General features: G+C 71.4%; 52 protein-coding genes and 1 tRNA gene (2 of these 53 only partly in view). 34 read left to right on the plus strand and 19 right to left on the minus strand.

Annotated features, from left to right (window positions below; translation table 11 throughout):
• Together MLY01S_RS00230 and MLY01S_RS00235 are read left to right on the plus strand one after the other, a co-directional pair.
• Positions 1-557 carry the 3' portion of a hypothetical protein gene (locus MLY01S_RS00230; protein WP_067188029.1) on the plus strand. The gene continues 268 nt to the left of window position 1, outside the view, so the window shows 557 of its 825 coding nt (coding positions 269-825); its start codon lies beyond the left edge, outside the window; the stop codon is at positions 555-557.
• 31 nt (positions 558-588) lie between these two features.
• Positions 589-1,104 carry a hypothetical protein gene (locus MLY01S_RS00235; protein WP_067188032.1) on the plus strand — a complete coding sequence of 172 codons (516 nt, stop codon included), beginning with the start codon at positions 589-591 and terminating at the stop codon, positions 1,102-1,104.
• A gap of 71 nt (positions 1,105-1,175) precedes the next feature.
• Here MLY01S_RS00235 and MLY01S_RS00240 read toward each other — a convergent pair whose 3' ends face one another.
• From MLY01S_RS00240 to sdhC, 4 genes are all read right to left on the minus strand, one after another.
• Positions 1,176-1,964: a succinate dehydrogenase iron-sulfur subunit gene (locus tag MLY01S_RS00240; RefSeq protein ID WP_067188035.1), complete on the minus strand. Its 789-nt coding sequence runs from the start codon at positions 1,962-1,964 to the stop codon at positions 1,176-1,178.
• Positions 1,964-3,751 carry a succinate dehydrogenase flavoprotein subunit gene (gene sdhA, locus MLY01S_RS00245; RefSeq protein ID WP_067188038.1) on the minus strand — a complete coding sequence of 596 codons (1,788 nt, stop codon included), beginning with the start codon at positions 3,749-3,751 and terminating at the stop codon, positions 1,964-1,966. The genes MLY01S_RS00240 and sdhA overlap by 1 nt, the downstream gene beginning before the upstream one ends.
• Before the next feature lie 85 nt (positions 3,752-3,836).
• Positions 3,837-4,319, minus strand: coding sequence for a succinate dehydrogenase hydrophobic membrane anchor subunit (locus MLY01S_RS00250; RefSeq protein ID WP_067188041.1), 483 nt, complete (start codon positions 4,317-4,319; stop codon positions 3,837-3,839).
• A 3-nt stretch (positions 4,320-4,322) separates the two neighbouring features.
• Positions 4,323-4,727 (minus strand): succinate dehydrogenase, cytochrome b556 subunit, encoded by a 405-nt coding sequence (gene sdhC / locus MLY01S_RS00255; RefSeq protein ID WP_082739465.1) that lies wholly within the window; start codon positions 4,725-4,727, stop codon positions 4,323-4,325.
• 233 nt (positions 4,728-4,960) lie between these two features.
• Here sdhC and MLY01S_RS00260 point away from each other — a divergent pair, with 233 nt between their 5' ends.
• From MLY01S_RS00260 to ilvA, 20 genes are all read left to right on the plus strand, one after another.
• Positions 4,961-6,112 carry a mannose-1-phosphate guanylyltransferase gene (locus MLY01S_RS00260; RefSeq protein ID WP_067188046.1) on the plus strand — a complete coding sequence of 384 codons (1,152 nt, stop codon included), beginning with the start codon at positions 4,961-4,963 and terminating at the stop codon, positions 6,110-6,112.
• 86 nt (positions 6,113-6,198) lie between these two features.
• On the plus strand, positions 6,199-7,464 hold the full coding sequence (locus tag MLY01S_RS00265) for an amidohydrolase (RefSeq protein ID WP_067188049.1): 1,266 nt from the start codon (positions 6,199-6,201) through the stop codon (positions 7,462-7,464).
• A 294-nt stretch (positions 7,465-7,758) separates the two neighbouring features.
• Positions 7,759-8,895, plus strand: a complete 1,137-nt coding sequence (locus tag MLY01S_RS00270) for a BMP family lipoprotein (protein ID WP_067188052.1) — start codon at positions 7,759-7,761, stop codon at positions 8,893-8,895.
• 118 nt (positions 8,896-9,013) lie between these two features.
• A complete protein-coding gene (locus tag MLY01S_RS00275) occupies positions 9,014-10,564 on the plus strand; it encodes an ABC transporter ATP-binding protein (protein WP_067188055.1) in 1,551 nt (516 codons plus the stop codon).
• Positions 10,561-12,027 carry an ABC transporter permease gene (locus MLY01S_RS00280; RefSeq protein WP_067188058.1) on the plus strand — a complete coding sequence of 489 codons (1,467 nt, stop codon included), beginning with the start codon at positions 10,561-10,563 and terminating at the stop codon, positions 12,025-12,027. Before MLY01S_RS00275 ends, MLY01S_RS00280 begins: the two co-directional genes overlap by 4 nt.
• Positions 12,024-13,340: an ABC transporter permease gene (locus MLY01S_RS00285; protein WP_067188061.1), complete on the plus strand. Its 1,317-nt coding sequence runs from the start codon at positions 12,024-12,026 to the stop codon at positions 13,338-13,340. Before MLY01S_RS00280 ends, MLY01S_RS00285 begins: the two co-directional genes overlap by 4 nt.
• 2 nt (positions 13,341-13,342) lie before the next feature.
• Complete coding sequence (locus tag MLY01S_RS00290) at positions 13,343-13,750, plus strand: cytidine deaminase (protein ID WP_245232050.1); 408 nt, start codon at positions 13,343-13,345, stop codon at positions 13,748-13,750.
• Positions 13,751-13,874: 124 nt separating this feature from the next.
• Complete coding sequence (locus MLY01S_RS00295; RefSeq protein ID WP_067188069.1) at positions 13,875-15,209, plus strand: thymidine phosphorylase; 1,335 nt, start codon at positions 13,875-13,877, stop codon at positions 15,207-15,209.
• Between the two features lie 16 nt (positions 15,210-15,225).
• Positions 15,226-15,867, plus strand: coding sequence for a DedA family protein (locus MLY01S_RS00300; RefSeq protein WP_067188072.1), 642 nt, complete (start codon positions 15,226-15,228; stop codon positions 15,865-15,867).
• A 54-nt stretch (positions 15,868-15,921) separates the two neighbouring features.
• Entirely contained in the window at positions 15,922-17,142 is a 1,221-nt protein-coding gene (locus MLY01S_RS00305) for an adenosine deaminase (protein WP_067188075.1), read from the plus strand.
• 20 nt (positions 17,143-17,162) lie between these two features.
• Positions 17,163-17,969, plus strand: a complete 807-nt coding sequence (locus tag MLY01S_RS00310; protein ID WP_067188079.1) for a MazG nucleotide pyrophosphohydrolase domain-containing protein — start codon at positions 17,163-17,165, stop codon at positions 17,967-17,969.
• A 53-nt stretch (positions 17,970-18,022) separates the two neighbouring features.
• Positions 18,023-19,300, plus strand: coding sequence for a phosphopyruvate hydratase (gene eno, locus MLY01S_RS00315; protein ID WP_067188082.1), 1,278 nt, complete (start codon positions 18,023-18,025; stop codon positions 19,298-19,300).
• A gap of 210 nt (positions 19,301-19,510) precedes the next feature.
• Positions 19,511-20,536: a septum formation initiator family protein gene (locus MLY01S_RS12870; RefSeq protein WP_245232051.1), complete on the plus strand. Its 1,026-nt coding sequence runs from the start codon at positions 19,511-19,513 to the stop codon at positions 20,534-20,536.
• A gap of 169 nt (positions 20,537-20,705) precedes the next feature.
• Positions 20,706-22,262 (plus strand): DUF501 domain-containing protein, encoded by a 1,557-nt coding sequence (locus MLY01S_RS13055; RefSeq protein WP_067188085.1) that lies wholly within the window; start codon positions 20,706-20,708, stop codon positions 22,260-22,262.
• A gap of 37 nt (positions 22,263-22,299) precedes the next feature.
• Complete coding sequence (locus MLY01S_RS00330) at positions 22,300-23,721, plus strand: NAD(P)/FAD-dependent oxidoreductase (protein WP_067188088.1); 1,422 nt, start codon at positions 22,300-22,302, stop codon at positions 23,719-23,721.
• Between the two features lie 161 nt (positions 23,722-23,882).
• Positions 23,883-23,957: transfer RNA gene (locus tag MLY01S_RS00335), tRNA-Leu, on the plus strand.
• 260 nt (positions 23,958-24,217) lie between these two features.
• Positions 24,218-25,087 (plus strand): Bax inhibitor-1/YccA family protein, encoded by an 870-nt coding sequence (locus MLY01S_RS00340; protein ID WP_425339229.1) that lies wholly within the window; start codon positions 24,218-24,220, stop codon positions 25,085-25,087.
• Between the two features lie 216 nt (positions 25,088-25,303).
• The gene (locus MLY01S_RS00345; RefSeq protein ID WP_306301683.1) at positions 25,304-26,290 is read left to right on the plus strand and encodes an aldose 1-epimerase family protein; all 987 of its coding nucleotides are present in this window, start codon (positions 25,304-25,306) and stop codon (positions 26,288-26,290) included.
• Complete coding sequence (locus MLY01S_RS00350) at positions 26,287-27,639, plus strand: AI-2E family transporter (RefSeq protein WP_067188094.1); 1,353 nt, start codon at positions 26,287-26,289, stop codon at positions 27,637-27,639. The genes MLY01S_RS00345 and MLY01S_RS00350 overlap by 4 nt, the downstream gene beginning before the upstream one ends.
• Complete coding sequence (ilvA, locus tag MLY01S_RS00355) at positions 27,636-29,015, plus strand: threonine ammonia-lyase (protein ID WP_082739466.1); 1,380 nt, start codon at positions 27,636-27,638, stop codon at positions 29,013-29,015. Before MLY01S_RS00350 ends, ilvA begins: the two co-directional genes overlap by 4 nt.
• Before the next feature lie 122 nt (positions 29,016-29,137).
• Here the strand turns inward: ilvA and MLY01S_RS00360 are convergent, their stop codons facing one another.
• From MLY01S_RS00360 to MLY01S_RS00370, 3 genes are all read right to left on the minus strand, one after another.
• Entirely contained in the window at positions 29,138-29,950 is an 813-nt protein-coding gene (locus MLY01S_RS00360) for a GOLPH3/VPS74 family protein (RefSeq protein ID WP_067188099.1), read from the minus strand.
• Positions 29,951-30,152: 202 nt separating this feature from the next.
• Entirely contained in the window at positions 30,153-30,647 is a 495-nt protein-coding gene (greA, locus tag MLY01S_RS00365) for a transcription elongation factor GreA (protein ID WP_067188102.1), read from the minus strand.
• Between the two features lie 281 nt (positions 30,648-30,928).
• Positions 30,929-31,396, minus strand: coding sequence for a DUF4307 domain-containing protein (locus MLY01S_RS00370; RefSeq protein WP_067188105.1), 468 nt, complete (start codon positions 31,394-31,396; stop codon positions 30,929-30,931).
• Positions 31,397-31,641: 245 nt separating this feature from the next.
• On the opposite strand from MLY01S_RS00370, the gene mca reads away from it, so the two are divergent.
• Both mca and MLY01S_RS00380 read left to right on the plus strand, forming a co-directional pair.
• On the plus strand, positions 31,642-32,562 hold the full coding sequence (gene mca / locus MLY01S_RS00375; protein WP_067188307.1) for a mycothiol conjugate amidase Mca: 921 nt from the start codon (positions 31,642-31,644) through the stop codon (positions 32,560-32,562).
• Positions 32,563-32,587: 25 nt separating this feature from the next.
• Positions 32,588-32,983, plus strand: a complete 396-nt coding sequence (locus MLY01S_RS00380) for a hypothetical protein (RefSeq protein ID WP_067188109.1) — start codon at positions 32,588-32,590, stop codon at positions 32,981-32,983.
• A 188-nt stretch (positions 32,984-33,171) separates the two neighbouring features.
• Here MLY01S_RS00380 and trhA read toward each other — a convergent pair whose 3' ends face one another.
• Positions 33,172-33,765 carry a PAQR family membrane homeostasis protein TrhA gene (trhA, locus tag MLY01S_RS00385; protein ID WP_067188309.1) on the minus strand — a complete coding sequence of 198 codons (594 nt, stop codon included), beginning with the start codon at positions 33,763-33,765 and terminating at the stop codon, positions 33,172-33,174.
• A 331-nt stretch (positions 33,766-34,096) separates the two neighbouring features.
• Here trhA and MLY01S_RS00390 point away from each other — a divergent pair, with 331 nt between their 5' ends.
• Positions 34,097-34,870, plus strand: coding sequence for an isoprenyl transferase (locus MLY01S_RS00390; RefSeq protein ID WP_067188112.1), 774 nt, complete (start codon positions 34,097-34,099; stop codon positions 34,868-34,870).
• Positions 34,871-34,879: 9 nt separating this feature from the next.
• On the opposite strand, the gene MLY01S_RS00395 is transcribed toward MLY01S_RS00390, so the two are convergent.
• Complete coding sequence (locus tag MLY01S_RS00395; protein WP_067188115.1) at positions 34,880-35,584, minus strand: rhomboid family intramembrane serine protease; 705 nt, start codon at positions 35,582-35,584, stop codon at positions 34,880-34,882.
• Between the two features lie 265 nt (positions 35,585-35,849).
• Between MLY01S_RS00395 and phoH2 the strand changes: the two genes are divergently transcribed.
• Together phoH2 and MLY01S_RS00405 are read left to right on the plus strand one after the other, a co-directional pair.
• Positions 35,850-37,235: an RNA 5'-3' helicase PhoH2 gene (phoH2, locus tag MLY01S_RS00400; protein WP_245232062.1), complete on the plus strand. Its 1,386-nt coding sequence runs from the start codon at positions 35,850-35,852 to the stop codon at positions 37,233-37,235.
• A 277-nt stretch (positions 37,236-37,512) separates the two neighbouring features.
• Positions 37,513-38,031 (plus strand): prepilin peptidase, encoded by a 519-nt coding sequence (locus MLY01S_RS00405; RefSeq protein WP_082739468.1) that lies wholly within the window; start codon positions 37,513-37,515, stop codon positions 38,029-38,031.
• Positions 38,032-38,256: 225 nt separating this feature from the next.
• Here MLY01S_RS00405 and MLY01S_RS00410 read toward each other — a convergent pair whose 3' ends face one another.
• The 3 genes from MLY01S_RS00410 to MLY01S_RS00420 all read right to left on the minus strand — a co-directional run bounded on the left by MLY01S_RS00410 (position 38,257) and on the right by MLY01S_RS00420 (position 41,207).
• Entirely contained in the window at positions 38,257-39,678 is a 1,422-nt protein-coding gene (locus tag MLY01S_RS00410; protein WP_067188118.1) for a class II fumarate hydratase, read from the minus strand.
• A gap of 111 nt (positions 39,679-39,789) precedes the next feature.
• Complete coding sequence (locus tag MLY01S_RS00415) at positions 39,790-40,437, minus strand: carbonic anhydrase (RefSeq protein WP_067188121.1); 648 nt, start codon at positions 40,435-40,437, stop codon at positions 39,790-39,792.
• A 122-nt stretch (positions 40,438-40,559) separates the two neighbouring features.
• Positions 40,560-41,207: a DUF4245 domain-containing protein gene (locus tag MLY01S_RS00420; RefSeq protein ID WP_255217992.1), complete on the minus strand. Its 648-nt coding sequence runs from the start codon at positions 41,205-41,207 to the stop codon at positions 40,560-40,562.
• Between the two features lie 141 nt (positions 41,208-41,348).
• Between MLY01S_RS00420 and glpX the strand changes: the two genes are divergently transcribed.
• Positions 41,349-42,365, plus strand: a complete 1,017-nt coding sequence (glpX, locus tag MLY01S_RS00425) for a class II fructose-bisphosphatase (protein WP_067188124.1) — start codon at positions 41,349-41,351, stop codon at positions 42,363-42,365.
• A gap of 148 nt (positions 42,366-42,513) precedes the next feature.
• Here glpX and manA read toward each other — a convergent pair whose 3' ends face one another.
• The 4 genes from manA to MLY01S_RS00445 all read right to left on the minus strand — a co-directional run bounded on the left by manA (position 42,514) and on the right by MLY01S_RS00445 (position 47,246).
• Positions 42,514-43,758 (minus strand): mannose-6-phosphate isomerase, class I, encoded by a 1,245-nt coding sequence (manA, locus tag MLY01S_RS00430; RefSeq protein ID WP_067188322.1) that lies wholly within the window; start codon positions 43,756-43,758, stop codon positions 42,514-42,516.
• Positions 43,759-43,832: 74 nt separating this feature from the next.
• Positions 43,833-45,455, minus strand: coding sequence for an LCP family protein (locus tag MLY01S_RS00435; protein ID WP_245232052.1), 1,623 nt, complete (start codon positions 45,453-45,455; stop codon positions 43,833-43,835).
• On the minus strand, positions 45,452-46,009 hold the full coding sequence (gene purE / locus MLY01S_RS00440; RefSeq protein ID WP_067188127.1) for a 5-(carboxyamino)imidazole ribonucleotide mutase: 558 nt from the start codon (positions 46,007-46,009) through the stop codon (positions 45,452-45,454). The genes MLY01S_RS00435 and purE overlap by 4 nt, the downstream gene beginning before the upstream one ends.
• Position 46,010: 1 nt before the next feature.
• Entirely contained in the window at positions 46,011-47,246 is a 1,236-nt protein-coding gene (locus MLY01S_RS00445; RefSeq protein WP_067188131.1) for a 5-(carboxyamino)imidazole ribonucleotide synthase, read from the minus strand.
• 389 nt (positions 47,247-47,635) lie between these two features.
• Between MLY01S_RS00445 and MLY01S_RS00450 the strand changes: the two genes are divergently transcribed.
• The gene (locus MLY01S_RS00450; RefSeq protein WP_082739470.1) at positions 47,636-48,247 is read left to right on the plus strand and encodes a GtrA family protein; all 612 of its coding nucleotides are present in this window, start codon (positions 47,636-47,638) and stop codon (positions 48,245-48,247) included.
• Positions 48,248-48,260: 13 nt separating this feature from the next.
• Here MLY01S_RS00450 and MLY01S_RS00455 read toward each other — a convergent pair whose 3' ends face one another.
• Positions 48,261-48,968, minus strand: coding sequence for a hypothetical protein (locus tag MLY01S_RS00455; protein ID WP_067188134.1), 708 nt, complete (start codon positions 48,966-48,968; stop codon positions 48,261-48,263).
• 218 nt (positions 48,969-49,186) lie between these two features.
• Here MLY01S_RS00455 and MLY01S_RS12885 point away from each other — a divergent pair, with 218 nt between their 5' ends.
• Together MLY01S_RS12885 and MLY01S_RS00465 are read left to right on the plus strand one after the other, a co-directional pair.
• Positions 49,187-49,750: a WhiB family transcriptional regulator gene (locus MLY01S_RS12885; protein ID WP_082739471.1), complete on the plus strand. Its 564-nt coding sequence runs from the start codon at positions 49,187-49,189 to the stop codon at positions 49,748-49,750.
• Positions 49,751-50,229: 479 nt separating this feature from the next.
• Positions 50,230-50,994 (plus strand): hypothetical protein, encoded by a 765-nt coding sequence (locus tag MLY01S_RS00465; RefSeq protein WP_245232053.1) that lies wholly within the window; start codon positions 50,230-50,232, stop codon positions 50,992-50,994.
• A 169-nt stretch (positions 50,995-51,163) separates the two neighbouring features.
• On the opposite strand, the gene MLY01S_RS00470 is transcribed toward MLY01S_RS00465, so the two are convergent.
• On the minus strand, positions 51,164-51,682 hold the full coding sequence (locus MLY01S_RS00470; RefSeq protein ID WP_135103237.1) for a hypothetical protein: 519 nt from the start codon (positions 51,680-51,682) through the stop codon (positions 51,164-51,166).
• A 63-nt stretch (positions 51,683-51,745) separates the two neighbouring features.
• Between MLY01S_RS00470 and MLY01S_RS12890 the strand changes: the two genes are divergently transcribed.
• From MLY01S_RS12890 to MLY01S_RS00485, 3 genes are read left to right on the plus strand one after another with little or no spacing between them, the layout of a single operon-like run.
• On the plus strand, positions 51,746-52,261 hold the full coding sequence (locus MLY01S_RS12890) for a DUF3499 domain-containing protein (protein ID WP_082739472.1): 516 nt from the start codon (positions 51,746-51,748) through the stop codon (positions 52,259-52,261).
• Positions 52,262-52,309: 48 nt separating this feature from the next.
• A complete protein-coding gene (ahcY, locus tag MLY01S_RS00480; RefSeq protein WP_167635484.1) occupies positions 52,310-53,863 on the plus strand; it encodes an adenosylhomocysteinase in 1,554 nt (517 codons plus the stop codon).
• Positions 53,864-53,902: 39 nt separating this feature from the next.
• The gene (locus MLY01S_RS00485) at positions 53,903-55,381 is read left to right on the plus strand and encodes a TIGR01906 family membrane protein (RefSeq protein WP_067188143.1); all 1,479 of its coding nucleotides are present in this window, start codon (positions 53,903-53,905) and stop codon (positions 55,379-55,381) included.
• Between the two features lie 101 nt (positions 55,382-55,482).
• On the opposite strand, the gene MLY01S_RS00490 is transcribed toward MLY01S_RS00485, so the two are convergent.
• Positions 55,483-56,332: the 3' portion of an AMP-dependent synthetase/ligase gene (locus MLY01S_RS00490; protein WP_067188146.1), read on the minus strand. Its footprint extends 1,007 nt past the window's final position; 850 of the gene's 1,857 nt are visible here — the last part of the coding sequence; its start codon lies off the right edge, out of view; its stop codon occupies positions 55,483-55,485.

Consider the following 56,332-nt stretch of genomic DNA (forward strand, 5'->3'; position numbering starts at 1 on the left):
CGCCCGGCGACCGCTACGGCACCACGCCGTACGAGGCCTACGGGATGCAACGGCTCGAGGAGCCGCCGAAGTACCGCGCCCTGCTGACCGCCACGCTGGTCTCGCTGGCCGTCTACGTGGTGTCCGCCGTCCCGGGCTTCCTGATGCTCGGGGACGCCGCCGGCTTCCGCTCCATGATCGACGAGTCCATCGCCGAGCAGGGCCGGCAGCTGAGTGCGGACCAGCTGGAGTCGATCGACCAGGTGTTGGGCATCGTGACCGGCATGGGCATGGCGTTCATGGCCTTCTGGATGCTCGTGGTCGTCGGCCTCTACCTGCTCGTGTACTTCGGCCTTCGCGGTCGGAGGAACTGGGCCCGCGTCACCGGCATCGTCTTCGCGATCCTCGCCCTGGTCTTCACGCTCCCGAGTCTGTTCGCCCTGCCCTTCATGGGCGGTGCCGGCATGTTCTCGGCCGTCGTCAGCCTGGTCTCCGTGGCCGTGGACATCTGGTGGCTGGTGCTCGCCTTCAACGGCCAGATCTCCCGCTACCTGGAGCAGCGCGCGCTCATGTCCTGAGCCGTCCGCTTCCCCTGGCACCATGGAGTCCATGGACTCCTTCCTCATCGCGCACGACGCCGCAGCCCGCCATCCCTTCGTGGAGCAGGGGCTGCGGCGTCTGTCGTCGGCCACCGTGGCCGCCGGGCTCGTGTCCGCCGCGGCCTCGGTGGGCACCGTCCTGCTGAACCGGGACCCCGGTTACGTGCGCGCCCTGCTGACCTCCCGAAACTGGGGAACCGTCGAGCCCACCGCCGCGGACGTGGCGGCGGCACAGAGCACCGTGCTGGACGCCGTGCTCGTGGGCGCCGTCCTGCTGGCGCTCACCGCGCTGCTCGTGTGGCTGGTGCGCCGCCCCTGGCGTCCTGTGCGCTGGGTCGGCAGCGTCCTGACCGTGGTGGGCGCTTTCACGGCCGCGTTCTGGGCCGTGGACGGCGGCACGATGGTCCTCACCGCCGGCGCGGCCGGAGCGGTCGTCCTGGTGCTTGTCGGAGCCATGCTCGTGGCCTGCGCCCTGTGGCTGCTCGTGGCGCACTCGCAGACGGTGCGCGAGGCTCTCAACGGCTGACCTGACCAGGAAACGCCGAAGGGCCCGCCGCCCCGGAACGGGACGGCGGGCCCTTCGTGTGATCGTCAGGATCAGAAGGAGCGGGCCAGGATGGCCTGCTTGACCTCGGCGATCGCCTTGGTCACCTGGATGCCGCGCGGGCACGCCTCCGAGCAGTTGAAGGTGGTGCGGCAGCGCCACACGCCCTCCTTGTCGTTGAGGATCTCCAGGCGCATGTCGCCGGCCTCATCACGGGAGTCGAAGATGAAGCGGTGCGCGTTGACGATCGCGGCCGGACCGAAGTACTGGCCGTCGGTCCAGAACACCGGGCAGGACGAGGTGCACGCGGCGCAGAGGATGCACTTCGTGGTGTCGTCGTATATCTCACGGTCCTTCTGGGACTGGTAGCGCTCACGGGTCGGCTCGTGGCCCGAGGTGACCAGGAAGGGCATGATCTCACGGTAGGACTGGAAGAACGGCTCCATGTCCACGATCAGGTCCTTCTCCACCGGCAGGCCCTTGATGGCCTCGACCGTGATGGGCTTGGACAGGTCCAGGTCCTTCAGCAGAGTCTTGCAGGCCAGGCGGTTGCGGCCGTTGATGCGCATGGCATCGGAGCCGCAGATGCCGTGGGCGCAGGAACGGCGGAAGGTCAGGGAGCCGTCGTGCTCCCACTTGACCTTGTGCAGCGCGTCCAGGACACGGTCGGTGCCGTACATGGTGAGCTTCCACTCGTCCCAGTACGACTCCTCAGAGGTCTCCGGCACGTAGCGGCGGACCTTGAGGATGATGTCGAAGCTCTCGACGGCGCCGGCGCCGTCGCCCGACTGGTTCAGCTCGACCTTGGAGGCCGGCTCGGCGGTCTCGTTCACGGTGCTCATCAGTACTTACGCTCCATCGGCTGGTAACGGGTGACGACGACGGGCTTGGTCTCGAACCGGATGCCCTTCACGCCCTCCATCTCGGCGGTCTCGTCGCGGTAGATCATGGTGTGCGCCATGAAGTTGGCGTCGTCGCGGTCCGGGTAGTCCTCGCGGTAGTGGCCGCCGCGGGACTCCTTGCGGCCCAGGGCCGCCAGGGTCATGGCCTCGGCGATGTCCAGCAGGTAGCCCAGCTCCATGCCCTCGAGCAGGTCGAGGTTGAAGCGCTTGCCCTTGTCCTGCACGGAGATGTTGAGGTAGCGCTCGCGCAGGTCCTCGATCTCGGCCAGGGCGCGGCGGATGGACTCCTCGGTGCGGAACACCTGCATGTCGGCGTCCATGACCTCCTGGAGGCGCGAGCGCAGCGCGGCCACCTTCTCGGTGCCGGTGGCGGAGCGCAGGCTCTCGATCTGCTCCACCACACGGGCCTCGCCGTTCTCCGGCAGCTCGACGAACTCGGCGTCGTGCGCGTACTCGGCGGCGAAGATGCCGGCGCGACGGCCGAACACGTTGATGTCGAGCAGGGAGTTGGTGCCGAGGCGGTTCGAGCCGTGCACGGACACACAGGCGACCTCGCCGGCGGCGAAGAGGCCCGGGACGATCGTGTCGTTGTCCTGGAGGACCTCGCCCTTGACGGTGGTGGGGATGCCGCCCATGAAGTAGTGGCAGGTCGGGAAGACCGGCACCGGCTCCGTGTACGGCTCCACGCCCAGGTAGGTGCGGGCGAACTCGGTGATGTCCGGGAGCTTGGCGTCGATGTGCGCCGGCTCCAGGTGGGTCAGGTCGAGCAGCACGTAGTCCTTGTTCGGACCGCAGCCGCGGCCCTGGCGGACCTCCTCGGCCATGGAGCGGGCCACGATGTCGCGCGGCGCCAGGTCCTTGATGGTCGGGGCGTAGCGCTCCATGAAGCGCTCGCCGTCCGCGTTGCGGAGGATGCCGCCCTCGCCGCGGGCCGCCTCGGACAGGAGGATGCCCAGGCCGGCCAGGCCGGTCGGGTGGAACTGCACGAACTCCATGTCCTCGAGCGGCAGGCCCGCACGGTAGGCGATGGCCATGCCGTCGCCGGTGAGGGTGTGGGCGTTCGAGGTGGTCTTGAAGACCTTGCCGGCGCCGCCGGTGGCGAACACGACCGACTTGGCCTGGAAGACGTGGATCTCGCCGGTGGCGAGCTCGTAGGACACGACGCCGGCCACGCGCTTCTGGGTGTAGGAGGAGCCGTCCTCGCGGGTCGCGTCCTCGTCCACCAGGAGCAGGTCCAGCGCGTAGAACTCGTTGTAGAACTCCACGTTGTGCTTGACGCAGTTCTGGTAGAGCGTCTGGAGGATCATGTGGCCGGTGCGGTCCGCGGCGTAGCAGGCGCGGCGGACCGGGGCCTTGCCGTGGTCGCGGGTGTGGCCGCCGAAGCGGCGCTGGTCGATCTTGCCCTCCGGGGTGCGGTTGAAGGGCAGACCCATCTTCTCGAGGTCGAGGACCGCGTCGATGGCCTCCTTCGCCATCACCTCGGCGGCGTCCTGGTCGACCAGGTAGTCACCGCCCTTGATGGTGTCGAAGGTGTGCCACTCCCAGTTGTCCTCCTCGACGTTCGCCAGCGCGGCGCACATGCCGCCCTGGGCCGCACCGGTGTGCGAGCGCGTCGGGTAGATCTTGGTGAGCACGGCGGTGCGGGCACGCTGGCCCGACTCGATGGCGGCACGCATGCCTGCGCCACCGGCGCCGACGATCACCACGTCGTACTTGTGTACCTGCATTCTCAGGTTCTCTCTTCCGTTTCGTGTGGACGTCCGCTCCGCGTCGGTGCGGGCGGCGTCGCAAGCGTCAGACGTCGGTGTGCGGTCAGCCGGCGCAGAAGGCCGGGGTGCCGGACAGCAGCTGGCCGGTGGCGTCCACCATGCACGGCTCGAAGGTGAAGATCACCAGGGTGCCGAGGATGATGATGGCGGCGGTGGCCACGTACAGGATCATGGACAGCCAGAAGCGGACGCCGTCGCGCTGGGCGTAGTCGTTGATGATGGTGCGGACGCCGTTGGCTCCGTGCAGCATCGCCAGCCACAGCATCACGAGGTCCCAGAACATCCAGATCGGGTCGGCCCACTTGCCGGCGACGAAGCCGAAGTCGACGCCGTGGATGCCCTCGCCGAGCATCAGGTTCGAGAACAGGTGCCCGAAGACCAGGACGACGAGGATCACGCCGGAGACGCGCATGAACAGCCATGCGAACATCTCGAAGTTGCCCTTCTTGCCCTTGTCGCGGGTGTACTTCGCGTCGACGCGTGTGGAGCGCGGAGCGGCGATCGTGGTCTCAGCAGCGGTGCTCATGGATCACATACCTCCAAAGGCCAGCATGAAGTGGCGGACGCAGAAGCCGAGGGTGAGGACGACCCAGAGTCCCAGGACGACCCACAGGAGGGTCTTCTGATGCTTCGTGCCGCCCTTCCAGAAGTCCACGAGGATGATGCGCAGGCCGTTCAGCGCGTGGAACAGCACGGCAGCCACCAGACCCGCCTCGCCGAGAGCGAAGAGCGGGTTCTTGTACGAGCCGATCACCGCGTCGTAGGCCTCCGGGGAGACGCGCACGAGCGAGGTGTCCAGCACGTGGACGAGCAGGTAGAAGAAGATCACGACGCCGGTGATGCGGTGGCCCACCCAGGACCACATCCCGCCGTAGCCGCGATACAGGGTCCCGCGGCCGTTTTTGGCCGGGGCCTGTGCAGTGGCACTAGTCACGGTTGATTACCTCCCAGGGAAATGCACTGGCCCGGTGCGCGTCCGTGGGCGGGCGGGCAGGGGGCTGGGGTGCGAGTCGATTCCACCTTCCAGGATAGACCCTCCCCGGCCTCCGCCGGGTTCCGGGGGCGGCTGTGTGACACGGCGCCCCCGCGCCGCGGTGTGCAGGGCACTGTCCACCGCCGGGGCATCGGTCCGCTCGACGGGGCACTGCGTTCCGTAGAGTGGACCCCGTGAAGAACGAGAGCACCGCGCCTGCGCCGCAGTCCGACGCCGCCGCCGAGGCCCTGTCCCGCTTCCACGCCGTGATCCCGGCCGGAGGCGTGGGCACCCGCCTGTGGCCGCTGTCCCGCGCCGCCGCGCCGAAGTTCCTGCATGACCTCACCGGCTCGGGCCAGACCCTGATCCGTGCGACCTGGGACCGCCTGGAGCCGCTGGCCGGCGCCGGGATGATGGTCGTCACCGGCCAGGTGCACCGCGACGCCGTGGCCCGTCAGCTCCCGGAGCTGGGGGAGGACGACTTCGTCCTGGAGCCGGAGCCGAAGGACTCCGCGGCCGCGATCGGCCTGGCCGCCGCGATCCTCTCGCTGCGGGACCCGGACACCATCATGGGCTCGTTCGCCGCGGATCAGGTGATCTCTCCGCTCGAGGACTTCCAGAAGGTCGTGGAAGAGGCGGTCGTCACCGCGGCCACCGGCAAGATCGTCACCATCGGCATCACGCCGACCCACCCGGCCACCGGTTTCGGCTACATCCGTCGCGGCCGTTCGCTGCGCCTGCAGGACGCCCCGCACGCCTTCGACGTCGCCGCGTTCGTGGAGAAGCCGGACGCGAAGGTCGCGGCGCAGTACGTCCGCTCCGGAAAGTACCTGTGGAACGCCGGCATGTTCGTGGCCCCGGTGACGCTGATGCTGCAGCACCTCGAGGAGCACGAGCCCGAGCTGCACGCCGGCCTGATGGCCATCGCGCAGGCCTGGGACACGGACCGTCGTCAGGAGGTCCTCGCAGAGGTCTGGCCGACGCTGAAGAAGACCGCCATCGACTACGCGGTGGCCGAGCCGGCCGCCGCCGCCGGGGACGTGGCCGTGGTCCCAGGCGACTTCACCTGGGACGACGTGGGCGACTTCGCCGCCATCGCCCGCCTGAACCCGGTCAAGGACGGCTCCGGCATCACGGTCATCGGCGACACCCCGCGCGTGTACTCCTCGGAGGCCTCCGGGGTGGTCGTCACCGACTCGGACCGCGTGATCGCCCTGATCGGCATCGAGGACGTCGTGGTGGTGGACACCGGCGACGCCCTGCTGGTCACCACCACGGACCGCGCCCAGGACGTGAAGAAGGCGGTGGAGTCCCTCAAGGCCGAGGGCGCCGACGACGTCCTCTGACCCGGCGCGCCCCAGATGACGCGAGGCCCCCGCGATGTGAACACCACGTGAACGTCGCGGGGGTCTCTGCGCTACCCTGCGGTGACATGACCGGCACCATCGAGAGCTCCGCCTTCCCGCACCGCAAGACCGCACCCGACGTCCCCACCGTCTCCTCGGCGGTCGAGGCCCTGGAGGGCGAGGTGCGCGTGCTGCGCCGGTCCATCCACCAGGAGCCGGAGCTCGGCTTCGAGGAGCACGAGACCACCCGGAAGGTCATGGAGTTCCTCCGCGGCGCCGGGCTGGAGCCCGTGCAGCTGGCGGACACCGGCTGCTTCGTGGAGGTCGGCGAGGGACCGCTGGTGCTCGGCCTGCGTGCGGACATCGACGCGCTGCCGGTCGAGGAGCTCACCGGCCTGCCCTACGCCTCGAGGCGCCACGGCCTGGCCCACGCCTGCGGCCATGACATGCACACCTCGGTGATGGCCGGCACCGCCGTGGCCCTGCACCGCATCCTCACCGGGCAGGTGGTGGACGAGGACCTGAAGGAGGCCGGCGCCCGCGCCCGCGGCCGGGTCCGCATCATCTTCCAGCCCGCCGAGGAGCAGCAGCCAGGCGGCGCCCTGCACGTGATCGAGCAGGGCGTCCTCGAGGGGCTGCCGCGCATCCTGGCCGCGCACTGCGAGCCGCGCTTCGACGTCGGCACGATCGGCACCCGCATCGGCGCCATCACCTCGGCGGCGGACACCATCCGCATCACGCTGACGGGCCGCGGCGGCCACACCTCGCGCCCGCACCTGACGGAGGACATGGTGTTCGCCCTGTCCCAGATCGCGGTGAACGTCCCGGCCGTGCTCTCGCGCCGCCTCGACGTCCGTTCCGCCGTGTCCGTGGTGTGGGGCCAGATCTCCGCCGGCTCCGCCCCGAACGCGATCGACTCCACCGGTCGCCTGTCCGGCACCATGCGCTGCCTGGACGCCGCGGTCTGGGAGGAGGCCGGCGAACTGCTGGACGAGGTCGTCACCCAGGTGGCCGCGCCGTACGGCGTGGAGGTGGAGCTCGAGCACATCCGCGGAGTGCCGCCGGTGGACAACGCCGAGGCCGAGACCGCCCTGATCGAGTCGGCCGCCCGCCGTGAGCTCGGCTCCGCGGCCATCCAGCTGACCCCGCAGTCCATGGGCGGGGAGGACTTCGCGTGGATGACCCAGAAGGTCCCCGGCTCCATGCTGCGCCTGGGCACCCGCACCCCGGGCGGCATCGACTACGACCTGCACCGCGGCGACTACGCCCCGGACGAGCGTGCCCTGGGCACCGGCATGCGCGTGTTCGTCTCCGCGGCCCTCGGCGAGATGCTCCGCGCCCCGCGGCCCTGAGCGGCTCCGGCGCGCCCCGACGACGGCACCCGCCCCGGACTCGCGGCGCGCCCCGGGTGCGCGCCGCACCCAGGACCCGCGCGCGTCGCCCCCAGGGTCCACCCAGCTCGAGGTCAGCTTCGACGCGGGGGCGCGGGGCCGTCGTCGTGCGCCGTGCCACAGGTGTGGACTCAAGGTAAACTCACGGGTAACGAGCGTGCTCCTTCGCGTGCGCGCGGCACGCTCGAACCCGGTCCATGGGCGGACGCCCGTGCCCCGGGCATTGTCATCGCATCACGTGAAGTGAGGAAATCCATGGGCATCCTGTCCGACGAGAAGGCCCGTCGCCTTCTGCTTCCCGCCGCCGTCCTGTCCGTCTCGGGCCTGCTGCTCACCGGCTGCGGCGCCCCGCCGGAGGAGGGCGACTCCAACGCCAACGGCGAGGCCCAGGTCTCCACCGACCCGGAGGTCGGCGACGACAACTCCGACTACCTCGCCTGCATCGTCTCCGACGAGGGCGGCTTCGACGACCGCTCCTTCAACCAGTCCTCCTACGAGGGCCTGAAGGCCGCGGAGTCCGACTACGGCATCAAGATCCGCGAGGCCGAGTCCCAGGAGCCGGGTGAATTCACCCCGAACGTGAACTCCATGGTCGATGCCGGCTGCAACTCCATCTTCGGTGTGGGCTTCATGCTCGGCGACACCATCAAGCCGATCGCCGAGAAGGAGTCGGACATCCACTTCTTCGGCGTCGACGTCACCGACGGCGGCTTCTCGGACAACGTCCAGAACCTGACCTACGACACCGCCCAGGCCGCCTTCCTGGCCGGCTACCTGGCCGCGGGCATGTCCGAGACCGGCACCGTCGCCACCTACGGCGGCATGGAGCTTCCGACCGTGACCATCTTCATGGAGGGCTTCGCCGAGGGCGTCGAGTACTACAACGAGCAGAAGGACGAGGACGTCAAGGTCCTCGGCTGGGACAACGACGCCAAGACCGGCTCGTTCATCGGCGACTTCTCCAACCAGGCCGCGGGCAAGACCAACACCGCCAACTTCATCAACGAGGGCGCGGACATCATCATGCCGGTCGCCGGCCCGGTGGGCCTGGGCACCCTCGACGCGGTCGCGGAGGCCGGCGAGGACAAGGGCGTCAAGGTGATCTGGGTCGACTCGGACGGCTACGAGTCCACCGACAAGGGCCAGTACATCCTGACCTCCGTCATGAAGAACATGGGCCAGTCGGTCACCGACGTGATCGCCGAGGACCTCAAGGGCGAGTTCACCCACGAGGCCTACCTGGGCACCCTGGAGAACGAGGGCGTGGGCCTGGCCCCGTACCACGACTTCGACGGCGAGGTCCCCGAGGACCTGAAGAAGGAGGTCGAGGACCTGCGGCAGCAGATCATCGACGGCGACGTGACGGTCGAGTCCTCGATCGACGAGGGCTGAGACGCCGCCTGAACGCCACGGGGCCGGACCCGGCAGCACAGCAGGGTCCGGCCCCGTGGCGCGCACACCGCGTGCCGGAGCCCCGGCACGTGACCGGATGGAGGAGACAGAACACCCCATGAAGCTCGAGCTGCGCGGCATCACGAAGCGGTTCGGCACGTTCGCCGCGAACGAGGACGTGGACCTGGTGGTCGAGTCCGGGCAGGTGCACACCCTGCTCGGAGAGAACGGCGCCGGCAAGTCCACCCTGATGAACGTGCTCTTCGGCCTGTACGACCCCACCGAGGGCGAGATCCTGCTCGACGACGAGCCGGTCGCCTTCGCCGGTCCCGGCGAGGCCATGCGCGCCGGCATCGGCATGGTGCACCAGCACTTCATGCTGGTGCCCGTGTTCACCGTGGCGGAGAACGTGGCACTGGGCGACGAGTACACGAAGGCCGCCGGCGTCCTGGACCTCGAGGCCACGCGCAGCAGGATCCGTGAGATCTCGGACCAGTACGGCTTCCACGTGGATCCGGACGCGATCGTCGAGGACCTGCCGGTCGGCGTGCAGCAGCGCGTGGAGATCATCAAGGCCCTCGTCCGCGATGCCCGCATCCTCATCCTGGACGAGCCGACCGCCGTGCTCACCCCGCAGGAGACCGACGAGCTGCTGAACATCATCCGGCAGCTGCGCGCCGACGGCACCGCGATCGTCTTCATCTCCCACAAGCTCCGCGAGGTCAAGGCGATCTCGGACACGATCACCGTGCTCCGCCGCGGCCGCGTGGTCGGCACCGCCGACCCGTCCGCCGAGGCCTCCGAGCTGGCCGCCCTCATGGTGGGCCGCGACGTGGTCCTCAACCGCCAGAAGACCGAGCCGAACCTCGGCGATCAGTCGTTCTGCGTGGAGGACCTCACCGTGGTCTCGCCCACCGGCCAGGTGCTCGTGGACGGCGTCTCCTTCGGCATCCGCCAGGGCGAGGTCCTCGCGATCGCCGGCGTGCAGGGCAACGGCCAGACCGAGCTCACCGAGGCCATCATGGGCCTGCAGAAGGCGTCCGGCTCCATCCGCCTGGACGGGCGTGAGCTGCTCGGGCGCTCCACCCGCCAGATCATCCGCGCCGGCGTGGGCTTCGTCCCGGAGGACCGCTCCACCGACGGCCTCGTGGGCACGTTCACCGTGGCGGAGAACATGGTGCTCAACCGCTATGACACCGCTCCGGCCGGGACCTCGCTGCAGCTGAACCCGAAGGCCATCCGCCGCCTCGCCACCGAGAAGGTCGAGGAGTTCGACGTCCGCACCCAGGGCGTGGACATCCCGGTCGGCACGCTCTCGGGCGGCAACCAGCAGAAGGTCGTCATGGCCCGTGAGCTGGTGGACGACCTCTCCCTGTTCATCGCCTCCCAGCCGACCCGCGGCGTGGACGTGGGCTCGATCGAGTTCCTCCACTCCAGGATCATCGCCGAGCGCGATTCCGGCACCCCCGTCATGATCGTCTCCACCGAGCTGGACGAGGTCCTCGAGCTCGCCGACCGGATCGCGGTGATGTACCACGGCCGGATCGTCGGCATCGTCCCGGGGGACACCTCGCGCGACCACCTCGGCCTCATGATGGCCGGCCAGCTCCCCGACGACGTCGTCCTCGCGGACGGCTCCACCCCGACCCAGGAAGGAGCGCGCGCATGAGCACCGCCGCCCCGCAGCCCACGGCGTCCGAGGCGCCGGGCACGGCGTCCGGCACGCAGCCCGGCGCCGGCCGTCCGGCGCCGGACCAGGCCTCCGTGATGCGCCAGATCCTCTCCGGCAACGGCACGGTCACCGTGCTGGCCATCGTCCTGTCCCTGCTGATCTCCGGCCTGCTGATCGTCGTCACCGACGAAGATGTGCAGGAGACCGCCGGCTACTTCTTCGGCCGTCCGACGGACATGCTCGCGGCCGCGTGGTCCGCGTTCTCGGGCGCGTTCCTCGCCCTGTTCCGCGGCGCGATCTTCAACTACGAGGCCTCGAACTTCGAGGGCATGATCAGGCCGCTGACCGAGACCATGACGGTGGCGACGCCGCTGATCATCATCTCCCTCGGCATCGCCATCGCCTTCAAGGCGGGCCTGTTCAACATCGGTGGCCAGGGGCAGTTCATCTTCGGAGCCATGTTCGCCACCTGGTTCGGCGTCTCCATGGACCTGCCGTTCGGCGTGCACCTGCTGGTCGTCCTGGTCATGGGCGTCCTCGGCGGCATGCTCTGGGGCTCTGTGGTCGGCCTGCTCAAGGCCTACACCGGCGCCCACGAGGTCATCCTCACCATCATGCTGAACTACGTGGCGCTGAACCTGCTGGCGTACCTGCTGAACACGGACGTCCTGCGCCGTGAGGGCACCACCAACCCGGTCTCGGAGTTCCTGCCGCAGCAGGCCCGCTTCCCGCTGCTGTTCGGTGAGGGCTTCCGCCTGCACTGGGGCTTCGTCCTGGCGCTGGCGGCCACCGCCTTCGCCTGGTGGCTGCTGCAGCGCTCCACCGTTGGCTTCCGCTTGCGCGCGGTCGGCGCCAACCCGGCCGCCGCCCGCACCGCCGGCATCTCCGTGAAGGGCGCCTACATCACCGCCATGGCGGTCTCCGGCGGCCTGGCCGGCCTGGCCGGCATGGCCCACGTGTCCGGCACCGAGGGCTCCCTGAACACCTCGGTGGCCGGTTCCTTCGGCTTCGACGCCATCACCGTGGCCCTGCTGGGCCGCTCCAACCCGGTGGGCGTCCTCTTCGCCGGCCTGCTGTTCGGCGCCCTGCGCGCCGGCGGCGTGACGATGCAGACCCAGACCGGCGTGCCGATCGACATCGTCCTGGTGGTGCAGTCCTTCATCGTGCTGTTCATCGCCGCCCCGCCGCTGGTGCGCACCATCTTCCGCCTGCCCGCCCCGGGCGCCGCCAAGGCCCGCCGCACCGCGGACCCGGTGACCCAGCCGGCCGTGGCCGGCGCCGCCGTCGCGGGCGCCTCGGGCGAGGCGGCCGTCCCGTCCGTGGAGACCCAGGAGGCCGCCGTGGCCGCCGAGTCCGCCGCGGACGGTGTGGAGGACCCGGACCCGGCACCCACCGCCGCCGAGCCGGCTCCGGCCGCCGGTGCTGACACCCAGACCTCCGAGAAGGGGGAGACCCGATGAGCGCCACCGCCGCTGAGAAGAAGACCGTGGCCGAGACTCCGGACGCCGCACGCCGCGGCAAGGACGACAAGCCGCTGGTGCGCAGCTGGAGCACCCCGATCCTGCAGACCGTCTTCGCGCTGCTCTCCCTGGGCCTGTTCGCGATCGGCGCCCCGGCGCACGACGCCGAGTTCCGCATCGCCACTCCGGGCGACCTGATCGAGCTGGCGGCCGTCACCGTGCCGGCCGCCCCGACCCTGTGGGTCCTCACCCTGGCGATGATCGCCATCACGGTCCTCGCCTGGGTCCGCGCCGCCGCCGGCCGCAAGAACCCGGTGTGGCTGAACGGCCTGTACGTGTTCGCCTTCGTGGCCGCCTTCCTCATCTGGGTCGTCGGCTCGGCAACGAACAACTCCGTGTACCTGACCGGCCTGATCGCCGGCTCGTTCGCTCTGGCCGTGCCCCTGATCTTCGGCTCGATGGCCGGCATCCTGTCCGAGCGCTCGGGCGTGGTCAACATCGCGATCGAGGGCCAGCTGCTCGCCGGCGCCTTCACCGCCGCGATGGTCGGGTCCGCCACCGGCTCGGCCTGGATCGGCCTGGCCGCCGCGATCGTCGCGGGCGTGGCCGTCTCCAGCCTGCTGGCCGTGTTCTCCATCAAGTACCTGGTGAACCAGGTGATCGTGGGCGTCGTGCTGAACGTGCTCGTGATCGGCCTGACCAGCTTCCTGTTCTCCACGGTGCTGGCCCCGAACTCGTCCGAGCTGAACTCGCCGCCGCATTTCCCGAACATCCGCATCCCGTTCCTCGCGGAGATCCCGATCATCGGCCGCATCCTGTTCGATCAGTCGATCCTCGGCTACGGCATGTACCTGATCGTCGGCCTGCTGTGGTTCGGCCTGTTCCGCACCCGCTGGGGCCTGCGCGTGCGCGCCGTGGGCGAGCACCCGAAGGCCGCGGACACCGTGGGCATCGACGTGCTGCGAACCCGCTACGTCAACGTGCTGCTCGGCGGCGCGGTGGCCGGCATGGGCGGCGCGTTCTTCACCCTCGTCTCGGCGTCCTCCTTCTCCAAGGAGATGACCGCGGGCCAGGGCTTCATCGCCCTCGCCGCCGTGATCTTCGGCCGCTGGAATCCGATCGGCGCGTTCTTCGCCGCCCTGCTGTTCGGCTTCGCCACCAACATGCAGTACGTGTTCGCCATCCTCGGCACCCCGGTGCCGAGCCAGTTCATGGCGATGCTCCCGTATGTGGTCACCGTGTTCGCGGTGGCCGGCCTGGTGGGCCGCTCGCGCGGGCCGGCCGCGGCGGGCACGCCGTATGTGAAGGAGTGACCGTGGAGCCGAACGCTGTGGACTGGGAGGCGCTGACCGCGGCCGCCGTGGAGGCCCTGCAGCACGCCTACGTGCCGTACTCGGGCTACCGTGTGGGCGCGGCCGCGCTGACCGCCGACGGCCGTACGGTGAACGGCTGCAACATCGAGAACGCGTCCTACGGCATCACGCTGTGCGCCGAGTGCTCGCTCGTCTCCGCCCTGATGATGGGAGGCGGCGGGACGCTGGCCGCGTTCGTCTGCGTGAACGGGCACGGCGAGGTGATCATGCCGTGCGGCCGCTGCCGCCAGCTGCTGTCCGAGCACCGTGCCCCGCAGATGCTGCTGATGACCCCGGCGGGCGTGCTCACCATGGACGAGGTGCTGCCGCAGTCCTTCGGTCCGGCGGACCTGGAGTCCGCCTCCGGCTGAGCCGCCCTCAGCCGGAACCACGACGACGGCCGCCGCCCTCCGAGGCCATCCCACCTCGCCGGCGACGGCCGTCGTAGTCTGTTGTCTTCAGAGAACGTCTCCGAGGGAAGGATCCCGAGCCGCCATGACCGACGCCCCCGCCGCCGAGCCCTTCGACGCGATCGAGGTCATCCGTGCCAAGCGCGACGGCCACGAGCTGAGCCGTGAGCAGATCGACTGGGTCGTGGACGCCTACACCCGTGAGGTGGTGGCGGACGAGCAGATGTCCGCCCTGGCCATGGCGATCTTCCTCAACGGCATGCAGCGCCGGGAGATCGCGGAGTGGACGAACGCGATGATCGCCTCGGGCGAGCGCATGGACTTCTCCGGGCTGACCGCCCCGGACGGTCGCAGGCTGGAGACCTCGGACAAGCACTCCACCGGCGGTGTGGGGGACAAGATCACCCTGCCGCTGGCCCCGCTGGTGGCCTCCTACGGGGTGGCCGTCCCGCAGCTGTCCGGCCGCGGCCTCGGCCACACCGGCGGAACCCTGGACAAGATGGAGTCCATCCCCGGCTGGCGCGCCGAGCTGTCCAATGAGGAGATGATGCGCCAGCTCGGCGAGGTCGGCGCGGTCGTCTGCGCCGCAGGGTCCGGCCTGGCCCCGGCGGACAAGCGCCTCTACGCGCTGCGCGACGTCACGGGCACCGTGGAGGCCATCCCGCTGATCGCCTCCTCGATCATGTCCAAGAAGATCGCCGAGGGCACCGGCACCCTGGTGCTGGACGTGAAGTGCGGCTCCGGCGCCTTCATGAAGGACGAGTCCATGGCCCGGGAGCTGGCCCGCACGATGGTGGACCTGGGCCGGGATGCGGGAGTGAACACCACCGCCCTGCTGACGGACATGTCCGTGCCCCTCGGCCTCACCGCGGGCAACGCGCTCGAGGTGCGCGAGTCCGTGGAGGTCCTCGCCGGCGGCGGCCCGGCCGACGTGGTGGAGCTGACCGTGGAGCTGGCCCGCCACATGCTGGCCGGCGCCGGCGTCACCGGTGTGGATCCGGCCGAGAACCTCGCCAACGGCAAGGCCATGGACGTGTGGAACGCCATGATCTCCGCCCAGGGCGGCGACCCGAAGGCCGCGCTGCCCACCGCGAAGCACACCGAGACCGTCACCGCCGAGGCGGACGGCGTCCTCACCGAGCTGGACGCGATGGCCGTGGGGCTGGCCGCCTGGCGCCTCGGTGCCGGCCGTGAGCGCCAGGGCCAGCCGGTGCAGTTCGGCGCCGGTGTGGAGCTGCACGCCCGTCCGGGCGACGAGGTCAGGGCCGGGCAGCCGGTGATGACCCTGCACACGGACACCCCGGAGCGCTTCGAGCGCGCCCGGGCCGCCCTGGCCGGCGGCTGGACCGTGGAGCAGGCCGACGCCGAGCGCGCCGCCGCCCTGCGGGGCCGCTCCGTCATCCTCGACGAGATCCGCTGAGCGGTCGGGGAAGGTCGTGCTCGCCTGGCTCGAGGAGTTCATCCTCCACGCCGCAGCCCAGTGGTGGGTCCTGCCCGTCACGGGACTGCTGTGCCTGCTGGACGGCATCGTGCCGGCCTTCCCGTCCGAGTCCGTCCTGGTCGCGCTCGCCGCGATCGTGAAGGACGGCCAGCCGTTCGCGCTCACCGCCCTGTGGGCGGTGGGCGCGGTCGGCGCCTTCTGCGGAGACAACCTCGCCTACCTGATCGGCCGCACCGTCGGCGCCGACCGCTGGCGCTGGATGCGTTCCAAGGCCGTGGCCGGGGCCATGGGCATGGCCCGCCGGAACCTGGACCGGCGCGGCGCCTTCCTGCTGTTCACCGCCCGCTTCATCCCGGGCGGACGCGTCGCCGTGAACCTCACCGCCGGCGCCACCCGGTACTCCTACCTCCGCTTCGTCCTGCTGGACGCGATCGCCTGCCTGTGCTGGTCCGCGTACTCGATCCTGATCGCCCGCGTGACCACCGGCTGGCTGGACTCCCCGCTGGCGAAGGTCGCCGTCTCCCTGGTCGGCGCCTTCGTGGTCGGCCTGCTGCTGGACCGCCTCATCCACCTGGTCCTCAGCCGCCGCGAGCAGGCGGTGGCGCGGCGGACGCCCGGCACCGGCCCCACGTCCTGAGCCGGGGGTCGTCCGGCTCCCTGCCCGTCCGGCCCCTGCCGTAGACTCCGGGGCGTGACTGAGAGCATCCCCACCGCCGACGCCCCGAGCCCCCTCGAGATCGACCTCGCCGCCCTGCCGAAGGTCTCCCTGCACGACCACCTGGACGGCGGCCTGCGCGTGGCCACCGTCCTGGAGCTGGCGAAGGAGGCCGGCACGCCGGTCCCGGCCGAGACCGAGGAGGAGCTGGCCGCCTGGGTCCACTCCCACGCCAACGGCGAGTCCCTGGAGAAGTACCTCGAGGTGTTCGCGCTGACCACCTCCGTCATGCAGACCCGTGAGCAGCTGCGCCGCGTGGCCCGCGAGTTCGTCGAGGACCTCGTGGAGGACGGCGTGGTCTACGGAGAGATCCGCTGGGCGCCCGAGCAGCACCTGGAAGGCGGCCTGACCCTGGACGAGGCCGTCGAGGCCGTGCAGGAGGGCCTGGACGAGGCCGTCGCCGCCGCGGTGGACAACGGCCAGGACATCTCCGTCGGCCAGCTCATCACCGCCATGCGCCACGCGGACCGCGCCCAGCAGATCGCGGAGCTGGCCGTGCGCCACCGGGACCGCGGCGTGGTCGGATTCGACATCGCCGGCCCCGAGGCCGGCTTCCCGCCGTCCCGCTTCGCGGACACCTTCACCTGGCTGGCCGCCCAGCACCTGCCGGCCACCGTGCACGCCGGTGAGGGCGACGGTCTGGCCTCCGTGCAGGACGCGCTCGTCAACGGCCGTGCGCTGCGCCTGGGCCATGGCGTGCGCATCGCCGAGGACATCAGCGTGGAGTACGGCGCGGTGGACGAGGACGGCGAGCAGCTGGACGCGGACACCGGCCTGGTGGAGCTCGGCCCCACCGCCGCGTGGGTGCGGGACCGGCAGATCGCCCTGGAGGTCTGCCCGTCCTCGAACCTGCAGACCGGTGCCGTGGACCCAGCCGCCGGCATCGAGGGTCACCCGATCGACATGCTGGTCCAGCTCGGGTTCCGCATCACCGTGAACACGGACAACCGCCTCGTCTCGGACGTCTCGCTGACCGATGAGCTGTACCTGCTGGCCGAGACCTTCGGCTACAGCCTGTCCCAGCTGCTGGAGTTCCAGCTCAACGCCGCCGAGGCCGCGTTCCTGCCGGTCGAGGAGCGGGAGGAGCTCGCCGAACTGCTCGTGGCCGCCTGGAACCCGGTGATCTCCGGCTCTGGGGACGCCCCGCACCTGGCCGAGCTGCCGGACGACGAGTCCGCTGACGCCGAGCAGGACTGACGCAACAGCGTCTGACGAGCATGGGTGCCCGGGTCGACCATCTGGTGTGGGTGGTGGCACAGCTGCGCCTCCACTGCCCCTGGACCCGGGCGCTCACACATGCGCAGCTGACGGAGTATCTCGTCGAGGAGGCCTACGAGGCCGTCGAGGCGATCGAGACCGGCGCGGACGAGGACACGCTCCGCTCTGAGCTCGGAGACGTGCTCTTCCAGGTGGTCCTGCACTCGGCGATCGCCCAGGACCGCGGCGCCTTCGCCATGGAGGACGTGGCCGAGGCGATCACCGCCAAGATGCTGCGCCGCAACCCGCACGTGTTCACCCCGGACGGTGCCCTCCGCCGGCCGGACGAGCTGCGGGAGATCACCGTCGAGCAGCTCGAGCGCCAGTGGGAGTCCATCAAGGCCGCCGAGAAGGCCGAGGCCTCCTCAGCCCCGCCGGCCGCACCGCCCTCCTGTTCATCCGGCCCCGCTCCCGAGGGGAGCGGGCAGGCGGGGGAGGGGACCGTCGTCGAAACGCCGGGGGAGGACCGGCCGGGGCAGACCCGTGCAGCGGACGCGGCCCTGGCGGACCTGCTCGCCTCCCTGCCCGCGCACCTGCCGGCGCTCGCCGCCGCCGGCAAGGCCGTCGACCGCGCCGCCCGGCGCGAGCCGAACCCGCTGCCGGCCCCCACTCAGACCCCGGACCACCTGGCCGAGGCGCTCGCCGACGAGGCGGCGCTCGGCGAGGCGCTCTTCGCCCTCGTCCGCCACGCGCGGGCCGCGGGGCTGGACCCGGAGCGCGCGCTGCGGCGGCGGCTCAGGGGTCCGGGCCCGGACCCCGCGCGGTAAGCTTGCAGGCGTAGGCCACCGGACCCACCACCGCATTCAAAGGAGACTGCTCCATGGCTCTGATCGACGCCATCCAGGCCCGTGAGATCCTCGATTCCCGCGGCAACCCCACTGTCGAGGTGGAGGTGCTGCTGACCGACGGCTCCGTCGGCCGCGCCGCCGTCCCGTCGGGCGCCTCGACGGGCGAGTTCGAGGCCGTCGAGCGCCGTGACGGCGACAAGGGCCGCTACCTCGGCAAGGGCGTGCAGGACGCCGTCGCCGCCGTCGACGAGATCGCCGACGAGCTCGAGGGGGCCTTCGCCGAGGACCAGCGCGCGGTCGACTACGCCATGCTGGATCTGGACGGCACCCCGAACAAGGGCAAGGTCGGTGCCAACGCCATCCTCGGCGTGTCCATGGCCGTGGCCGTGGCCGCCGCCCAGTCCGCCGAGCTCCCGCTCTTCAAGTACCTGGGCGGCCCGAACGCCCACGTGCTGCCGGTGCCGATGATGAACATCCTCAACGGCGGCGCCCATGCCGACTCCAACGTGGACATCCAGGAGTTCATGATCGCCCCGATCGGCGCGCCGACCTTCAAGGAGGCCCTGCGCTGGGGCGCCGAGGTCTACCACGCCCTGAAGAAGGTGCTGCAGGACAAGGGCCTGGGCACCGGCCTGGGCGACGAGGGCGGCTTCGCCCCGAACCTCGAGTCCAACCGTGCCGCCCTGGACCTGATCGCCGAGGCGGTCCAGGCCGCCGGGTACACCCTCGGCGAGGACATCGCCCTGGCCCTGGACGTGGCCTCCTCCGAGTTCTGCGAGAACGGCCGGTACACCTTCGAGGGCGAGCAGCGCTCCGCCGAGCAGATGGCCGCCTACTACACCGAGCTGGTGGACAACTACCCGATCGTCTCCATCGAGGACCCGCTCGACGAGAACGACTGGGAGGGCTGGCAGCTGCTCACCGAGTCCCTCGGCGGCCGCGTCCAGCTCGTGGGCGACGACCTCTTCGTGACCAACGTGGAGCGCCTGCAGCGCGGCATCGACGAGAAGGCCGGCAACGCCCTGCTGGTGAAGGTCAACCAGATCGGCTCCATGACCGAGACCTTCGACGCCATCTCCCTGGCCCAGCGCCACATGTTCCACTGCATGATCTCCCACCGCTCCGGCGAGACCGAGGACACCTTCATCGCGGACCTGGCCGTCGCCACCAACGCGGGCCAGATCAAGACCGGCGCCCCGGCCCGTTCGGACCGCGTGGCCAAGTACAACCAGCTGCTGCGCATCGAGGAGGAGCTGGGCGACGCCGCCGTCTACGCCGGCCGCACCGCCTTCCCGCGCTTCCAGGGCTGAGCCACCGACGCAGTGACCCCGCCCCGCCGGTGACCGCCGGGCGGCAGGGGACACACGAGGGCCCCACGCTGCGAGCGTGCGGGCCCTCGGTGCGTCCGGGCCGGGGCCGCACGGGCCGTGCGGCCCGGCGCGTCAGCCCGGCTGCCGTCCAGGTGCGGCGACTACCCTGGGGACATCCCCGCCCGTGACCTCCTCGAAGGAGCCCGCCCCATGGTGAGCCGCCGCCCCCGCATGCCCCGCGTGCCCGGTGCCGAGCGTGCCCGGGCGGAGGCCGCCGAGGCCGAGCAGGCCAAGGCGGCGGCGGAGGCCCGCGCGGCCGCGGACGACGCCGTACGGCGCAGGGCCGCCGAGACCGCGGAGGACCTCGCCGCCGAACACAGCGCCGCGGACGGCGAGACGGCGAAGGAGAACGCGACGTCGGCGGGCGAGCGGTCGGCGGGCGGAGACGTCGTCGAGCTGCGTCGCGCCGCGGACGCCGCCGAGACCTCCGTCAGTGAGGACGCCGCCGGCATCGTCGCCGAGCGCGAGGTGAAGGACTCCGCCGAGCACCCCGGGAGAAACGGGGAGGACCCGGAGAAGGACGGGGAGACGGCAGGGGGAACGGACGCGCCCGCGTCCACCGCCTCCTCCCGCATCGCCACCGAACCGGGGTCGACTGTCTCCCGCCTGCGCCCCGCAGGCGGTTCGCGCGGCGCCGGGTCGGCCCCCGATCCCCGCCCGTCCGCCCGGTCCCACACCGCCGGGGCCCGCCCGTCCGGCTCCCCTCAGCGCCGCCTCGGCCCGGGACGCACGCCCGAGCAGGCGGCCCAGGATGTCGCCCGCCGCCGCCAGCCCGCCCCGAAGCCGGTGCCGGCGCGATCCGTCACCGGTCGCTCGCTGGTGGTGATCGCGGTGATCTTCATCGCCGCCACCCTCATGGCCCCGACGCTGCGGGTGTACCTGAACCAGTCCCTGGAGATCGCGGCCGCCGAGCAGGACATCGAAGACCAGCAGCGGCAGAAGGCCGAGTACGAGGAGCGGATCGCCCGCTGGGAGGACCCGGACTTCGTGCGCCAGCAGGCCCGCGACCGCCTGGACCTGGTGATGCCGGGGGAGACCCTCTACATGGTCACCGGCCAGGATCGGATCGAGGAGGTCCCCGAGGAGACAGACGACGCCCAGGAGGAGCCGGTGAACGAGCACCTGCCCTGGGCCGAAGGCCTCTGGGACTCCGTGGTCCGCGCCGCCACCGAGTGACCGGGGTCGGCCTCCACTCCGGCGGCCGGGACCTCCGACCACCGCACAGCCCGCGGGCCGGCACCGATGCCCGGCACCACAGCACCGAACCGCACAGCACCGAACCGCACAGCACCGAACCGCACAGCACCGAACCGCACACCTTCCGCACCCTGACGAGGACCCCCACATGAACACCGCTGACCGCACCGTCACCGAGCAGGACCTGGACACCCTGTCCCTGCAGCTGGGCCGACCTGTTCGAGACGTCGTGGAGATCGGCGCCCGCTGCGTGTGCGGCAGCCCGTTGGTGGCCACCACGGCCCCCCGCCTGTCCAACGGCATCCCGTTCCCCACCACCTTCTATCTGACGCACCCGGTGCTCACCGCGGCGGTGTCCCGTCTCGAGGCGGACGGGGAGATGACCCGCATGAACGAGCGCCTCGCCGAGGACGCCGAGCTGGCCGCCGCCCACCGCGAGGCGCACGAGGCCTACCTGGCCGAGCGTGACCGCATCGGTCGGCTCTCCGGCGTGGGCGAGGTGAAGGAGATCGCCGGCATCTCCGCCGGCGGCATGCCCGAGCGCGTCAAGTGCCTGCACGTGCTGGTCGGCCATTCCCTGGCCGCCGGACCCGGCGTCAACCGCCTCGGCGACGAGGCCCTGGAGAAGATCGCTCCGTGGTGGACCCCGGAGGCCTGCCGCTGCGACGGCGCCTGGGACGCCTCCGCCGAAGTCCCCACCAAGGACCTGTCCCGCCACGTGAAGCACCTGGAGAAGGTCGAGGCCCTGAAGAAGGTCACCGTGGCCGGCATCGACTGCGGCACCAACTCCATCCGCCTGCTCATCGCCCGACCGGACGAGCAGGACCCGGAGACCCTGGTGGACGTCGTCCGTGAGATGACCATCGTCCGCCTCGGCGAGGGCGTGGACGCCACCGGCGAGTTCTCCGCCGCGGCCCTGGAACGGACGTTCGCCGCCGTGGACGCCTACGCCCGCCTGGTGCAGCGCCACCACGCCGGTGCCGTCCGGTTCGTGGCCACCTCCGCCACCCGGGACGTGCAGAACCGCCAGGTCTTCGTGGACGGCGTGACACAGCGCCTCGGCGTGGAGCCGGAGGTCATCTCCGGCGCCGAGGAGGCCTCCCTGTCCTTCCGCGGCGCCGTCTCCGCGCTGCCGCCCGGCCTGGACCCGCAGGACCGCGTCCTGGTGGTGGACCTCGGCGGCGGCTCCACGGAGTTCGTCGTCGGCACCGCCGCCGGCGAGGTCGTGGACGCCGTGTCCACGGACATGGGCTGCGTGCGCTTCACCGAGCGCTTCCTCCCGGACGCCGACCCCACCGAAGACCAGGTCACCGCCGCTACCGCCGGCGTGGACGAGATCCTGGACCACGTCGCCGGGCGACTTCCCCTCGAGACGGTGAGTGCCGTCGTCGGGGTGGCCGGCACCGTCACCACGGTGACGGCCCACGCCCTGGGCCTGGAGGACTATGACTCCGAGCGGATCCACGCCACCGTCCTGCCCGTGGACGAGGTGACCGCCTCGGCCCGCGCCCTGCGGACCGCCTCCCGTGAGGAGCGCGCGGCGATGGGCTTCATGCATCCGGGCCGCGTGGACGTGATCGGGGCGGGCGCGCTGATCTGGTCGCGCATCGTCGAGCGCATGCGTGAGGTCGCGGGCGTGACGGACGTCGTCACCAGCGAGCGGGACATCCTGGACGGCATCGTCCTGTCCATGAAGGACCACTGATTTCCAGCCGCCACTCGGTGGTCCTAGAATCGGTGGCATGACTGTCACCCCTGATCTTTCTCCCAAGCCCCGACTCCTGGTGGTCGGCGGCGGCTACGCCGGCTTCCACATCGCCAAGTCCCTGCAGACGAAGATCAAGGAGCGCGGCGGCGTCGTGACCGTGGTCGACCCGCTGCCGTACATGACCTATCAGCCCTTCCTGCCGGAGGTCGTGGGCGGTCACATCGACGGCCGGCACGCCGTCGTGGACCACGCCACCCACCTGAAGGACGCCGAGCTCGTGCGCGGCGCCGTGGTGAAGGTGGAGCACGCCCGCCGCACCGCCACCGTGCAGGGCCCGGACGGCTCCGAGTTCGAGGTGCCCTACCAGGACATCGTGATGACCGCCGGCGCCACCACCCGCACCTTCCCGATCCCGGGCCTGGCCGACGCCGGCATCGGCCTGAAGACCGTCGAGGAGGCCGTCGCCCTGCGCAACCAGATCCTGGAGCGCCTGGACGCCGCCGCCCGCATGACCGACGGCGAGGAGCGCAAGCGCGCCCTGACCTTCGTGGTGGTCGGCGGCGGCTTCGCCGGCGTGGAGGCCATCGCGGAGATGGAGGACCTGATCCGCAACGCCGTCTCCCGCAACCCGCAGCTGTCCCAGTCCGAGGTCCGCATCGCCATGGTCGAGGCCATGGGCCGCATCATGCCGGAGGTCTCCGAGGATCAGGCCGAGCAGGTCGTCGAGCACCTGCGCGGCCGCGGCATCGAGGTGCTGCTGAACACCTCCCTGGGCAACGCCGAGGGTGGCGTCCTGGAGCTCATCTCCATGGCGGACAAGTCCGTGGTGGAGCGCTTCGGCGCGGACACCCTGGTCTGGACCGCCGGCGTGGCCGCCAACTCCGTGGCCAAGTCCACCGACTTCCCGGTCGAGGAGCGCGGCCGCATCGAGGTCACCGCGACCCTCCAGGTCAAGGACGGCGAGAACGGCGTCCTCGAGGGCGCCTGGGGCTGCGGCGACGTCTGCGCCGTGCCGGACCTGACCGGTGCCGGCCCGGGCGGCATGTGCGTCCCGAACGCCCAGCACGCCGGCCGTCAGGCCAAGCGCCTGGTCGCCAACTACCTGGCCGTGCGCCACGGCGAGGGCGAGGTCCAGGAGTACGAGCACAAGTCGCTCGGCGCCGTGGCCGGCCTCGGCTTCGGCAAGGGCGTCGGCAACCCGATGGGCGTGAAGCTCTTCGGCCCGCTCGCCTGGCTGGCCCACCGCGGCTACCACGCGATGGCCCTGCCGCAGCTGGAGCGCAAGGCCCGCGTGCTCGGCGGCTTCGTCATGGAGACCGTCTTCGGCCGTGACACCACCGCCGTGTTCGACCTGGAGCGTCCGCGCAACGCCTTCCTCAAGGCCGCCGGCGGCACGCCGGTCCTCGGCCGCTTCGCCAAGAAGCAGCTGGAGGACAAGGAGAAGGCCTCGGCCTGATCCGGTGAACACCACCCCCTGACGTCGCCTCCCACGCGGGGCGTCTCGGGGGACCACGACGACGGCGGCCTCCCCTGTCGCAGGGGACGGTCGCCGTCGTCGCGTCGTCGCCTCCTCGGCGGCGCGCCCCACGGTGCGTCAGTCAGGGGAGCGACGGCCACGCCCCCGTGGCCCAACTGGCAGAGGCAGGCGACTTAAAATCGTCTTCGGTGCGGGTTCGACTCCCGCCGGGGGCACGCGATCTGACGTCGGGACATCAGGCATGCCGGGCGCCCACGGCGGGTCCGCCGCGGCCGCCGCCGTCCGCTCTCTGTGAACACGGTGTCCCAGGATGCAGAGAATTCGCCCGGTGACCTGCCCGGACGCGCGGGGGACCGGTAGACTTCCAGACAGGAAAACGTCCCGCCGTCCGCCGACGGGTGCCTCACGCAGACGCAGCCCCGGCGCGGTCCGGGCCGAGTCGATCGTGAAGGAGCACACCGTGGCGAACCCGGTGATGAACAGCCGCAACTTCCAGGAGCAGATGGGCGGCGGACAGCAGCCCGGCTGGTACGGCGGCGGTCAGCAGACCCAGCAGAACCCCTACGTGCAGCAGGGGCAGGGCGGCCAGCAGTACCAGGACCAGTACGCGGCCACCCAGTACGCCCAGCAGCAGGGGCGCGAGCAGCGTCTCGAGGACATGTACAACGCCCCGGCCGCCCACGCGGGCGACACCGGCCGCATGACCTACAACGACATCATCGGCAAGACCGGCATGTGCCTGGTCCTGGTGGTCGTCGGCGCCGTCGTCGGCTGGATGTTCCCGAGCATCGGCATCGTCGGCGCGATCGTCGGCCTCGTGCTCGGCCTGGTCAACTCCTTCAAGAAGGAGCCGTCCGCTCCGCTGATCCTGGCCTACGCCGGCGCGCAGGGCCTGTTCCTCGGCGCCCTGTCCATGATGTTGGAGTACCAGTTCTCCGGCATCGTGATCCAGGCCGTCCTGGCGACCCTCTCCGTGTTCGCCGTCGTGCTGGCCCTGTACTCCTCGGGCAAGTTCCGCCCGACCCCGAAGATGACCAAGATCTTCATGGTCGCCATGCTCGGCTACCTGGCGTTCTGCCTCGTGAACCTCGTGGTGTCCCTGCTGGGCGTCACCGACGGCATGTTCGGCCTGCGTGACGGTCCGATCGGCCTGATCATCGGCGCCATCGCCGTGCTGCTGGCCTCCTACTCGCTGGTCATGGACTTCAGCATGGCGGAGCAGGGCGTCCGCAACGGCGCCCCGCAGAAGTACTCCTGGACCGTGGCGTTCGGCCTGACCGTCACCCTGATCTGGCTGTACGTGGAGATTCTGCGCATCATCGCGATCCTGCGCAGCAACGACTGACACGCAGAGCCCGGGCGGCACCCGCCGCCTCCGGCCCCGGAGCCCCCGTCCTCCCCGGACGGGGGCTCCGTCGTGTCTGGGGATGTGGGAGGCGGACGTGAGGCTGTCCACAGTCCGGGCCGCGGGGTCGCCCCGCCGCGCGCACAGGCGTAGCCTCAACCAGAGTCCGTTCTCCGGCCGCATCGGTCGGAGAGCACCAGGGGTGAGGAGAGAGACGTGGAGCCGAACGAGCAGGGATCGCTCGCGGAGGACACCGCCGCCACCGGCATGCAGTACCGCCTGGAGCGGGGTCGCGCCGAAGCGGTCGTGGTGGGCCTGGCCGGCGCGCTGCGCACCTACCGCGTGGGCGGCGAGGACCTCACCGAGCCCTACGACGAGGACACGATCCCGCCGGCCGGCAACGGCATCCAGATGACTCCCTGGCCCAATCGCGTGGCCGAGGCGCGCTGGGAGCTGGACGGACGGACCCAGCAGCTGGACGTCACCGAACCCGCCCGTGGCCATGCCAGCCACGGCCTGCTGCGGAACACCCAGCTGATGCTGGAGTCCAAGACCTCGCACCGGGTGAGTCTGCGCGGCGAGATCCACCCGCAGCACGGCTGGCCCTTCCGCCTCACCCATCGCGTCTCCTACACGCTGGAGGCGGACGGGGCCCTGACCGTCGCCCAGACGCTCACCAACCACTCGCCCCAGGCCGCCCCCGCCGCCTTCGGCAGCCACCCGTTCCTGCGGCTCGGGGACGTCCCCTCAGCCGAGCTCACCCTCACCGTGGACGCGGAGCGATGGATCGAGGCCGACCCCCAGACCCTCATCCCGGTGGGCACCCGCGAGGCCGCCGGCACCGCATTCGACTTCCGGCAGGGACGGCAGGTGGGCTCCGCTCCGCTCGATGTCTGCCTCACCGGTCTCACCGCTGCGGAGGGCGGCCGGCACGAGGCCCGTCTCACCGCTGCCGACGGCCGCACCCTGACCCTGTGGTCCGACCCCGTGTTCGCCTACACCCACGTGTTCGTCACGGACCGCCTGCCGGGCCGTGACGCGGCCGTCGCGGTGGAACCGATGACCGCCCCCGCCGACGCCCTGAACTCAGGACAGGGCCTGCGCTGGCTTGAGCCCGGGCAGAGCCTCACCGGCTCCTGGGGACTGATCCCGCCGGCCGGCGAGGACACTGCCGACACCGACGAGAGGACCACCCGCCGATGACCACCCCCGCCTCCACCGCACGCCGCGTGGACCGCGACGTCCCGTACGGCCTGACCGTCGCCGCCGCGTGGTCGTGGCGCGTGATCGTCATCCTTTTCATGGCCGGTGTGCTGATCTGGCTGCTCAGCCACGTCAGCCTCTTGGTCATCCCGGTGATCGTGGCCGGACTGCTCGCCACGCTGCTGAGTCCGGTCTACCGGTGGATGGTCGGCATGCGGACCCCGCCGATCCTGGCCTCGCTGCTGTGCGTGCTGCTGTTGATCGTGGTGGTCCTGGGCCTGCTGTTCCTCTCCGGACAGCAGCTGGCGGTGGGCTTCGCGGACATGTCCGAGCAGGTCGGCCAGGGCATCGAGGCCGGACGTCGCTGGCTCGAGTCCACCGGCATCCCGATGCCGTGGCAGGAGGGCAACGGCGGCTCCAGCGTCCAGGACATCCTCAACACCGTGCGGGAGAACTCCAGCACCATCATGGGCGGCGCCATCACCTTCGGCTCCACGGCCGCCAACCTGCTGGCTGGCACCGTCATGGCGCTGTTCACCCTGATCTTCTTCCTCTACGACGGCGGCCGCATCTGGGCGTTCATGCTGCGCTTCGTCCCGGCCGCCCGCCGGAACGCGATCGACAACGCGGGCCACTCCGGCTGGCGTGCCCTCGGCTCCTACGTGCGGGTGCAGATCTTCGTGGCCTTCGTGGACGCCGTCGGCATCGGCCTCGGCGCCTGGCTGCTGGGCGTGCCGCTGGCGTTCCCGCTGGCCGTGCTCGTCTTCCTGGCCTCCTTCATCCCCATGGTCGGCGCGGTCCTGACCGGCGCCCTGGCCGTCCTGCTGGCCCTGATCACCAACGGCATGTGGAACGCCGTCTTCATGCTCCTGGTGGTGCTGCTCGTCCAGCAGCTCGAGTCCAACGTGCTCCAGCCGCTCGTGATGGGCAAGGCGGTCTCCCTGCACCCGCTGGCCGTGTTCCTCGCCGTGGCCGGCGGCTCCACCGTCCTCGGCCTGGTCGGCGCCGTGTTCGCCGTGCCGCTGCTGGCCTTCGTCAACGCCTTCGTCCGCGGCCTGCAGGGGGACGGACCGCACGTGGGCGTCGACGACGAAGCGCTGACCCTTGAACCGGGCGACGAGGCCCGCAGGCCGGACCCGGACGGCCAGGACCGCTCCGTGCGCCGGGAGGAGGCCCTCGTGGCCTCGCACGGGATCGCGGCGGAGGAGGCGGCTGTGGACGCCGGCATCGACCCGTCCGAGCGTCGCCGGGACCGCGAGGACGCGGGCGAGCCCGGCGCCGGCCAGGATGCGGAGCGCGGCGACGACTCCGCAGGCTCCCGCCGCGCCGAGGACGGGGACCGCGCATGAGCATCGCCCGCCGTCGCCCCCGTCCTGACGAGCTGCCCCGGTGGGTCCGCCCGGCCGTGCCCGCCGGTACCGGCGCGACGTCGCAGGCCTCTGCGTCCGGCGTCGGCTCCGGCTCCGGCGCGCAGTCCGGCGCCGCCCCCACGCTGCCGGTGACCCTGGCCGACGTCCGGGCCGCCGCCGAGACCCTGCGGGACACCGCCCTGACCACCCCGCTGCTCACCGCCCGCGCCCTCGGCCGGGACGTGGGCACCGAGGTCTACTACAAGTGCGAGAACCTGCAGCGGGCAGGCTCCTTCAAGGTCCGCGGCGCCTATGTCCGGATGGCGCTGCTGACGGAGGAGGAGAAGTCCCGCGGCGTCGTGGCCGCCTCCGCCGGCAACCACGCCCAGGGTGTGGCGCTGGCCGCCCGCCGGCTCGGCATCCATGCGCGCATCGTGATGCCGCGGGGCGTGGCCCTGCCGAAGCTGCAGGCCACCCGGGACCACGGTGCCGAGGTCGTGCTCTACGGCACCACCGTGGACGAGTCCCTCGCCGAGGCCGAGCGCTACGCGGAGGAGACCGGCGCGGTCTTCATCCATCCTTTCGACAACCCGGCGATCATCGCCGGGCAGGGCACCGTGGGCCTCGAGATCCTCGAGCAGCTGCCGGACGTGGACACCGTGATCATGGCGATCGGCGGCGGCGGTCTGCTGGCCGGGGCGGCGATCGCTCTCAAGGAGTCCGCCTGCGAGGCCGGACGTGAGATCCAGGTGATCGGCGTACAGGCCTCGGACGCGGCCGCCTACGTCAGCTCGCTCGAGGCGGGGAGCGTGCAGTCCCTGCAGGGCGTGAGCACCATCGCCGACGGCATCGCGGTGGGCCGTCCGGGGGCCGTGCCGTTCGAGGTCATCAGTTCCCTGGTGGACGCCGTGGTGACCGTGACCGACGACGAGATCGCCGAGGCCATCGTGCACCTGATGGAGCGTTCGAAGCTCGTGGTGGAGCCCGCCGGCGCCGTCGGTGCGGCCGCACTGCTCTCCGGGCGCGTGGGCGCCCTGGGGATGGACCTCGGCAAGACCGCCGTGGTGCTCTCCGGCGGGAACATCGACCCGATGCTCATGCTCAAGTCCATCCAGGTCGGCCTCGCCTCCAACGGCCGCTACATGGGCGTGCGCATCCCGTTGCGGGACCGCACCGGCGAGCTCGCCACCATCTCCCGGCTCATCGCGGACGCCGAGGCGAACGTGGTCCGCGTGGACCACACCCGCGTGGGCCCGGAGTTCTCCATGGGCGGCGTGCACATCACCATCGACATGGAGACCCGCGGGCACGAGCACTCCGAGCACGTGCTCGCCGCGCTGCGCGAGGCCGGCTACGCCCCCGAGCAGCTGTACTGACGCCGGCAGCTGTACTGACACCGACCGCCGCGCACACGACGAGGGCCGCACCGGACATCCGGTGCGGCCCTCGCGGCGTCACGGCGTCGGGGGACTCGGCCCCTGTCACCCGGCGATGCGACTCAGTGCTCGGCCTTCTGCGGGCCGGCGGCCTGCTTGGCCTTCGCCGCCTTCTCGGCCTCCTGCTCGGCGGCGTGGGACTTCGCGGCGGCCTCGTCCACCGTGGCGGCGCGCTCGGTGTCCTCGGCCGGGCTGCCGGAGGAGGCGTCCTCGTGGCTCTGCAGGGTCTCAAGCGTGGCCGGGAGGGCTGCGGCGGCGGTGTTGCCGGCGAAGGAGGAGGTGGCGGCACGCAGGGCGCGCACGTGGCGGTCGTCCCGGGTGAGGCGGTTGATGCGGCGGCTGAGCTCACGGCGGCCGTGCTCGGCCTCGGCGCCGGGGATGAGCACACGGGCGATGTTCAGCGCGTCCAGGGTGCCCAGCAGCAGGGAGGTGGACGGGGTCATCGCCGCCTCGGAGTGAAGAGCGGTGCGGACCTCGTCGATCACCTCGTCGCGGGCGCGGGTGGACTCCGGGCGGATCTCGGTGTTGAGCAGGCCCTTCTTCTCCTTCACGAGCGTGCCGCGCTCGATCAGGTGCTTCTCCAACGGCTTCTGCACGGCCGGCTTGCCCTTCTTCACGAGGGCGTGAAGCGGTGTGCCGTCCAGGCCGTCGACCTGACCCAGCACGGCATCCAGGACCGGGTGGCCGGTGGTGCCTGCGGACACGACGCGCACGCGGGCCTGCGCCGGCTCCGCGTCCTGCTCGACGGCCACGATCCCGGCGTCGGCCAGGTCGACCAGCGCGGCGGCGGCGAGGGCGTTCTTGTGCGCTTTCGGGGACTCGACGGTGCCGTCCGGGCGGGTCAGCATCAGGTGCATCTTCTCAACGGTGAGCATGCACTCAACCTAGCAGTGGGCACCGGGCTCGGCAGAGCCCGGGCGCACGGTACGTCCCCGGGTGCTCGTCCTCCCGGCCCCGCCCGCTGTACGACGACGGCCCCTTGCCCTCCCGTCCACGGCAGGTGCCGCGGAACGGGGGAGGGGAGGGGCCGTCGTCGTGGGTCCGTCCGGCAGGGACGGTCGCCTCACGGGGAGGGGATCAGGCGCGGTAGAGCTGGACGTCCAGGATCTCGACCGTGATCTCCTTGCCGTTCGGGGCCGTGTAGGAGACCTTCTCACCCTTCTTGGCGCCGTTGATGGCCTCGCCGAGCGGGGAGCGCTCGGAGTAGACATCGAGCTTCTCGCCGTCGTCGGCGATCTCGCGGGAGCCGAAGAGGAAGGTCATCTCGTCGCCGGCGACGGTCGCCTTCACCACGGTTCCCGGGTGCACGTGGCCGTCGTTCTCGGCGGCCTCGCCCACGGTGGCGGTCTCGAGGAGGTGCTTGAGCTCGGCGATGCGGCCCTCGTTCTTGGACTGCTCCTCGCGGGCGGCGTGGTAGCCGCCGTTCTCCTTCAGATCGCCCTCCTCGCGGGCGGCCTCGATGCGGTCGATGATCTCCTGGCGGTACGGGCCGGAGATGTGCTCGAGCTCCTTGGAGAGGCGGTCGTAGGCCTCCTGGGTGAGCCACGGGGCGTCGGCAGAGTTCGTGGTCATGCTGACTCCTTCCATTCGGGTCGGTGCCCGGTTCTTCGTCAGGCACTCGTGGGCGTCGGCGCCTGCACTGCCTGCAGATGACAAGAACCCCGCCGGTGTGTCCGGGCCGTGCGGTCCGCGGTCCGTTCCTCGACCACGTTCCGACGTCCACCGAGAGACACATGCGTTCGGCGGGGCAGAAAGCGCTGGGTCCGACTATACCAAGTGGGGTGAGCCACAGGGATCTGTGACGGCCCTGAGCCGCCCTTGTCAGCCGCGGGCGAAACCCCGGTGGGGGCGCGTCAGAGCGAGCGGCAGGTGTGGACCACGCCGGTGTTGCCGCGGACCACGGTGCGCACGTCCACGGTGTAGGTCCAGGTGTCGTCGCCGGGGGCGGAGCGCTGCTCCGGCTCGAGCCCTGAGACCAGCACGGTGCGGAAGCCGACGGGGGCTGCCTGGGCGTCCTGGACCTCCACGTCGCACTCGGCCTGGGTGTCCGCAGGCGCGCTGACCTGGAAGGTGACGCGGGTCAGGTGGTCGTCCACCACCTCGAAGCCCACATCCTTGTAGGTGATCTTGCCGATGGAGGTGGAGAGCGCGAACCAGGCGGTGACCAGAACCGCCGCCACGACCGCGAGGGCGGCCACCAGACGCACACGCCGCGAGACCCCTGCGGACGGGCGCCGTTGAGCGCCTCCGTAGCGGTTGGCTAGGCTTTCGTCCGGCGTGTCGCCGGTGGAGGCGTGCGGTGCAGCGGTGGGAGAGGCCATCGGCACCAGCCTACCGTCGGGCGGACCCGCGCCGCGTTGCCCCACGGCATCGTGACGGGTCCGGCCAGGCCGCCGCACATCCGTTCCCGTCAGGAGTCCCGCCCGTGAGCGACAAGCACACCGCAGACCCGGCCGTCCCCTCGGCCGGTGGCATCCCGGTCGGCCACACCGGCCGCCACAGCGTCTCGGAGGCGGTGGAGGCGCGCCCGGGCGCCACCGTGCCGCCGTCCCCGGGCCTGCGCCTGATGGCCGTGCACGCGCACCCGGACGACGAGTCCTCGAAGGGCGCCGCCATGATGGCCGCCTACGTGGACGCCGGGGCCGAGGTCATGGTGGTCACCTGCACCGGCGGCGAGGCCGGAGACCTGCTGAACCCGCTCTACGAGGACACCGTGGCCTGCGACCGGGACATCACCGCGGTGCGCCGCGTGGAGATGGCGGAGGCCCAGGCCGCCCTCGGTGTGGAGCACGAGTGGCTGGGCTTCCACGACTCCGGTCTGCCGGAGGGCGACCCCGTCCCGGAGCTGCCGGCGAACTGCTTCGCCATGACCCCGCTGGAGACCGCCGCCCTGCCGCTGGTCTCGCTGATCCGCCGCTTCCGCCCGCACGTGCTGATCTCCTATGACGAGGTGGGCGGCTACCCGCATCCGGACCACGTGATGTCCCACAAGGTCACCGTGGAGGCCTACCGCGCTGCGGGCCTGGCGGACGAGTACCCGGAGGCGGGGGAGCCGTGGGAGATCTCCAAGCTCTACTACGACCGCGCCTTCAACCCTGCGAAGTTCCGCACCCTGCACGAGGCCTACACGGCCGCCGGCGAGGACTCCCCGTTCGCCGACCGCCTCGGCTGGTACGAGAAGATGGAGCGCCTCCGCGAGGTTCGCGCCCGGCAGGCCGCCGGCGAGGACATCCCGGACCCGGAGGACGCCCCGGCCTGGTTCATCCCGGACCACGCCGTCACCACGCAGATCCCCGTGGCCGACTACCTGGAGCGCAGGGACGCCGCGCTGCGTGCCCACCGCACCCAGGTGGACCCCACCGGCTTCTTCTTCGCCGCCCGCAACGAGGTGCTGCGCGAAGCCTGGCCGTGGGAGGACTACGTGCTGATCGACTCCCGCGTGGAGGTCGACCTGCCGGAGCACGACCTCTTCAACGGCGTCCGCTGACGGCTCGCCGGTAGACTGGACCGCTGTGACGACCTGGACCTGTCTGAACTCCGCCCTGCTCACGCTGCAGGCGCAGGCGCCCTCCCCCGCGGTGCCGGAGCCGAGCCTGCGCCCCGGCCTGGACGAGGCCGACATCACCCCGGGCGTGGTGGGCTTCCTGTTCACCGCGCTGATGGTGGTCATGGCGATCATCGTGCTGCGTCTGATGGTGCGCTCCGTGCGCCGCGTGCAGCTGCGCTCGCCCGAGGCCGAGGAGATGCTCGTCGAGCGCAACCAGCCGCGCCTGACGGCGGAGCAGCGCACCGCCGGCGAGGGCATCGATGCCTCCGGTGAGGACCGCCTGCAGCGCCTGCGCAAGAAGTACCCGGGCTACCTGGACGAGCCCACCCCGGAGCCGCAGGAGCCGGACACCGGCCGCTGAGTCTCCACCCCTGATGCGCTGAGGGCGGAGGGCTGCCACGGCCCGGCGTTTCGGGGAAGAGACACGGTCGCCCGGTAGACGCGGCCCGGTGCCGCCACGGCCTCGCGTTTCGGGGAAGAGACACGGTCACGTTCTGCGATCTCAACACCGTGTCTTGCCCTCACTTGCGCAGGGGTGAGGCCGTCCCGTCAGCCGGCCCCGAGCACGCCGAACATGATCGCGATGTAGTGGCAGACGAAGCCGCCCACCGTGAAGGCGTGGAACAGCTCATGGAAGCCGAACCACTCCTTGTGGAGGGACGGCGCCTTGAGCGCGTAGAACACGGCGCCCACGATGTACGCGGCACCGCCGGCGCAGATGAGCACGGCGGCCGGGACGTTCGCGGCGAAGAAGTCCCCGATGTACAGCAGCGCCGCCAGGCCGAGGCACACGTAGACGGGCGTGTAGAGCCAGCGCGGGGCGTGGGTCCAGAAGACGCGGAACAGCACGCCCACGATCGCGCCGCCCCAGACCAGGGACAGCAGCAGGAGGGCCTTGTCCTGCGGCAGCAGCGCGATGGACAGCGGCGTGTAGGTGCCGGCGATGACCAGCATGATGTTGGTGTGGTCCAGGCGCTTGAGCACCAGGGAGACCTGCTCGTTCCACTGGACGAGGTGGTAGGTGGCGGAGACGCCGAACAGCAGCAGGCCGGTGGTCGAGTACACCACCGAGGCCCAGGTCAGCGCAGTGCCGGGGGCGAGGACGATCAGCACGATTCCCGCGACCAGCGTCAGCGGCACCATGACGGCGTGGATCCAGCCGCGCAGACGGGGCTTGAACAGGGGGTCGGACGGGTCGGTGACGCGGGCGATCCGCCAGCGCGAGGGCGGGGCCACGGCGCCGTCGGCGGCGGGGGCCAGGCGATCGCCGGCCACGCGTCCGTCATGGTCCGTGGCGAGCGCCCCCGTGGTGGGGATGTCAGGACGGGTGCTCATGGCCCCATTCTTCCACCGCCGCCTGGGCGTGGGCCGCGTATTCTGTCCATGACCGGATGCGCGTCCGCGTGGCGACGCCCGGGTGAGCCCGAGCGGGCTTCGAACCGAGCAGGCTTCGAATCAGACAGGAGTGGTCCGCGTGCGCCAGCCCGAGGTCGTCTACCGCATGTACGAGCGGCGCCTGGCCCAAGACCTGGACCCGGAGCGCATGCCGCGGCACATCGGCGTGATGGTGGACGGCAATCGCCGCTGGGCCCGGGCGTTCGGTGCCTCCACCCAGCAGGGCCATCAGGCCGGTGCGGACCGGATCATCGAGTTCATCGGCTGGTGCGACGAGCTGAGGATCCCGGTGGTCACCCTGTACATGCTGTCCACGGACAACCTGGCCCGGGATCCGCAGGAGCTGGCCCCGCTGCTGGAGATCATCAAGACGACGGCCCGGAGGCTGGCTGAGCCGCAGGACGGCCGTCTGCGGGCTCGGGTGCAGCCGGTGGGTGCGGTGGACCTCCTCCCGGAGGACCTGGCCGCGTGCCTGACTGCCGTGGCCGAGGAGACGAAGGACAGCGAGGGCATCCACATCAACGTGGCGGTCGGCTACGGCGGCCGCCGGGAGATCGTGGACGCGGTGCGCGAGCTGCTGGTGGAGGCGGACGCGCAGGGACGTTCGGCGGCGGATGTGGCCGCGGAGCTGTCCGTGGACCAGATCTCGGACCGTCTCTACACGCGCGGCCAGCCGGACCCGGACCTGGTGATCCGCACCTCCGGCGAGCAGCGTCTGTCCGGGTTCCTCATGTGGCAGTCCGCGTACTCGGAGTTCTACTTCTGCGAGGCCCTGTGGCCGGATTTTCGGCGGGTGGACTTCCTCCGCGCGCTCCGGGACTACGCCTCCCGCCAGCGCCGCTTCGGGGCCTGACCGACCGCCTCAGCGGATGCCGGCGCGCATCTCGGCCCGCTCGAGCCAGGACGGGCCGCGCTCGCGGCGGTCCTTGCGCCCCCACAGCAGGGCCAGCATGAGCCCGGCGAGGAAGCCGGCGATGTGCCCGGTCCAGGACAGGCCGGCCTGCGGGATCATGCCGAGGAGGGTGCCGCCGAGCAGCGGCAGGGAGACCAGCAGGGAGACCACCACGGCGATCCAGCGCCGCGCGACGATGCCGTAGACCAGCAGGAACGCGGTGAACGCGTAGACGATGCCGGAGGCGCCGATGTGCACGCCGGGGGTGCCGATCAGCCAGTTGATCAGGCCGGAGCCGAGCCAGGTCCAGAGCATGAGCCGCAGCGGGCGTCGGGAGACCACGGCGGCCACGGGGGAGAGCACGAGCAGGGCGGTGGTGTTGCCGATCAGGTGTCCCCAGCCGCCGTGCAGCAGCGGGGAGAAGAGGATGCCGTCCAGCCCGTCGAGCCGGCGCGGGATGAGGCCGAACCCGGACACCAGGGCGCGGCCGCCGACCATGCCGAGCAGCCCGCCGAGCCACATGAACGCCAGCAGGAACACGGACGGGGCAAACCAGCGGACCAGGTGGTCGCGCCACGGGGGGCGCTCGCGCACCGAGCCGTCGCGTCCTCGGGGCGCGGGCTGGTCGCCGAAGCCGACCGAGTCGAATCGGTCGGGGCTGTGGTGGTGGGTCATGATCGGCCTCCTGCGGTCCAGTCTAAGCAGACGCCCGCGCAGGTCTTCGCCTGCACCGAACGCTGCGGTCACCGGCCCGTCACCGCCGTCACCGGGGCTTCACGCGACATTCATCCGGCGTGTCTGACGGGGCCGGTCCACCGGCTTCTAGCGTGAGAGGCATCCGGACAGGCAGGGGCGTCGAGGCCCCGGCGAGGAGGCACACGTGCAGCAGACCACCCATCCCGTCCAGGCCGGCGAGGAGCGCGGCCGAGACCGCCTCAGCGTGGGAGAGCGGACCTATGTGCTGGACACCTCGGTGCTCCTGTCCGACCCGCGGGCGCTGCTGCGCTTCGCCGAGCACGAGGTGATCCTGCCGCTGGTGGTGATCTCGGAGCTGGAGCACAAGCGGCACGACCCGGACCTGGGCTACTACGCCCGCTCCGCGCTGCGCCTGCTGGACGAGCTGCGCACGCAGCACGGCGGGCTGTCCCAGGATCTGCCGCTGAACCCGGAGGGCGGAACGCTGCGGGTGGAGCTGAACCACATCTCCACGGACGTGCTGCCGTTCGGCATCCGCGGCACGGACAACGACTCGCGCATCCTGGCCGTGGCCAAGTCCTTCGCGGACGAGGGGCGGGACGTGACGGTGGTGTCCAAGGACCTGCCGATGCGTGTGAAGGCCTCGGCCATGGGCCTGGCCGCGGACGAGTACCGCAACGACCAGGTGAAGGACTCCGGCTGGACCGGCACCGTGCAGCTGAGCGTGGAGGAGGCCGCTGTGGCCGCCCTGTACGAGGACGGGTCGGTGGACCTGGAGGACCTCCTCCTGCCGGCCGTCTCCGGCCTCTCCCTTCCCGACGACGGCGCCCTCACCTCCACGGGGCTGCTCACCGTGGGCGGGGGCCTCGCCACGTCCGACGACCTGCCGGTGAACACCGGGCTGGTGCTGACGAGCCCGCGAGGCTCAGCACTGGCCCGCGTCGGGCAGGGCGGTCGTGCCCACCTGGTGCAGGGGGACCGGGAGGTCTTCGGCCTGCAGGGCCGCTCGGCGGAGCAGCGACTGGCGATCGACCTGCTCACGGATCCGTCCGTGGGCATCGTGTCTCTGGGCGGGCGTGCCGGGACCGGCAAGTCCGCGCTGGCCCTCTGTGCCGGCCTCGAGGCGGTGATGGAGCGGCGCGAGCACCGCAAGGTGGTCGTGTTCCGCCCGCTGTACGCGGTGGGAGGCCAGGAGCTCGGGTACCTGCCCGGCAGCGAGGCCGAGAAGATGAACCCCTGGGCGCAGGCGGTCCACGACACGCTCTCGGCCGTGGTCTCGGAGAACGTGATCGACGAGGTGATGGACCGCGGGCTCGTGGAGGTCCTGCCCCTGACGCACATCCGCGGGCGCTCCCTGCACGACTCGTGGGTGGTGGTGGACGAGGCGCAGTCCCTTGAACGCAACGTGCTGCTCACGGTGCTCTCCCGCATGGGCCGGAACTCCAAGGTCGTCCTCACCCATGACGTGGCGCAGCGGGACAACCTGCGGGTCGGCCGGCACGACGGCATCGCGGCCGTGGTGGAGACGCTCAAGGGGCATCGGCTGTTCGGGCACATGACGCTGACCCGCTCCGAGCGCTCGGAGATCGCCGCTCTGGTGACCGAGCTGCTCGAGGAGCGCGGCCGCTGAGCTCCCCGGAGAAGACCCTGCAGACGTGAAAAGGGGCCGCTGCATGGCAGCGGCCCCTGGCGGGGGTGCTCGGCCCCGTGGAGGGGGGATGTGGGACCGAGGAAGCCCGCCACCATGGCCCCTTGAAACGGGATCGAGGCCATGGGGTCTTTCACGGCCGAACCGGATGTCATTCCGTGTCCGACTGCCACCAGCCTAGCCGCCTGTGGGCAGACCGTGCAACAGTCTCTGTGGACAGATCACCTTCGAATCCGCTGTGTCTGGCAGAGTGGGGTCCATGGGGTGGAACGCGACGTCCGGAGGATGGGGGACGGCCGTTGCGGGAGCGGCCGAGAGCGGCCTGATCGCGGGACTGGCCTGGGCGGCCGTGTGCGCTGCGGTCCTGTTCGCCACAGATCTTCGTGAGCACCGGCTCCCGAACCGCTGGACCGGGGCGCTCGCCGTCGGGGGAGTGCTGACCGCCGTCCTCGTCGCAGCGCTGTCCGGGGACGCGTCCGTGCTGCCGACGTCCCTGCTCTGCGGGGCCGGCTACCTGGCTGCGATGGCCGTGCTGCACCTGCTCACCCGGGGCGGCCTCGGCATGGGGGACGTGAAGCTCGCCGGTGGCCTCGGCCTCTATACGGGTGTGCTCGGCCCCGGCGCCACCGTGGCCGCCGGAGTGCTCGCGATCCTGCTCGGCGGGCTCGTGGCGGCCGTCCTCGTGCTGCTGCGCCGGGCACGGGCCTCCACACACCTGCCGTTCGGGCCGCCCATGCTCGTCGGCGCCGCGGCGGTGCTGTCCACCGCCTTCCTCTGAGCCTGTCCACCGCCTTCCTCTGCGCCCCGAGCGGCAGACGATGCGTCGGCCGGCACCGCCCTCGGGATGAGACTCGCCATGGCCGGCACGGCGTCGGGTGACGGTGCGGCAGCCGGCGAGCGGCCGTCGTCGTGAAGAGGCCCGGCACACGCGCAACGGCGCGGCCCCTGAAGAAGGGGACCGCGCCGTCGCAACGGGACAGGTGCCGTCAGGCACCGGCCGGGATCACTCGCCCGGGTGGGTCATCGACATGGTGTCCAGCGCCTTGTCCAGCTGCTCCTCGGTGACCTCGCCGCGCTCCACGTAGCCGAGGTCGACGACGGCCTCGCGGACGGTCATCTTGTTGGCCACGGAGTGCTTGGCGATCGTGGCGGCGGCCTCGTAGCCGATCACCTTGTTCAGCGGGGTGACGATGGACGGGGAGGCGCCAGCCAGGAAGGTGCAGCGCTCCTCGTTGGCGGTCAGGCCGTCGATCATCTTGTCCGCCATCACGCGGGAGGTGTTGGCGAGCAGGCGGATGGACTCGAGCAGGTTGGCGGCCATCACCGGGATGCCGACGTTCAGCTCGAAGGCGCCGTTGGTGGAGGACAGGGCCACGGTGGTGTCGTTGCCGATCACCTGGGCGCACACCATGATGGCGGCCTCACAGATCACCGGGTTGACCTTGCCCGGCATGATCGAGGAGCCCGGCTGCAGGTCCGGGATGGCGATCTCGCCGAGGCCGGTGTTCGGGCCGGAGCCCATCCAGCGCAGGTCGTTGTTGATCTTCATGATCGAGTAGGCGATGGTGCGCAGCTGACCGGAGGCCTCCACCAGGCCGTCGCGGTTGGCCTGGGCCTCGAAGTGGTCGCGGGCCTCGGTGATCGGCAGGCCGGTCTCCTCGGCGAGCAGCTCGATCACACGGGCGGAGAAGCCCTTCGGGGTGTTGATGCCGGTGCCGACGGCGGTGCCGCCGAGCGGGACCTCGGCCACCCGGGGCAGGGAGGCCTCGACGCGCTCGATGCCGTAGCGGATCTGCGCGGCGTAGCCGCCGAACTCCTGGCCCAGGGTCACCGGGGTGGCGTCCATCAGGTGGGTGCGGCCGGACTTCACGATGCCCTTGAACTCCTCCGCCTTCTTCTCCAGGGAGGCGGCGAGGTGCTCGAAGGCCGGGATCAGGTCGTTGATCAGGGCGCCGGTCACGGCGACGTGCACGGAGGTGGGGAACACGTCGTTGGAGGACTGGGAGGCGTTCACGTGGTCGTTCGGGTGGACCTCGTCCTCGGAGCCGGCCTCCTTCAGGGTGCGGGTCGCGAGGGTGGCGAGCACCTCATTGGTGTTCATGTTCGACGAGGTGCCGGAGCCGGTCTGGAACACGTCGATCGGGTAGTGGTCGTCATGGGCGCCCGAGATGACCTCGTCGGCGGCCTTCACGATCGCGTCCGCACGCTCCTGGGAGATGATGCCCAGCTCCGCGTTCGCCTTCGCCGCGGCCTTCTTGACCTGTGCGAGGGCGTGGATGTGGGCCGGCTCCAGGGTCTTGCCGGAGATCGGGAAGTTCTCCACGGCACGCTGGGTCTGGGCGCGGTAGAGGGCGTCCACCGGGACCTTCACCTCGCCCATCGTGTCGTGCTCGATGCGGTACTGCTGCTCGTTCTGTGCGCTCATGTGACCGAGTCTAGTCCGCCCGGGCGGGGCGGGAGAGGGGCGTGGGACTGTTGCGCTCCGATCGCTGCGGCGCAGGTGCACGGCGGCCTCATGCCGGCCGGCACGCGGAGATCAGTCGATGTCGCCGAGCACCCGTCCGAGGGTGGTCTCGCCGTCCGCCAGCGAGTAGGTCAGACCGATGACCGCGGTGCGGCCGTCGCGCACGGCGCGGTAGAGGTGGCGGGAGGACTCCACGAGCCGGTCGCAGGTCTGGTCCACGTGCTCGGCCACGGTGCCGTCCACGTCCGTGATGCCCTTGCGCTGTGCGGCGAGCACGGACGGGGTGATGCGCTCGACCAGGGAGCGGATGAAGCCCGGGGGCATCCGGCCGGTCTCATAGGACTCCACCGCGGCGGTGACGGCGCCGCAGGAGTCGTGGCCCAGGACCACCACGAGCGGGATGTCCAGCACGTCCACGGAGTACTCGAGGGAGCCGAGCACGGCGTCGTCGATCACCTGGCCGGCCGTGCGGATCACGAACACGTCGCCCAGGCCCACGTCGAAGATGATCTCCGCGGCGAGCCGGGAGTCCGCGCAGCCGAAGATCACGGCCTTCGGGTGCTGTCCGGACGTCAGCGAGGAGCGGTACTCGGCGCCCTGGTTCGGGTGGCCGGGGGTGCCGGCCACGAAGCGGTCGTTGCCCGCCTCGAGCATCCGGTAGACCTCGCCGGGCGTCAGCCGCGGCTCGGAGGGGGACTGCGGGGTCGGAGTGCTGGCCATGAGGATCCTTCCGTGCGGGCCGCGGCGTCGGGCGGCGCCGTCCGAGGCCTATGGTGTCACGGCCGGACCGGCGGCCGTGCCCGTCCGGCGTCATGTCTATCAGCGGACCGCCGTGAGGTCCGTCACCGGGCCGCCGCGGTCACGGACTCGGCGAGCTCGCGCATCACGGACTCGTCGCCGGTGACGGTGAGCACCACGGTGGTGCCGTCCACCTCGCCGACCCAGAACAGGTCCTTGCCCTCCGGGTCGTGCGGGGTCCAGGAGACGCCTCCGACATCCACGGGGTCGCCGGCCGGGGACTGCTTCACGCGCATGGCGGTCCAGGTGGGGTTGGCCTCGGCGGCCTGCTCCAGGCCGGCGAACACGTCGTCCGACACCACCCAGCCGACGTCCCACGAGGAGACGCCGTCCCGGGTGGTCCAGCGGGCGTAGTTGGAGGTCCACCCCTCCGGAACGTCCGGGGCGACGGCGGGGACGCCCTCGGCGGCGCGGATCTGCTCGGCCGTCTCGGCCACGTCGATGCGGTCCTGGCGCTCCGGGGCCGGCGGAGGCGGGGCCAGCAGCAGGAAGGCTGCCACCACGGCCATGAGGAACAGGGTGGACAGCAGCATGGCCACGGAGCTGGAGGTCGCCCGCTTGGCCTGCTTCTCCGTCAGCACCGGACGCGGCGCCGCCTGGAGGTCGGCCTCCGAGGAGTCTGCGGGCGCCGCGGCGCGGCCGCCGTCCGGCCCTGCACCGCCTGCGGGCGCGGTGCGGGCGGGGTCGGTCACGTCGGGATGGTTCTCGCTCGAGCTCACCCGTGCATTCTGCCACCCCGGGCACGGCAGGCCCGTAGGATGGAGGTGGGGCAGAGTGGCCCCGGCGCCGACCCGCGAGCAGGACCGGCGCACCGCGATCTGGATCGGAGAGACATGGGCACCGCGTCCACGCAGAACACCGGGTACGAGAACCACGTGCCGGACCGCAACCTCGCCATGGAGCTGGTGCGGGTGACCGAGGCCGCGGCGATCGCGGCCAGCCCCTGGGTCGGCTACGGGGACAAGAACAAGGCCGACGGCGCCGCCGTGGATGCGATGCGCTCCTTCATGGACACCGTCAACATGGACGGCGTGGTGGTGATCGGCGAGGGCGAGAAGGACGAGGCGCCCATGCTGTTCAACGGGGAGAAGGTCGGCGACGGCACCGGTGCCCCGGTGGACGTGGCCGTGGATCCGATCGACGGCACCCGCCTGACCGCCATGGGCTACAACAACGCCCTCTCCGTCTTCGCCGTGGCCGAGCGCGGCACCATGTTCGACCCGTCCGCCGTGTTCTACATGGACAAGCTCGTGGTGGGCCCGGAGGCCGCCGACTTCGTGGACATGCGCCTGCCGGTGAAGCAGAACGTGAACCTCGTGGCCAAGGCCCTGGACAAGCCGGTCTCCCAGGTGACCGTGTGCGTGCTGGACCGTCCCCGCCACGATGAGCTGGTCGCACAGATCCGCGAGGCCGGCGCACGGGTGAAGTTCATCCTGGACGGCGACGTCGCCGGCGCGATCGCGGCCGCCCGTCCGGGCACCGGCGTGGACATGATGATGGGCATCGGCGGCACCCCGGAGGGCATCGTCACCGCCTGCGCCATCAAGGCCACCGGCGGCGTCATCCAGGGCCGGCTGGCCCCCACCGACGATGCGGAGAAGCAGAAGGCGATCGACGCCGGCCTCGACCTCGACGCCGTGCTGACCACCGAAGAGCTCGTGACCTCCGAGCACTGCTACTTCGCCGCCACCGGCATCACCGACGGCGACCTGCTGCGCGGCGTCCGCTTCCAGGACGGCCGCGTGCACACCCAGTCGATCGTGATGCGCTCCAAGTCCGGCACCGTCCGGACCGTGGACGCCGAGCACGACGTGGCCAAGTGGTCCAAGTGGCTGCAGAACGCCCGCTGAGCCACATCTGAACGGCTCCGCCGGCCGGATCACGACGACGGCCCGGTCCCCTTCGCGGGGACCGGGCCGTTGGTCTGTGCCCACCCCTTCTTAGACGGAGGCGGGCCGGGCGGGCGAGGGTGCGGGCCGTCGTCGGGAGGGAAAGAGGTCAGTCGGCCGGCATCGACGCGACGTAGACCGTGGTGTTCTCACCGTCGCCGGAGCGCACCTCGAACGGGGCGGCGGCGGTCTGCTCGGCGGAGAGGAACACGGCCTCGCCGGGGGCGAGCGTGGTGCGCTCGTCCCCGCAGCAGACCTCGGCGGTGCCCTTGGTGCCGACGGCGATGGCCGGGCCGTGCAGGACGGCGGGGGCAGGGGCGTCGGCCCCCTCGGCGGTGAGCTGGGTGAGGGCGAACTCCTCGAACGGAGGGCGGTAGCGGACGGTGCCCTGGCCCACCGGCTCCGGGTTCGTGTAGGGGACCGGCAGCGGGTCGAAGGTGACGATGCGGGTCAGCTCCGCGACGTCCACGTGCTTCGGAGTCAGGCCGCCGCGCAGGACGTTGTCCGACGCGGCCATGATCTCCACGCCCAGGCCGTGCAGGTAGGCGTGCACGTTGCCGGCCGGCAGGTGCACGGCCTGACCCGGCATCAGGTCCACGCGGTTCAGCAGCAGGGTGACGAGCACACCCGGGTCGTCCGGGAAGTGCTCGGCGGCCTCGAGGGCGGTGACGATGGCGTCGTCGTGCAGGATCAGGTCCTGCATGCCTGTGAGGGCCTCCACGAGTTCGGCGGTGCCGCCGCGGGACCAGATCGACTCGGGGTCGAGGATCTCGGCGAACGCGCCGGTCACGTCCCCGTCGGCGAGCAGCACGGCCAGGTGACGGGCGGCCAGGGCCACCTCGGTGGCGTTGCCGTCCGCGTACTCCGTCATCACCTGGGCGATGCGCTCGAACGTCAGCTGCGACTCCTCCGGACGGCGGAAGCCGCACAGCGCGGAGAACGGCGTCAGCGCCACGACCATCTCGGGCTTGTGATTGTCGTCCTTGTAGTTGCGCTCCGGGGCGTCGAGGGGCGTGCCGGCCGCCTCCTCGGCCGCGAAGCCCTCCCGGGCCTGCTCGAGGGTCGGATGCGCCTGGATGGACAGCGGGCGGCCTGCCGCCAGCAGCTTCATCAGGTACGGCAGGCGCCCGAAGCGGGCCGCCTCGCCCAGATGGCGCTCCGGGCCCTGGGCGATCAGACGGTCCAGGGTCACCCGCTCGCCTGTACCCGTCTCGACCTCGGACGGGGCCGCCGGGTGGGCGCCCAGCCACATCTCCGCCTCGGGCGCGCCCGAGGGCTCGCGGCCCTGGAGGGCGGCGAGCAGGGTGGTGGAGCCCCAGGCGTAGTCGCGGATGGGGGAGTGCAGTCGAAGCATGGTCCCCAGGGTAGCCGACGCCGCGTCGGGGGTCTCCGTGACCGCCGGGGCGCCGTCCGGGCGACCCGGAGCGGTCAGCGGCCGGGGGCGCACAGGTGGTTGGTCGAGGAGGCGTGGAGGAGCGCCTTCTCGAGGCCGGCGTCCTCCCACTGCATGAGGGTCTCCTCGGTGATCTCCATCCCCTCGTAGTCAGTGGGGGCGGCGGGCCAGGTGTCCGGGTCGTCCTCGTCCACCTCCGGGGCCACGGAGGGCTCCGGGGCGGTGCCGGTGAGCAGCGGCAGGGCGGCGCCGGCCGGAGACTGCGCCTCGGCGCCGGGCTCCACAGGAGTGCCGTCCTCCTCCATCATCTGCCCCACACGCTCATGGATCTGCTCGAAGTCCGGGAAGGTGGAGAACTTGTCTCCGGCGTCGCCGAAGTCCGGGGCGCCGATGGTGAGGCGCTGCATCTTCTTGCCCCGCGCCTTCTCGCCCAGGTCCACGAAGGTGCCGAGCTGGGACTGCGGCAGGTTCGTCTCCACGATCTGCTCGCCGGCGTCCATGATCTCCTCGAAACGGGCGAGGACGGTGCGGGGGGAGAACTGCTGGAGCATCGCCTGCTGCATGCACTGCTGGCGGCGGATGCGGGAGTAGTCGGTGGAGTACTTTCGGGAGCGGGCGAAGGCCAGGGCGTTCTTGCCGTCCAGCTCGTGCGTGCCCGGTCCCCACCAGGCGTTGCCCCACTGGCCGTCCGGGCGCTCGCCGCGGTGTGTGACCCAGCCGCCGGAGGTCAGGGTGATGCCGCCCATCGCGTCGATCAGCTGGGAGAAGCCGCCCATGTCCACGAGCACGTAGCCGGACATGTCCAGGCCCAGGATTCCGCCGGCGGCGTCCACCATCGCCTCGGCGCCGGGGTCCTCGGCGCCGGGGTAGAGGTCGCTGTGATTGTTCGTGACGTCCACGTAGAGGGCGTTGATGATGCACTCGTCGCCGCAGTTGTAGCCGTCCGGGTAGACGTCCCAGAGCGGCGAGTCCTCGGTGAACTGGGCGTTCTGGAAGTTGCGGGGGATGGAGAACAGCATGGTGGCGCCGGTCCGTGCGTTGATGGAGACCACGTGGATCGAGTCCGGACGCAGCCCGACGCGGCCCTCGCCGGCGTCGCCGCCCATCACCAGGAAGTTGTAGCGGCCGTCCTGGGAAGGGACCTTCGGGCCGTCGCCGAAGATCTTGCCGATCGAGGTGCGGCCGGCGTTCGTCAGGTAGGCGCCGTACGTCAGGCCGCCGGTGGTGACGACCAGCGCGAGGATCGTGGCGGCCACCGTCAGGATCTTCGCACCGGGGGCGAGCTGGCTCACGGTGATCAGGCGGAACGTGTCCACCCAGAGCACCAGCCAGCCGAGGGCCAGGACCAGCAGCACCACGGCGAGGACGCCGAGCACCACGGGGTTCGCCAGCATGTTCAGCAGCCAGCCGCGGGCCACGAAGGAGATCAGCAGGCAGACCAGCAGGGCCGCCCAGACCGTCATCGTCACGCGCAGTGCCGCACGCCCCAGCCGCCGGTTGCCGGCCACCACCTGGGCACCGCCCGGGACCAGCAACGTCAGCAGCAGGAGGATCGCGGAGCGCTTCGTGCGCTCCGGGGCGGTGGCCGTGCGGGGGTCGCGGACCGGGTCGCGGTCCGTCCCCAGGGTCTCGGGCCGGTCGGTCAGCTGCGCGTTCACGAGCCGGTCGCCACCTCGTCATGCAGGCGGGCGCCCTTCGCCTGCGCCTGGGCCTTCAGGTCCGCGGCGAAGGCCACCAGCCGCTCGCGCAGGGCGGCGGCCTCCTCGCCCTCGCCGGCCCCCAGCATGCGGGCGGCCAGCAGGCCTGCGTTCTTGGCGCCGTCCACCGACACCGTGGCCACCGGGACCCCTGCGGGCATCTGCACGATCGACAGCAGGGAGTCCAGGCCGTCCAGGTTCTTCAGGCGCACCGGCACGCCGATCACCGGCAGCGGTGTGACGGAGGCGAGCATGCCCGGCAGGTGGGCGGCGCCTCCGGCGCCGGCGATGATCACACGAATGCCGCGCTCGTGCGCCGTCGCGCCGAACTCGACCATCTCATGGGGCATGCGATGGGCGGAGACCACGCCGACCTCCACCGGGACGCCCAGCTCGCCGAGCACGTCCGCGGCGGCGCGCATCACGGGCCAGTCCGAGTCCGATCCCATCACCACGGCCACCTGGGCCGGGGTCTCCTGCAGGGGACGGGTGTAGCTGTTCTCGGCGGCGGTCATGTCAGGCCTCCTGTGCTGCAACGGTCGAGGGGACGGACGGGGTGCCGGCGCCCGGGGTGCCGCCGTCACGGATCCGGGCGACGGCCGCCTCGGCGGCCTCCACGGCGTGCGGCAGGTCCGCGGAAGTGCGGACGACCACGTTCACGTGGCCGAGCTTGCGGCCCGGGCGGACGCCCTTGCCGTACAGGTGCACCTTGGCCTCCGGGAAGGAGCCCAGCGCGTGGGGCACCTCGGCATACAGGTCCTCGTTGGCGCCGCCGAGCAGGTTCTTCATCACCACGGCCTCGCCGTGGAGGGAGACGTCCCCCAGCGGCAGGTCCAGGACCGCGCGCACATGCTGCTCGAACTGGCCGGTGACGGCGCCGTCCATGGACCAGTGGCCGGAGTTGTGCGGGCGCATCGCCAGCTCGTTGACCTGGAAGCCGTCTGCGCCCTCGCCGGTCTGGAACATCTCCACGGCCAGCATGCCGGTCACGCCGAGTCGCTCGGCGATGGCCCTGGCGGCGGAGGCGGCGGCCTCGGCCAGCTCGTCGGAGAGGTCCTGGGCCGGGGCGGTGACCAGGTCGCAGACGCCGTTCGTCTGCACCGAGTCCACCACCGGGTAGGACTTGAGCTCGCCGGAGGGCGTGCGGGCGACCTGGGCGGAGAGTTCGCGGGTGAAGGGGACGAACTCCTCGGCCAGCAGCGGGGCGATGCCGGCGCCGAGCCAGGTGCCCAGGGTCCCGTCCGCGGCGGAGGAGCGGACGTCCTCGGCGGAGTCGAGCCTGAGCACGCCCTTGCCGTCGTAGCCGCCGCGCGGGGTCTTCAGGATCATCGGCCAGCCGTGCTCGGCGCCGAACGCGAGGATCTCGTCCACGTCCGAGACCGGGGCCCAGGCCGGGTTCGGCAGGCCGAGCTCCTCGATCGCGGCGCGCATGGCCAGCTTGTCCTGCGCGTACTGCAGGGCGTCCGGCCCGGGGCGCACGGCGACGCCCTCCTCCTCGAGGGCGCGCAGGTGCTCGGTGGGGACGTGCTCATGGTCGAACGTGATCACGTCGACCGTCCGGGCGAAGGCGCGCAGCGCCTCCAGGTCCGCGTGGTCGCCCACCGTGTGCGGGGCAACCTGGGCGGCGGAGGCGTCGGGGGCCTCGGCCAGGACGCTGAAGCGGACGCCGAGTTCGGCAGCCGGGCCGGCCATCATCCGCGCCAGCTGGCCGCCGCCGATCACACCGAGTCGAGGAGAAGTCGGAGAAGTCACGCCCCCAGGCTAGCGGCGTCGGCTGGGAATCCGATCACAGCGACGGGGTCTGCTCCGGGTGTCCGGGACAGGCGGCACGGGCGGCACGGACGGAAGGCCGGCGGCCGTCGTCGTGACCTGGGGCGCGGTGCCGCGTGAGCGGCGTCGCGTGTTGTCTGCGGATGTGCTGGGAGTCTGCCCCCATGAAGTGCAGGTCATGCCCGCGCAGGTCCTGCGACGGCTTACACTCGTCCACACGCCCGCGTCCGAACGGCCCTGCGCCGGACCGACCAGAGCCCTGGCGGTGAGCGGGTGCGACGCGGAAGGGGCGTCGCCGGCCGAGGACCGACTCCGCCGACGGACACGCCCCACTGCGGAACACTGCTGTCGACCTGAGGACCCCTCCTTCCATGCTGACGAACCTGTGGCGCCGCTTCACCGGCCTTGTGTCCCTGCTCTGGCGCGAGGTCGCCAAGTTCGGCACGGTCGGCGCCGCCGCCTTCGTTGTGGACTCCGCCGTCTTCCTCTGGATGATGTCCGGCCCCCTGGAGGGCTCCAACGTCAAGGCCAAGATCGTGGCCGGCGTGGTCGCCACCCTGTTCAGCTGGGTGGCCAACCGCTTCTGGACCTTCCGCCACCGCCGCCAGAACAACGTGGTGCGTGAGCTCGTGATGTTCCTGATCATGAACGCGATCGGCCTCGGCATCCAGGCCGGCTGTGTGTTCATCGCGCAGTACGGCATGGGCCTGACGGACAGGACCAGCCTGTTCATCGCCGGCAACGTGGTGGGCCTGTTCTTCGGCACCGTCTTCCGCTACTTCGCCTACCGCTTCTGGGTGTTCCGCGAGGAGCTGGACACCGAGCCCGGCTACGAACGCGACATCGCCGTCATCACCGGCCAGATGCCGTATGTGACCCAGCAGCCTGAGGACGTCCCGGCCGCGACCGCCGAGAACCCGCACGCCGTGGAGCGGGACCCCTCGCGGGCGACCGCGAACCGCCCCCAGCGCCCAGCGGCCTGAGCGGCGGGGCGGCTCAGGCCGAGAAGCCGGCCTCGCGGGCCGCGGCGGCGAGGTCACCGGCGCAGACCACCACGGCTCGGCCCTCGTCCCAGGCCTGCAGGGCGGCGGCCAGGTGACGGGCCTGGAGCGGGCCGCGGGCCAGCACGGCAGCGCCGGGCACGTGCAGGACGTCCTCGGCCTCGGCGGCGGGGTCCGCGAGGGACGCCGCAGCGGGCACCCGGGGTGTGTCCGCGAAGCGGTCGGCCTCGCCGAGCAGAGCCTCGGCCATGTCCACGTCCGCGGCGGACACCTCGTCCGGGTGCGCGCGCACGGGGGAGAGGTCGCGTGGCAGGGCCAGGCGCAGCCCGAGCGCACCGGCCGGCACCGGAGCGGCGGCGTCCTCGGCGACGACGGCGTCCACGTCCTCCGGGGCCTGGCCGTCGATGCCGGTGAAGGCCGGCTGAACGCCGGCGCAGACGGCGCCGAAGGCGACCGCCAGGGACATCCAGTGCACGGGCAGGTCCAGGCGGAGGCGGGTGCCGTCGTCGAGGTCCTCGGCGGCGCAGAGCGCGGCCGTCTTGGCGGCCCACGTCATCAGCACCGATCCGGAGACCTCGATGCGGGCGTCCACACCGGAGTCCGCGTCGGCCGAGCCCGGAAGATGGATCAGCACCGGCCTGGCGGTGGCCTCCAGCCGACGGGCGAGCGGGGCGTTCGAATCGGGGCGTGACAAGGCGATCATGTGGCCAGTGTGGCATGTCCGGAAGGGTCCGCCACAGGGGTTCGGGGGTGCTGGTCGAGGCCCGGCCCTGGCTTGACGAACGGGGAGTTACACCGGTGTAATTGTGGACGTCGAGAGGCGATCCGGCCGGGTGTTCCCGGTGTCGATGCCGGCATGCAGATGCCGTGTGGTGGTCGCCCGCCAACCACACACGTGCAAGCCTCCGGGAGGGTCCTGTCATGGAGAACACGCAACGAGTCGAGGACGTCCGGCGCAGCGTCTCTGCGCCCGCCGCGTCCCCTGACCGGAGCGTCCCCGCTGACTGGTTCATCGACCCGGCGGATCCGCACGCCGGCCGGTGGCAGGAGGCCTCGCTCGAGGACCAGGCCACCGCGTTCCTCACCGCCCACGGGCTGGACGAGGACGGCGAGGACGCGCAGCAGGGGCAGGAGCCGCAGGCCGGCACCGTCACTGCCCTGTTCCCGACTTCCGCCCCGCAGCAGCCGAAGGGTGCCCCGTCCCTGAAGGACGACCCGTGGCAGGTGCTGCCGCTGGCCATGGAGCCGGCCGAGATCGAGGGCGAGCTCGCCTGGCAGGTGGACGCCCTGTGCGCGCAGACCGACCCGGAGGCGTTCTTCCCGGAGAAGGGCGGCTCCACCCGTGACGCCAAGAAGGTCTGCGGTGCGTGCCCGGTGCGCCAGGAGTGCCTGGACTACGCGATGGCCAACGACGAGCGCTTCGGCATCTGGGGCGGCCTGTCCGAGCGCGAGCGCCGCCGGCTGCGGAAGATGCAGCAGGGCTGATCTCTGCCCCTCAGCTCCCCTTTGCGTTTTGGGGATACAACACGGTGTTGAGATCGAAGAACGTGACCGTGTCTGTTCCTCACTCTCGCCGCGCCGGTGCCGGGGGCCGCGCTCGTCATGGGGTCGGTTCCTTCACAGCCGACCGGTCCTCCACAGCCGACCGATCGCCGGGATCCATCCACAGATGAGGCTGCACCCGAGGCGCAGCCGCCTGCCTGCCCGCCACTGTGTGGGGCATGGGCAGTTTTCCACGACCTCTCGACGACGGCCTTCCGGCGATCATCACCAGCCGTGACGTGCGGGCGTCCGGGCTCAGCTCCGAACGGCTGCGTGCACAGGACCTCGAACATCTGGACCACGGGATCTACCTGCGCAGGGACGCGACTCTCCGCAGCTGGCAGAGCCTGGGCCTGCCGGAGCCTGGTCACCGGACCCTTCCGGACTTCCTGGCGGCCTTGCTCACTCTTCATCCTTCGGGGGTGCTCTCCCATGAGACTGCGGCACACCTGCACGGGATCCCGATGCCCCATGCTCCGTGGCACCACCGAGACCCGAGCGGCTACCGGACCAGCGATCTCCCGCCCGTCCACATCACCCTGCCGAAGGGCACGAAGCGGATCCGCCGCAGTGGTGTGGTGGACCACCGGAGGAAGCTGGATGCCCTGCACGTCACCGAGGTCCACGGACTGCGGGTCACCACTCTCGAGCGCACGTGGCTGGACCTCTGCGCCCTCGGCTACCCGTGGTTGCTGGACGACCTCGTGGCGGCCGGAGACCACCTGGTGAAGCATCCCTGGCATCCGGGTGGACGTCTGCCTCCGCTCAGCACCGTGGAACAGATCAGGCAGGCGGTCGATCAGGTGGGACAGTTCAAGGGGAAGCGTCTTGCCAAAGACGCCCTGGAACTCGTGCGAGTCGGCGCCGATGCTCCGCCGGAGACGAAGCTGCGGCTCGCCCTCCTCCGCGCAGGCCTTCCCGAACCCGAACTGCAATGTCCGATCGACCCAGACGATGAGGACTCCCCGGAGACCGACCTCGGCTACGAGGACTGCAGGCTCGCCATGCAGTACGAGGGCGCCGGACACCGCACGGCCGAGCAGCAGACGCGTGACGTTCGGCGTGACCGGTACGCCGCCGAGAGAGGATGGCGGACGCTCAAGGCCAACGTGGACGACCAGCGCGAGGGCTTCCGATCGTTCATCCGGCAGGTGCGGCGGCATCGGGATTCGTGGGGGAAGACGTGAGGGCTTCGGCCGGACCCGCGAGCGGGAGAGACCCGGCGTCTCTCCGGCCCGGCATCTCTCGGACCACGTGAAAGTGAGGGGCAGACACGGTCACGTTCTTCGGTCTCAACACCGTGTTGTATCCCCAAAGTGGTCCCCCACAACGTCCCCCACACCACAAGGGCCCAGCTCAGAGGCTGCCCCAGCCAGGGTCGAGCTGCTCCGGGTCCCGGCCGATCTCCTCCGCGCACCGGGCCAGCACGGTCGCGTACACCGCCGTGTCCAGCTCGTCCGACTCCACGGCCGAGAGGATGGGTCGCTCATGCAGGGTCACCACCAGCGTGCCGTCGCCGCGCCGTCCCACGCTCGCCCACAGCCGCTCCGGCCCGGGCGGCATCCCCGCCCTCAGCTCCCGCAGCAGCCCGTCCGCGTGGTCCGGGATCCGCTGCACCCGCACCACCATCCCGATCAGCGCCGGCTCGCCGAGCCCGCCGATCTTCTCCACGGCCTTCTCCACCGCCGTCTCCAGCCGGTCCTGCCGGGTCCGCCGCGCCCGCCGTCCCAGCGGCAGCGGGTGGCGCAGCCCGCGTCCGTGCCGGTCCCGGGACCTCCACGGCACGCCGCCGGCCGCAGACTCCTCCCCACCGGCCGCAGACTCCTCCCGCGGCTGCGCGGAGAACTCGAGCGGCGTGAACGGCGAATCGGACATGGCCACAGGCTAGGTCATCCGCGCCGCGCCCGATCCCGAGTAGGGTGGTGCGCCGTGGGAGCCATGCGTCGATGCAGCAAGACGGGGTGCCAGCGGAACGCGCTGGCCACCCTGACGTACAACTATGCCGACTCGGCGATGGTCATCGGCCCGCTCTCGCGCCGCGCCGAGCCGCACACCTATGACCTCTGCGGCGAGCACGCCGCGGCCATGACGGCCCCGAAAGGCTGGGAGATCCTGCGTCTGGAGCTGCCGGAGCGCTACGAGCCGGTCCCGGGCCCGGACGACCTGCTCGCGGTCGCCAACGCGCTGCGCCCGCAGCGCACCGCCCGGCCGCTCACGCCCACGGCGTCCTCGGCCGTCCCGCCGCGCGGTCAGGACCAGCAGGAGACCCACGACGACGGCCCCGCCTCCTCCGCCACGTCCGTCACCGATGCCGCCCCGTCCCGGCCGGCCGCATCCCGGCCGACGGCGGACGGCGAGCAGGCTCCGCGCCCCTCGCTGGGCGGCCCGGACGGTCCGGCCCGTCCCGGCCGTGGCGGGCTGCGTGTGATCCGCGGCTCGGAGGAGACCGACTGAGTCCGCGCCCCGCGCGTTCACAGGCGCCTCGGACGTAGGCTGGTCCGTATGACTGAGACCACCGCTGCCACGCCTGACGTCGACCCGCAGTACTCCAACCGCACCACCGTGCCCGGTGCGGACTTCGACTTCGTGGTCCGTGACCTCGCGCTCGCCGAGGCAGGCCGCCACCAGATCCGCCTGGCCGAGCACGAGATGCCGGGCCTGATGGCCCTGCGCGAGGAGTACGGCGAGTCCCAGCCGCTGGCCGGCGCCCGCATTGCCGGCTCCCTGCACATGACCGTGCAGACCGCCGTGCTCATCGAGACCCTGACCGCTCTGGGCGCCGAGGTCCGCTGGGCCTCCTGCAACATCTTCTCCACCCAGGACGAGGCCGCGGCCGCCGTCGTCGTAGGCTCGGGCACCCCCGAGGACCCGCAGGGCGTGCCGGTGTTCGCCTGGAAGAACGAGTCTGTGGAGGACTACTGGTGGACCGCCTCCCAGATCCTGACCTGGCCGGGGGCGGCGGAGGACCCGCAGCTGGGCCCGAACGTGATCCTGGACGACGGCGGCGACGCCACCCTGCTGCTCCACAAGGGCGTGGAGTTCGAGGCCGCCGGTGCCGTGCCGTCCGCCACGGAGGACGACCCGGAGGAGTACCGGATCATCCTCCAGACCCTGCGCCGTCGCCTGGCGGAGGACCCGCAGCACTGGACCCGCACCGCGAAGACGGTCCGCGGCGTGTCCGAGGAGACCACCACCGGTGTGCTGCGCCTGTACCAGCTGGCCCAGGACGGGCGGCTGCTGTTCCCGGCCATCAACGTCAACGACTCGGTCACCAAGTCCAAGTTCGACAACAAGTACGGCATCCGCCACTCCCTGCCGGACGGCATCATGCGTGCCACGGACGTGCTGATCGGCGGAAAGGTGGCCGTGGTCTGCGGCTACGGCGACGTGGGCAAGGGCGCCGCCGAGGCCCTGCGCGGCCAGGGTGCCCGTGTGATCGTCACCGAGATCGACCCGATCTGCGCGCTGCAGGCCGCCATGGACGGCTTCCAGGTGGCCCGCCTCGAGGATGTGGTGTCCGCCGGTGACATCTTCATCACTACCACCGGCGGCAAGGACATCATCATGGCCGAGCACATGACGGCGATGAAGGACAAGGCGATCGTCGGCAACGTGGGCCACTTCGACAACGAGATCGACATGGCCGGCCTCCACCGCCTGCCGAACACGGTCAAGACGGAGATCAAGCCGCAGGTGCACGAGTGGACCTTCGACGCCGGCTCGGACGCTGAGCGTTCGATCATCGTGCTCTCCGAGGGCCGTCTGCTGAACCTGGGCAACGCCACCGGCCACCCGAGCTTCGTGATGTCCGCGTCCTTCACCAACCAGGTGATGGCGCAGATCGAGCTGTTCGGCGGCTCCGCCGGCACCGGCGCCCTGACCGGCGACCACTACGAGAAGCAGGTGTACACCCTGCCGAAGATCCTGGACGAGAAGGTCGCGCGCCTGCACCTGGACGCCCTGGGCGTGGGCTTGACCGAGCTGACCAAGGTCCAGGCCGAGTACCTCGGCGTGGACGTGGCCGGTCCGTACAAGGCCGACCACTACCGCTACTGAGCCCCCCGACCCGCTTCCACTTCCCCAGGAGGGATCCCCATGAGCTCCACCGCATCCGGCGGCCGTCGGCCGTTCGGCAAGAAGGAGGGCGAGCAGACCGCCGAGTCCTCCGAGTTCGAGTCCGGCCTGGACTACGGCGCCTTCATCGAGGACGACGCGGACCAGGACCCGAACCGCACCGTGGCCCTGCCGCGGGAGGACCACGACGACGGCTCGCTCGCCTCCGGCGGCGACCGCACCGACCGCTCGGCATCCGGTGACGAGGAGACCGTGGCCCTGCCGCGTGGGGGCGCCTCCGGCGAGGAGAACGAGACCATGGTGCTGTCCCGCGAGGACCGCGAGGACGGTTCCGGGTGGGCCGACGAGGAGGACCACCAGTCCACGGCGTCCCTGAGCCGCGAGGACATCGACGAGCTGCGCCGTCAGGACACCGCGGGCCGCGCCGCCGGCGAGCGTGACGTGGTGGCCACCCGTCCGGTGGCGGCCTCGGCCCCGGTGCCGCCGGAGGGCGGGTCCGGCTACCCGACCGGGGTCATGGACACCGTGGACGAGCGCCGGGACGGCCGTGACGTCCACGCCGAGCGCGACGTCCGTGCCGAGCGCACGGAGCGTCCGTGGGCGACCTCCACTGACCGTGACGAGCCGTACTCGCAGGACCAGCTGGCCGAGCGCGGCGCCTACGACCGCGGGGGCGCGCACGCCCCGATGGCCGTCGCCGGCGCCGGGGGAGTGGCCACCCAGGCGTTCTCCCGCACCCAGCGCGACCCGGACGGCCGTCTGCCCGTCACCGGCCCGCGCATCGCGCAGACCCTGCTGGCGATCCTCGCCCCGATCGTGCTGCTGATCGGCGTGGTCCGCCTGGTGGCCTCGCCGGTGTTCCTGTGGCTGGAGTACCACCGCCCGGGCTTCCCGGAGGACCAGTACGGCTTCTCCCTCCAGGACCGTCTGCACTACGGCTCGGCCGGCCTCGACTTCCTGTTCAACGCCGCCGGCGCCCGCTACCTGCACCAGCTGCAGGCGGACGGAGACCCGGTGTTCACCGAGGCGGAGGTCGCGCACATGGTGGACGTCAAGGTGGTCATGCTGGTCACCATGGCCGTGGGCGTCGTCCTGGCGGTCGTCTGCGCCCTGCTGATCGCCTACCTGGTGAAGAACTCCCCGGGCGGCGTGCGCCGTGCCCTGTTCGCCGGGGCGCTGTGGTTCATCGTGGCCGTGCTGGTGCTCGCCGTGCTCGGCGTCCTCGGCTGGGAGGGCCTGTTCGCCGGCTTCCACCAGCTGTTCTTCGCGGACGGGACGTGGACCTTCGCGGCCAACGACGGTCTGATCCGCCTGTACCCGGGCCAGTTCTGGATCGACGCGGCGATCGCCATCGCCCTGGTCTCGCTGCTGGTCGCCGTGGTCACGCTGATCGTCACGGCCCCGACCCGTCGCCGCCGCGAGGCCGCCTGGGACCGCCGCCTGCAGCTGGAGGCGACCCGTGGCCGTTGGTACCGCGAGGACAACGTCGAGGTCGGCTGACCTCTCGACGCCGTCCACCCGGCGCGGGCCGGCAGCCGGCCCCGCACACGATCAGGCCCCGCATCGAGACGATCGGTGCGGGGCCCGCTTGTCTTTCTGCATCAGGCCTTCTTGCGCGGGCCGTAGAGGGCCTCCACCTCCGCCTCGAAGTCCTCCATCACGGTGCTGCGCTTGAGCTTCATGGACTGGGTCACGTGGCCGGATTCCTCGGACAGCTCGTGGTCCAGGATCACGAACTTGCGGATGGACTCGGCGCGGGAGACGCCCTCGTTGATCCGGTCCACAGCCTCCTGGACGGCGGCACGGACCTGGTCGTCCTGGGCGGCCTCGGACATGCTCATCTCGCCGCGGCCGTTGTCCTTGCACCATTCGGCCAGGGCCTCGGGGTCCAGGGTGATGAGGGCACCCACATAGGGGCGGTTCTCACCGACCACCACCACGTGGTTGACCAGGCGATCGCGGCGCAGCCCCTCCTCCATGGGGGTGGGGTAGACGTTCTTGCCGCCGGCGGTGACGATGAGCTCCTTCTTGCGGCCCACGATGGACAGGTAGCCGTCCTCGTCGAGCGTGCCGAGGTCCCCGGTGAGGAAGTAGCCGTCGTCGTCGAAGCACTCGGCGGTGGCCTGATCGTTCTCCCAGTAGCCCTTGAACACGATGGGACCCTTGACGAGCACCTCGGAGTCCTCGGAGATGCGCACGGTGGCGCCGGCCACGGGCAGGCCCACCGTGCCCATGCGCATGGCGGTGGGGATGTTCACGGTGGCCGGTGCGGTGGTCTCGGTGAGGCCGTAGCCCTCCATGATCGGCAGGCCGGCGCCGCGGAAGAAGTGGGCCAGCTCCGGGTCCAGGGCGGAGGCGCCGGACACCGAGTACTCCACAGCCCCGCCGAGGGCCGCGCGCAGCTTGGCGAACACGAGGCGGTCGAACACGGCGCGCTTGGCCCTCAGTGCC

This window comes from Micrococcus lylae NBRC 15355, assembly GCF_001570885.1.
In the GTDB taxonomy this organism is placed as follows: domain Bacteria; phylum Actinomycetota; class Actinomycetes; order Actinomycetales; family Micrococcaceae; genus Micrococcus; species Micrococcus lylae.

What these genes read in the sequence shown, in the direction of transcription:
- MLY01S_RS00405 (WP_082739468.1), top strand. Translation starts at nt 37,513, where the DNA reads ATGGGGTGGAACGCGACGTCCGGAGGATGGGGGACGGCCGTTGCGGGA.
- purE (WP_067188127.1), bottom strand. Translation starts at nt 46,009, where the DNA reads ATGACCGCCGCCGAGAACAGCTACACCCGTCCCCTGCAGGAGACCCCG.
- glpX (WP_067188124.1), top strand. Translation starts at nt 41,349, where the DNA reads ATGGGCACCGCGTCCACGCAGAACACCGGGTACGAGAACCACGTGCCG.
- ahcY (WP_167635484.1), top strand. Translation starts at nt 52,310, where the DNA reads ATGACTGAGACCACCGCTGCCACGCCTGACGTCGACCCGCAGTACTCC.
- MLY01S_RS00470 (WP_135103237.1), bottom strand. Translation starts at nt 51,682, where the DNA reads ATGTCCGATTCGCCGTTCACGCCGCTCGAGTTCTCCGCGCAGCCGCGG.
- MLY01S_RS00310 (WP_067188079.1), top strand. Translation starts at nt 17,163, where the DNA reads ATGGGTGCCCGGGTCGACCATCTGGTGTGGGTGGTGGCACAGCTGCGC.
- sdhA (WP_067188038.1), bottom strand. Translation starts at nt 3,751, where the DNA reads ATGCAGGTACACAAGTACGACGTGGTGATCGTCGGCGCCGGTGGCGCA.
- MLY01S_RS00295 (WP_067188069.1), top strand. Translation starts at nt 13,875, where the DNA reads ATGACCGACGCCCCCGCCGCCGAGCCCTTCGACGCGATCGAGGTCATC.
- MLY01S_RS00450 (WP_082739470.1), top strand. Translation starts at nt 47,636, where the DNA reads ATGCTGACGAACCTGTGGCGCCGCTTCACCGGCCTTGTGTCCCTGCTC.
- MLY01S_RS00485 (WP_067188143.1), top strand. Translation starts at nt 53,903, where the DNA reads ATGAGCTCCACCGCATCCGGCGGCCGTCGGCCGTTCGGCAAGAAGGAG.
- MLY01S_RS00340 (WP_425339229.1), top strand. Translation starts at nt 24,218, where the DNA reads ATGAACAGCCGCAACTTCCAGGAGCAGATGGGCGGCGGACAGCAGCCC.
- MLY01S_RS00265 (WP_067188049.1), top strand. Translation starts at nt 6,199, where the DNA reads ATGACCGGCACCATCGAGAGCTCCGCCTTCCCGCACCGCAAGACCGCA.
- MLY01S_RS00370 (WP_067188105.1), bottom strand. Translation starts at nt 31,396, where the DNA reads ATGGCCTCTCCCACCGCTGCACCGCACGCCTCCACCGGCGACACGCCG.
- MLY01S_RS12890 (WP_082739472.1), top strand. Translation starts at nt 51,746, where the DNA reads ATGCGTCGATGCAGCAAGACGGGGTGCCAGCGGAACGCGCTGGCCACC.
- MLY01S_RS00235 (WP_067188032.1), top strand. Translation starts at nt 589, where the DNA reads ATGGACTCCTTCCTCATCGCGCACGACGCCGCAGCCCGCCATCCCTTC.
- ilvA (WP_082739466.1), top strand. Translation starts at nt 27,636, where the DNA reads ATGAGCATCGCCCGCCGTCGCCCCCGTCCTGACGAGCTGCCCCGGTGG.
- MLY01S_RS00455 (WP_067188134.1), bottom strand. Translation starts at nt 48,968, where the DNA reads ATGATCGCCTTGTCACGCCCCGATTCGAACGCCCCGCTCGCCCGTCGG.
- MLY01S_RS00395 (WP_067188115.1), bottom strand. Translation starts at nt 35,584, where the DNA reads ATGACCCACCACCACAGCCCCGACCGATTCGACTCGGTCGGCTTCGGC.
- trhA (WP_067188309.1), bottom strand. Translation starts at nt 33,765, where the DNA reads ATGGTGCCGCTGACGCTGGTCGCGGGAATCGTGCTGATCGTCCTCGCC.
- MLY01S_RS00350 (WP_067188094.1), top strand. Translation starts at nt 26,287, where the DNA reads ATGACCACCCCCGCCTCCACCGCACGCCGCGTGGACCGCGACGTCCCG.
- MLY01S_RS00280 (WP_067188058.1), top strand. Translation starts at nt 10,561, where the DNA reads ATGAGCACCGCCGCCCCGCAGCCCACGGCGTCCGAGGCGCCGGGCACG.
- MLY01S_RS00330 (WP_067188088.1), top strand. Translation starts at nt 22,300, where the DNA reads ATGACTGTCACCCCTGATCTTTCTCCCAAGCCCCGACTCCTGGTGGTC.
- manA (WP_067188322.1), bottom strand. Translation starts at nt 43,758, where the DNA reads ATGCTTCGACTGCACTCCCCCATCCGCGACTACGCCTGGGGCTCCACC.
- MLY01S_RS13055 (WP_067188085.1), top strand. Translation starts at nt 20,706, where the DNA reads ATGAACACCGCTGACCGCACCGTCACCGAGCAGGACCTGGACACCCTG.
- MLY01S_RS00240 (WP_067188035.1), bottom strand. Translation starts at nt 1,964, where the DNA reads ATGAGCACCGTGAACGAGACCGCCGAGCCGGCCTCCAAGGTCGAGCTG.
- MLY01S_RS00250 (WP_067188041.1), bottom strand. Translation starts at nt 4,319, where the DNA reads ATGAGCACCGCTGCTGAGACCACGATCGCCGCTCCGCGCTCCACACGC.
- MLY01S_RS00410 (WP_067188118.1), bottom strand. Translation starts at nt 39,678, where the DNA reads ATGAGCGCACAGAACGAGCAGCAGTACCGCATCGAGCACGACACGATG.
- MLY01S_RS00360 (WP_067188099.1), bottom strand. Translation starts at nt 29,950, where the DNA reads ATGCTCACCGTTGAGAAGATGCACCTGATGCTGACCCGCCCGGACGGC.
- MLY01S_RS00270 (WP_067188052.1), top strand. Translation starts at nt 7,759, where the DNA reads ATGGGCATCCTGTCCGACGAGAAGGCCCGTCGCCTTCTGCTTCCCGCC.
- MLY01S_RS00285 (WP_067188061.1), top strand. Translation starts at nt 12,024, where the DNA reads ATGAGCGCCACCGCCGCTGAGAAGAAGACCGTGGCCGAGACTCCGGAC.
- greA (WP_067188102.1), bottom strand. Translation starts at nt 30,647, where the DNA reads ATGACCACGAACTCTGCCGACGCCCCGTGGCTCACCCAGGAGGCCTAC.
- eno (WP_067188082.1), top strand. Translation starts at nt 18,023, where the DNA reads ATGGCTCTGATCGACGCCATCCAGGCCCGTGAGATCCTCGATTCCCGC.
- MLY01S_RS12885 (WP_082739471.1), top strand. Translation starts at nt 49,187, where the DNA reads ATGGAGAACACGCAACGAGTCGAGGACGTCCGGCGCAGCGTCTCTGCG.
- MLY01S_RS12870 (WP_245232051.1), top strand. Translation starts at nt 19,511, where the DNA reads ATGGTGAGCCGCCGCCCCCGCATGCCCCGCGTGCCCGGTGCCGAGCGT.
- mca (WP_067188307.1), top strand. Translation starts at nt 31,642, where the DNA reads ATGGCCGTGCACGCGCACCCGGACGACGAGTCCTCGAAGGGCGCCGCC.
- MLY01S_RS00415 (WP_067188121.1), bottom strand. Translation starts at nt 40,437, where the DNA reads ATGGCCAGCACTCCGACCCCGCAGTCCCCCTCCGAGCCGCGGCTGACG.
- MLY01S_RS00275 (WP_067188055.1), top strand. Translation starts at nt 9,014, where the DNA reads ATGAAGCTCGAGCTGCGCGGCATCACGAAGCGGTTCGGCACGTTCGCC.